We start from the raw sequence: 57,671 nt of genomic DNA on the forward strand, positions 1-57,671 counted from the left end.
CGATTTATATGACGGCGCCGGCGCCCAGAGATAAGCAAACATTATCCTGACAGAACGAAATTATCTTATCTGCCGGCCCTTCGCGCCCTCTACTGTAACGCCATGCGCGACATCCACCTCGCGTCCCTCCGCGACCGTTAACCAAAGGTAGTCACATGAATGCCCGACTTGGGATTTATCTAAAAATACTCTCCGCGCTGTGCGCGACGTTAATGCTGGCCTGCGTCAAAGGATTACAGGGGGCGATTCCCACCGGCGAAGTGATTTTCTTCCGCTCCTTTATCGCCATGTTCCCCCTGCTCATCTGGTTAAAAATTCAGGGCAACGTGCTGGCCAGTATTAAGACCAAAAATATTTTCGGCCACCTGATTCGCGGCTTTTCCGGTACCGGCGGGATGTACTTCAACTATCTGGCGCTGGTGTCGATCTCCCTCGCCGACGCCACCGCCCTGAGCTACGCCGCCCCGCTCTTCACCGTCATCATGGCGGCCTTGCTGCTGAAAGAGCGGGTGCGTTTTTCCCGCTGGCTGGGGGTGATTGTCGGTTTTTCCGGCATCCTGTTTATGCTCTCCGCCAGCTTAACCGCCCGCGGCTCTCTGTTCGCCGGCGGCCAGCTGCAGTCCGGGATGGCTCTCGGCGTCGCGTTCGCCCTGCTGGCCGCGCTCTGCACCGCCACCTCCAACATTCAGATCCGTTTTCTCAACGGCATTGAAAAACCCGGCGCCATCGTCTTTTACTTCTCGCTGATGACCACCCTGATTGGCCTGGCAACCAGCCTGTTCGGCTGGACGCGGCCAACGCCGGGCCAGCTTCTGTTGCTGGTGGGCTGCGGTTTCTTCGGCGGCATGGCGCAGATTCTGGTCACGCTAAGCCTGCGTTTTACCGACGCCTCGCTGCTGGCGCCGTTTGACTACACCACCCTGGTCTGGTCGATGGTGATTGGCTACCTGTTCTTAAACAGCCTGCCCGGTTCGTCAACGCTGATCGGCGCCGGGATCGTGGCGCTGGCGGGGATCTTCACCCTGTGGTGCGACCAGCGGCAGCGGCGGGCGCATATCGCGCGCGCCTCTTCCTGAGTTTGCTGATACCCATGGCCCCGCGCGGGCAGCGCAGGGCTTGTCCGCTCTCCGCGCCTCAGGAGTACAGCCCGCGGTCTTGACTCGCCAGCAGAATCCGTTCGCAGGCCAGGGCCCAGGCGGCGGTACGCAGGGGAATAGCCAGGGCCTGCGCTTTCAGCCAGACGCTTTCGATGGCGTGGCGCATAATGGTATCCAGCCGCGCATCGATCTCCTCTTCGCTCCAGAAGAAGCTGGAGAAATCCTGCACCCATTCGAAATAGCTGACCGTCACCCCGCCGGCGTTGGCAATCACGTCGGGAACCAGCACGATCCCCCGCTCAGCCAGCACATCGTCGGCCTCCGGCAGCGTCGGGCCGTTGGCCCCCTCCAGAATGAGGCGACAGCGCAGACCGGCGGCGCGCTCCGCGCTAATCTGCCCCTCCAGCGCTGCCGGAATCAGTATCTCGTAGCCGAGACTCCAGAAAGCCTCGTCCGCCACGCTATCGGCGCCCGGGAAACCGGCTATTGTGCCGTGAGCCTGCTGCCACGCCTGCAGCGCCGGAATATCGAGGCCGTCGTGCTGATACAGCGTCGCGCGATGATCCTGTACGGCCACCACCCGCGCGCCGGCGGCATGAAACAGCCCGGCGCTGACGCTCCCCACGTTGCCAAACCCCTGCACGGCGACCCGGCTTTGCGCCACGCACAGCCCCAGCTTTTCCGCGATGTGGCAGCCGGTGATAAACACGCCGCGCCCGGTGGCCTGCACCCGCCCCAGCGAGCCGCCGAGGTGGACCGGTTTCCCCGTCACCACGCCGGTCGCGGCGATTCCGGCATGACGCGACCAGGTATCCATCATCCAGGCCATGACCTGGGCGTTGGTGCCGACGTCCGGCGCCGGAATATCCTGCCGGGGACCGATCACCCGGCTGATTTCACAAGTGTAGCGGCGGGTCAACCGCTCCAGCTCTCTGTCGGATAGCGCCGTCGGGTCGACGCGTACGCCGCCTTTCGCCCCGCCGAACGGCAGATTGAGCGCCGCGCATTTCACGGTCATCCACGCCGCCAGCGCCATCACCTCCTGCAGACTGACGTCGGGGTGATAGCGCACGCCTCCCTTGCCGGGTCCGCGGGAGAGATTATGCTGAACGCGATAGCCTTCAAAATGGCGAATCGTCCCGTCGTCCATTTCCAGCGGAACATCGACAATCAGCGCCCGTTCCGGGTGACGCAGGGTATCGGCCCAGCGATTAAGATCGCCGGGCAGCGGCAGGACGCGTTCCACCTGGGCGAGATAGATAGCCCAGGCGCAATGGCTCTCACCCGTCACATAAGAGAGTGCAGACACAACTTACCTCCGGTTTTCCAGTAGTGATATTGATAGCGATAAATGAAGAAAGCCGCCCGGAGGCGGCTTTGCGGCGAAGTTCAGCGACTGAGCTCCAGTTTCTTTTCCAGATAATGGATGTTGCTGCCGCCGGCGCGAAAATGGTCATCAGCCATGATCCGCCGCTGCAGCTCAACGTTGGTTTTGATGCCGTCGATCGCCAGCTCGTTCAGGGCATGTTCCATCCGCGCAATGGCCTCATTCCGGCTATCGCCGATGACGATCAGTTTGCCAATCATCGAGTCGTAGTACGGCGGGACGCAGTAGCCCGCGTAGATATGCGATTCCCAGCGTACGCCAAAGCCACCAGGCGCATGAAAACGGGTAATTTTTCCGGGGCTGGGCATGAAGGTGCGTGGGTCTTCGGCATTAATCCGGCATTCAATCGCGTGACCGCGTATGCGCACCTGCTGCTGGCTGATAGAGAGCGGCAGTCCGGCGGCAATCCTCAACTGCTCTTTAATCAGGTCAACGCCGGTGATCATTTCCGTCACCGGATGCTCCACCTGAATGCGGGTATTCATTTCGATAAAGTAAAACTGGCCCTGCTCATAGAGAAATTCGAAGGTACCGGCGCCGCGATAGCCGATGTCCAGACAGGCTTTGGCGCAGCGCTCGCCGATAGCCTGGCGGATCTCGGCGGTGATCCCCGGCGCCGGAGCCTCCTCCACCACCTTCTGGTGGCGCCGCTGCATTGAACAATCGCGTTCGGCAAGATAAATCGCCTGCCCTTGCCCATCGGCCAGCACCTGGATTTCAATATGGCGCGGATTCTCCAGATACTTCTCCATGTAGACCATATCGTTGTTGAACGCCGCTTTCGCTTCGGCGCGCGTCATATCGATGGCCTGCGCCAGCTCTTTCTCCTGCCGGACGACCCGCATCCCGCGCCCGCCGCCGCCGCCGCCGCCGGAGGCCTTGACGATGATCGGGTAACCGATCCCGGCCGCCAGCCGGCGATTCTTCTCCCGGTCATCGTCCAGCGGGCCGTCCGATCCCGGCACGCACGGCACCCCGGCTTGCTTCATCGCCTGAATGGCCGAGACCTTGTCCCCCATCAGACGAATGGTGTCCGCTTTCGGGCCGATAAACACGAACCCTGAGCGCTCCACCTGTTCGGCAAAGTCGGCATTTTCCGCCAGAAAACCGTAACCTGGATGGATGGCCGCCGCGCCCGTCACTTCAGCGGCCGAAATCACCGCCGGAATATTGAGATAGCTTTTGGCGGACGGCGGCGGGCCAATGCAGACGCTTTCATCGGCCAGCAGCACATGTTTTAACTCACGGTCGGCGGTAGAGTGAACCGCCACCGAGCGAATGTTAAGCTCCCGGCAGGCGCGCAGAATACGCAGCGCGATTTCGCCGCGATTGGCAATCACAATTTTGTCCAGCATGGCGTCCCCCTATTCAATCACCATCAGCGGCTGGTCGAACTCAACCGGCTGACCATCGGTGGCCAGAATCGCTTTGACGATCCCGCTGTTATCCGCCGCGATCTGATTCATCATCTTCATCGCTTCAACGATACACAGAGTATCGCCGGCGTTGACCTGCTGACCGACAACCACAAATGGCGGCGCACCGGGCCCCGGTGAGAGATAAAAGGTTCCCACCATCGGGGACAGCGTGACGTGTTCCGGCGCTGGGCCCGGCGCGATAACCGGCGCCTGCACAGCCGGAATCGGCATGGCCGGCTGCGGTTGAACGACGGCCGCAGGTTCGGCGGATGGCCCGACCATAGTCGGGCTGGTGATGACGCGGCTGATGCGCACGGAGCTGGCGCCTTCGGCAATTTCCAGTTCGCCAATGCCGGAGGCTTCGACTAAGGCGATCAATTTTTCAATGCTGGCAATATCCATAAGTAACGGGTTCCGCAGAAATTGGAAGTGATATACCCGATCGCGCAATCAGTGGTGGTGCAGTTATAGCAGAGCCAGCGGGCGGTATTTCATAGGAACTTCAGGTGGCGGGATAAGAAAATAGTAAGGTATCGAACAGACTACACGAAGCAAAGGCTACAGATTCGTCACCCGATTATGGCTGCCCGGAAAGCATGTTTAGTCAATAAGCGGATGTCGTCGAAGATGTGCTGAAATAGCGATGAAGGGGTCATATTGCCTGACAGGCATCACTTAAAACACGACATGTTTCCCAGGCCAGAAGAGCCGGAGTCATACCTGGAAAAGCCCGGTATGCTTTTCTACTGTCAACAAAGCAGCCGCTCCTGCCATCGGCAGGGAAATCTCCCGTTGGTACAAACTACCTTCGGCGGCGCGGCTGAAATAGCGCTCCGCCGCCCGCTCCCCGACAACGCGCCAGAATGGATGCCTCGCGGAGTCAGCCGTGTATGTCGCACCTCTTTTCGCTGCGCTCACCGGCCGCAGCGAGATGCAGTAAAGCGCTCTGGAAAGAGGCATTAAACATCGGTCCGTGCGTGAGCCCAGGATAATGCCAGTAGGTCGCGGCCAGCCCGTTAGCGCTCAGGGCGGATACCGTCTTGCGCAACCTGCTCAGCACCTCGGTCGCGGCGGCGGCGGCGCTTCTTCCCGACGGATCGTCGCCCTCCATCAGATAGAGCTGCTTGTGACAGCCCCCCTGTTGATTAAGCGATGCCATTCTTTCCAGCAGGACGAAATTGTCTCTACCCAGCGAAGGGCTGGCCGCGTAATAAAAGTGGAAAAAAGAGGAGGTTAACCAGCTGTCCAGCACAAACAGCCCGCCGAAGGAGTGTCCCCAGATGCCCCGTTTATCGGGGTCGATGTTAATGTTTTTTTCGACCGTTGGCGCGATGCGCCCTTCCAGCAGCTGGCGGAACGTCGCGCTGCCGCCCCCCTCGCGCGCATAATGTCCGACGGCAACGGCCCCGCGCTGCTGCTGCGCCACGGGCGTATAGTCGTAGGCTCTGGCGTGGGTGTCGAAGGGCAGCGGCGTCTGGTAGCCAATCGCCACGATCACCGGCGGCGTTTTTTGGGTCAGTTGTTTCAGTAGATCTTCCGACAAACGGTCCATCAGCGCATTACCATCCAGCATATACAGCACCGGATAGCCCGATGGCGGCGGCGATCTGTCCGGTACGCCGGTCCAGACCCGGTAGTGTCTTTTGCCATCCGCAGAGTCAAACTGATGCACGCTGAAGTGATAAACCGCAGATCCGCGATCGGCAATATTCGGCCCCAGCGGCTTCATATCCGGTTTCGCCGCGCTTTTTCCGGCGTACAGCAGCGCCATACAGGAGAGCATGCAAAACGCCGTGATGCGCTGAACTCTGTTTCGGGACGGATGATCCTTCCCCTGTTGATACTCTCTCTTCACCTGTTTTTCCCGTATCACTCTGGCGGATAAGCCTTATTCACATAGCGCCATGATGATAATGGTTAGCAATATCATTTTCAATTAGACAAAAAATGACGGCACAGGCGCGCGTGGCACTCGACACGACGTATTGTATCGCCGGTCTTTTTTATTCATTATGCGGCCCATTATCTCCCCCGCCTTTGAGCGTCGGGAGCGGCAACAGAGAGAAACATCGATGATCGATGAAAGTCGTAAAATTCAGTCCGTAGAACGGGCGATGAATCTCCTTGAGATCATCGCTGAGCTGGGTGGCGATGCCCGATTAGTCGATCTGGCCCGCCGGTCGGAACTGCATAAAAGCACGATATACGGGTTGCTGAACACTTTAGCAGCAATGGGGTATATCACCCGTAACGGCACCCGCTACTCGCTGGGTCTACGCTTAAGAACCATTGCTCAGACGCTGATTGATGCCGATCAGGATGTGAAATCCTTTTTCGCCCCCTTGCTACAATACGCGGCGGAGATCAGCGGCGAGGAGTGTTATCTGGCGGTGCCGTGCGGAACGCGCGAATACCTCTACCTGGACGCCATCGATGCTAACGGCCCTCTACCGGTATTCAGCGCGCGTGGTCGCAGAGAAGGCATGACCACCTCAGCCATCGGCAAGGTGCTCCTCGCGGATAAAGCGGAAATTATTCGCAGCCTGCGCCGGGCGGGCGTGTTGTCCGCAGAGCTGGAAAAGGAGCTGCAGGCGATTATCCGTCAGGGCTATGCCGTTGATCTCGAAGAAGCCGAATGCGGATTGCACTGCCTGGCGCTACCGCTACGTCAACACGGGAAAATTGTCGCCGCGCTGGGTATTTCCGGCCCCTCTCAGCGCCTGAGCACAGAGCGAATCAGCCATCTCGTCACACAATTGATGCGGTGGAAAGTTTGACATTATCAAACAATAAGCGGATATCTCCCGCTCCTGTTTCTTCACCCCGGTAGTTCTGGAATCATCAAAACACCTGTTAAAACGAGGAGTTTTGAAAATGAAATTAGAGCAACTTTCCCGGGATGTTATTTTACGCGCCTCAACCCTGGCCCGTGAGCGAGGTTTTTCGGTTTCAATTTGCGTCGTCGACGATTCAGGCCTGCTGCGTCAGTTCCTGCGTATGGACGGGGCGGTTGCCGGAACCATTGACGTGTCGATCAAGAAAGCGCGAACCGCCGCCTTGTTCGGCGTCGACAGCATTGACCTTGGCGAACACGCCCAGCCCGGCGGGGCCATCTACAGTCTGGAACACACCAACGGCGGATTAATCAGCTTTGGCGGCGGTGTGGTATTACATGATACGAATGGCGACATCCTGGGCGCCGTCGGTGTCGCTGGCGCCACGGTTGAACAGGATCAGTCTATCGCCCAGGCCGCTGCAGGTGAACGATGAGTCAGAAAACGCCAATACATCCGGGGATTTGGGCCCTGGCGGTGACCTCTTTTGCCATTGGCGTAGCGGAGTTCATTGTTGTCGGGGTTCTTCCGGCCATCGCGCGAGATCTTCACGTCTCTTTGGCCGCGGCGGGTAAACTGGTCGGACTCTATGCGCTCGCGCTGGCGATTGGCACGCCGCTGGCGGTGCTGGGTCTGGCGCGGTTAGCGCGTAAAACGGTGCTGTTGAGCCTGATAACGCTGTTCCTGGCCGGTAATATCCTCTCCTCGCTGGCGGACAGCTACCCGCTGCTGCTGGCAGGCCGGGCCATCACTGCGGTGGCGCACGGCAGTTTCTTTGCCATCGGCGCGACCGTGGCCAGCCGCCTCGCGCCACCGGGGCAAGGCGGACGCGCGATTGCCCTGATGTTTTCCGGCCTGACGTTAGCCATGGTGATCGGCGTGCCGCTAGGCAGCCTGATCGGTAACAGCGTCGGGTGGCGGCTGCCGTTTTACGCTGTCGCCGGGCTGGCCGTGATGGCGTGGGTCGCCACGGCAATCTGGGTACCCCGGCTGGCCGTGCCTGAGGCGGGTAAAACCGTCACGCAACTCGCGGCGTTACTGCGGCCGGAAACTCTGGCCATGATGGCGATAACCATCACCGGCTTTGGCGCCAGCTTTGCCGCGTTCACGTTTATTACGCCGATCCTGACCGACATCAGCGGCTTTTCATCGCAAACCGCGAGTTTACTGCTGATTATTTTTGGCATCGCCACGCTCATCGGGAATCAACTCGGCGGCAAATTGACGGTGACCCAGGGCTGGACACCCGCATTACGCCGGATGCTATTGCTGCTGGCAGTCACCCTCATGTTACTGGCCGTGGCGTTACCCTGGCGCCTGCCGATGATGGTCCTGTTATTCCTGTGGGGAGTGCTGGCGTTCGGAATGTCGCCGGCTTTTCAGGCCGGCATGCTGAGCACCGCTGAACGCTGGACGCCAAAAGCCGTCGATTTTGCTTCGGCCTTAAATATTGCGGCGTTTAATTTGGGGATAACCCTCGGTGAAACGCTGGGCAGCGCTATCGTGGCGAAGGGGCTGATGGCGATGACGCCCTTAGCCGGAGTACTCCTGGCGACGATAGCTCAGCTTCCGCTGTACTGGTTAAGTACCCGATTGACCCGGGATGTGCGCCGCGCCCATCAGGCGTAGGCCGCTGCTTTTTCCGCGTTCCCCTGCTGCCGGTAACGGCGTGACTGGTGGTTAATGAAATGTGATCCACGATCAAAAGTAACTAACAAGTTGGTTACTTTTGAATATCAGTGAACTATGGTACTGCGAACTCGTTACTCAGATAACAGGCGTATATCATGGCAAGAACAATCACGTTAAAACACTATCTCAGCTACGGCTCAGGGGATTTTTTTGGTATGGGAACGACGGCACTCACCGGTGCCTGGCTGCTGTTCTTTTATACCAACTTCTGTCACCTGAGCGCGGTTGAAGCCGCATCCATTTTCGCCATTGCGCGCGTCTTCGATGCCATCGCCAGTCCATTAATGGGCTATATTACCGACAACTTCGGCCACACTTTTCTGGGGAAAAAGTTTGGTCGCCGCAAATTCTTTATTTTGTCAGGTATCCCCGCCGTCTTTTCCTACTGTTTTATCTGGGTCAGCGATATGGGTTACCTCTATTACCTGTTGACCTATCTTGTCTTCGAACTGGTCTACAGCATGGTTCTGGTGCCGTATGAAACCCTGGTTCCGGAAATGACCGATGACTTCAAAAAGAAGACCCGCTTCTCAGGGGCGAGAATCTCTTTTGCCCAGCTGTCGTACATCATCACGGCCTACCTGCCGGCCCTGTTTTTTAGCTGGTATGGAAAAGATAACCCCCACGCCTTCTTTTATGCCGGACTGGTGATTGCCATCCTCTGCGCCATCGCCCTGACCCTGGTGTATTGCAATACGTGGGAACGAGAGCGCAGCGTTGACCAGCAGGCACCGCCTGCCGCGTCCGGATCTTTACTCAGGCGTTTTTTCAGCGATGCGCTCTCCACCCTGAAAGTTAAGGCCTTCCGCACCCATCTTGGGATGTACCTCGGCGGGTTTATCGCCCAGGACGTATTTAATGCCGTTTTCACCTACTACGTCATATATGTCCTGTTCCAGACCGCCACCGTCTCCTCCGAATTACTCGGCATCATGTCCATCATGCAGCTGGTCGCCGTGCTCTGCATGATCCCACTGTGTATTCACTGGGGGCCAGCCCCGGCCTATCGTCTGGCGGTGGTCTTTTTTGCGCTTGCCTGCCTGACCTACGGTTTTTTATGGCTCGGGGATTTTACCCATCTTGCCGTATTGATGCTGGTCTCGGCGGTGGCGGGCTTCGGTCGCGGCGGCATTAACTATATCCCGTGGAATACCTACACCTATATGGCCGACGTCGACGAGGCGATCACCGGTCTGCGGCGCGAAGGTATTTTCGCCGGCGTCATGACCATGACGCGTAAGGCATCGCAGGCAATAGCGGTGATGCTCGTCGGCGTTCTGCTGCAGCTGGCGCATTTTAATCCCGGGCAGCCGCAGCAGCCGGAGTCGGTGCATTACGTTATCCTGGCCGTACTCAGTCTCGGCACCACGCTGCTACTGATTGCCGGTTACCTGGCGTCACGTCGCTTTACGCTGAATATCAAAACGCATGCGGTACTGCGCGAGGAGTGCGACAGAATGCGCCTCGCCGGCGGGCCATTCGCCCCCGCAAACCCGCAAAACCAGCGTATTCTCGAGGAGATTACCGGTCTGCGTTATCAGGAACTGTGGGGGAATAACTCGATTTCACGTCTTAGCCGCCGGCCGGACGCTGACACGGTCACATGGTCCAAATAAACAATAACGGGGAAGGCGCTACTCGCCTTCCCCGTCAGATAGCGCGTTGTAACCCGGCTTACAAGGTTACAACGCGATAATTGGCACTTTTTAATTCGGCTATCTGCTGCATGTGGATATGGGAGAGGGTGAAATCGAGGATCGCGAAGTTCTCAGCAATTCTCTGCGGATCGGAGGACATGGTATTTGACTGCACGCCCGACTGTAAAATCCAGCGCAAAATAATTTGCGCCGGCGTACGGGCATAATATTCCGCCAGACGGTGAATAAGCCCGTATTTAAGCACTTCCCCCCGGGCTATTGAACAGTATGAGGAGAGCGGGATTTGCGTAGCGACCGCGGCCAGCAATAAGTCGCTTTGATCCAGCAGCGGATGGAACTCCACCTGATTGACAACCAGCGGCGTGGCAATAACTTCACGTGCCCTGACCATCTGCTGGGGAGAGAAATTACTTAAGCCGATACATTGCGTCAGCCCCTGCCGCTGCGCCTGTTCCAGCAAACGCAGCGTGGCGCTGAAGTCCTGCTTTGGCGGACTATGCAGCAACAACACATCCACCTGTTCAACATTCAATGCCGCCAGGCTTTGCGCCACCGAAGCCATAAACCGGTCGGCGGGGTAATTCGCCGGCAGCACTTTGGTGGTAATACAAAGTTCGCTGCGAGCGACGGGATGATGACGCAGGACTTGCCCAATCTCCCGTTCATTTTCGTACATCTGCGCGGTATCAATCGCCCGATAGCCCACGTTCAGCGCCTGTTCGAGGGCCGTCATTAATCTCTCTGCGCGCAGTTTATAGGTGCCAAAACCGCGGATAAATTCAGGCCGATAAAGAATATTCATGTTTTTTCCCTCAACGGAGGACGCAGGTGACAACCCGATTGGCTCGCCGCCAGATGCCATAGCGAGGCAATATTGAACGCCGTCGACTCCAGCAGAGCAGCGGCTTCGCGCAGCGCGCGCTCGTAGGAGATAATGCCGGGAACCAGCGAAAACGCCGAATTGAGTCCGATCGCGTACAGCGCTTCATAACCACTGCCGAGCGACCCGGCCAGCGCAATACTTGGGCAACCGTGGGCATGCGCACGGCCGATCACCCCGGCAGGTCCCTTACCGCTGCTGGTCTGGGCGTCAAGCCGCCCTTCGCCGGTAATCACCAGATCGGCCTCGCGCACCTGCTCATCAAAATTCAGCGTGTTAAGCACAAGATCGATGCCGCTGGACATTTCAGCACCCAGTATCCCCTGCAGCGTGGCGCCCATGCCGCCGGCCGCACCGCCGCCCTTGAGGCTGGCGATATCCGTTCCGGAGCGGGCGCTGAGAACGCGGGCGACCCGGGCGAGGTTGTTTTCAATCCTCAGCGCCGTGTGCGCGGTCACCCCTTTTTGCGGACCAAAAACCGCAGTAGCGCCCTGCTCGCCGAGCAGCGTATTGTTCACATCGCAGGCCAGCTGAAGCGTTACCCCGGCTAATCGCGGATCGAGACCGGCGCACTCAATCTCAGTCAGTTCATCGAGTCCCGCAGCGCCCCACGAGACTTCGTCTCCGCTGGCGGTGGTACAGCGACAGCCCAGCGCCTGCAGCATGCCAATCCCGCCCTCATTGGTGGCGCTGCCCCCCAGACCAATAATAATTTTGTCGACGCCTCGGTCCAACGCCGCCTTAATGAGCTCTCCGACCCCATAGCTGGTCGCGATTAGCGGGTCCCGGTCTTGCGGCGCCACCCACTGCAAACCGCAGGCGGCGGCCACTTCAATGACCGCCGTTTTCCCATCCCCCAGCAGGCCAAAAAAACCGTTCACCGGCCTCCCCATCGGCCCGGTGACCGGTACGAAAATCAGCTGTCCGGCGGTGGCATTAATCAGCGCGTCAACCGTGCCTTCGCCGCCATCGGCGATCGGCAGTTTTACATATTGCGCATCAGGCAGCGCTCTGCGCAGACCCCGTTCGATAGCATCCGCCACCGCGCTGGCGGAGAGGCTCTCCTTGAAGGAGTCCGGGGCAATAATTATTTTCATCGCATTTACCTGCTTAAATCAGAAACGGGGAACCAGCATGCCGCCATCGGCGCTAATCACCTGACCGGTTAAATAGGGCATTCCCCCGCTGGCGAGGGTGGTCACGATGGTGCCTATCTGCGCGGGAGTCCCCAGCTCCGGCAACAGGGTTAAGCCTTCATCGACGCGCTGTTGATACATGGCCAGCGAAGGCTGGGTCATTTCGGTGACAATCAGCCCCGGCTGGATATCAAAAACCTGCACTCCGGCCTGCGCGAGACGCGCGGCAAACAATTTCGCCACCATCGCAGCCCCGGCTTTCGACACGCAATACTCTCCACGATTGATAGAGGCCGCGGAGGCGTTCGAAGAAGAGACCACGATCAGGCTGTAGTGCAGTTCTGGCAAGCAGGTGCGGGCGAGCAGGCGTCTGGCAAATGCCTGACAGAGGAAGAACGTAGCGCGGGCGTTAATCGCCTGGCAGCGATCGTAGCTTTCCGGCGTCACGTCGAGGAGATCGCCGCGGCTGGTCACCGAGACACCGGCGTTATTCACGAACGTCGTCAACGGCCCGAGCGCATTTTCCGCCCGCGCCAGCATCCTGTCGTGCAGGCTGATATCCGCCACATCCCCGGGGATCGCGACCGCTTTCACCCCCCACCCTTCTAGTCGCGCGACCGATGCCTGTAGCGTGGCGGAATCCTGATAATCATTCAGCGCAATATCAAAACCGGCCTGCGCCAGCTTCGCAGCAATCTCAAAACCAATGCCGCGAGCCCCGCCGGTGATAAACGCAACCTGTCGTGTTTTAACCGTCATTTTTTCGTCCCATTGTTGGTTGAGCATACGCCGAAATCATAGCGACGCCTCTCGCCACTTGTAAATAAATAGTTACTTACAAATATCAAATATGCGATCCAGGTAGACACCGGAGTTGAGGGGCTGATCGCCAACAAAATCTTTGTGACTGATCTCCCAAACGCAAGCAAAACACCGCCCGCAGAGACAGAGCAACAAAATCAATATAAATCATATAGATAATATTCATTCTCTGGCAAAAGACCGGCTCACGGGCACTGACGCATTTGCCAATAACGCATTCATAAATAATCATTAAAAACAAATAATTAGATAATTTCCTGCCAGATAAAAACGCCAGGCAAACGACCTACCTTCCCCTTCATTGCCAATTACTTTCGTGGATGATACATCCTCAACTTGTAAGTAATTAGTTATTTACATGTTACGTGTTTTATCACCAGAAACGATTCTCCATGTGAACCGAAAAGACAGGAAATATCGCTATGTCATTTATTAAAAAATTCGTTGAAAAAAGCGTGATTAGCCGACGTGAATTCCTGCTGAAAAGCGCCCTTGGCATCGGCGGCATGGCTGCGCTCCCGCTTATCAGCCCACTCTCGAAAGCCATGGCTGCCGAAGGGGGGAATTTCACTCTGGCCTGGGGCTACCGCGATCCTGATAACTCCTACTGGAACGCGATAGCCGCCGGCGGGCAATCTTATGCGAAGAGTCAAAACTCGCCGATGGTGAGTCTGATTAACGGCGGCAATAACGAGAAGGTACTCTCTGATATCAAAGCCCTGCTCTCGAAAACCGAAGGGAAACTGGCGATCGGCTGCGATCCGAACGATGCCCCTAACGCCCGGGCGGTGGTGACCGCCTGTCAGCAACGCGGGGCGTTTATTACCACCATCTGGAACAAAACCGAGGATCTGCATCCGTGGGATTTTGGCGACAACTACGTCGCCCATATCAGCTGGTCTGATTTCGAACCGGCGCAACAGTGCGCGCAGCTGCTGTTTGACGCGATGGGCAAAAAAGGCGGGATTGTCGGGCTGGGCGGCATCGCCTCTAACGTCCCGGCGATTGAACGCAAAGCGGGGTTGATGCACAAGCTGAAGGAGAATCCGGATATCAAACTGCTGGACTGGCAAGATGCGGACTGGAGTACTTCAAAAGCCAACGACATGATGTCGACGATGCTCACCCGCTTCGGGGATGATATCAAAGGCATTTTCTCTTCCAACGACAGCATGACTCTCGGCATTATTGAGGCGCTGCGCGCTGAAGGCCTCGCAGGGCAGATTCCGATCGTCTCCTACGACGGTACCCCGGATGCCGTTAAGCTGTGCATCAGCGGTGAAATACTCTGCACCGTCAGCACTGACCCCTACTGGGCTGGCGGCATCGCGCTATCCCTGGCGCACCATGCGGCTATCGGCAGCTTCAAACCTTCCGCCGAACCGCATGAGCATCGCGAATTTTATGGCCCGACGATCATGATAACCAAAGACGATGCGCAGAAGTGGTATCAGGAAAATATCGTCAATACGCCGGTAGTCGACTGGAACAATTTCTGGCAGGCGTCGAAAGGCCCCATTCAGTATCGCAAATTATAGTATCCCCCCTTCAGCGGATATTTATTCTCAATGAAGACGTTATACATTCAATGAGTGAAGGTCGAACATGTCATCACATTCCAGCTATAAAGAGTTTTTGCGCAAATGGGCGCCGCTGATGGTGCTGCTGCTCCTGTGCACCATCATCAGCGTGATTTATCCCGGCTTTTTATCGGTGCGTAATTTCTCGCGTTTACTGACCGCCAGCGCCGCGCCGTTAATGATCGCCATTGGCGTGACGTTTATCATCATTATGGGTTCGATCGACCTGTCAATTGAAGGCATTATGGCTTTCTGCGGCTCGATGCTGGCCATTATTATGGTGAAACTGGGCGGCTTTAGCGAACTCGGTTATTTAGCCATCCCCGCAGCGATTCTTATTTCGGCCGCCTGCGGGCTCATTAATGGTCTGATTCACGTCAAGCTTAAAATCCCCTCATTTCTGGTCAGTCTGGGGATTTGTTTCAGCTTAATTGGCGTCACCATGGTGATTACCGGCGGCGAACGTATCCCCCTGCCCGACCGGACATTCCGGCTCCTGCTGACCGAGCGCATTTTTGATTTCCCGCTGATGGTCTATCTCGCCGGGGCGGCCCTGCTGTTTGCCTGGTTTATTCAACGCTATACCGCGCTGGGACGTAATTTTTATGCGGTCGGCGGCGGCGAGCATCTGGCCTACGCTTCCGGTCTGTCGGTACAGCGTATTCGCGTGCTCGGTTTTGCGCTGGCCGGGGTCTTTTACGGACTGGGCGCCGTCTTTGCGGTAGCCCGCCTGGGGTCGGTCGCCAGCAACCTGGGGGACGGTTATACCTTTATCGCCATCACCTCCGTGGTCGTCGGCGGTACCTCCTTAATGGGCGGCAACGGCGGCGTATGGCAAAGCCTGATCGGCGTGCTGATTATCAACGTGATTAATAATGGCATGGTGCTGGTCGGTTTCCCGACCTATATCCAACAGGGCGTTTTAGGTGCGTTAGTTATTCTCTCGGTGGCCTTAGTCACTAATCGTAAACGTCTGCAAATAGTGAAGTGACGATTATGCTTGAATTTAAAAATGTTGGTAAATCGTTTCCGGGCGTTCTGGCTTTGCAAAATATCAATCTGCAAATTAATCCCGGAGAAATTGTTGGCTTAGTCGGTGAAAACGGTGCCGGAAAATCAACGCTGATGAAAATTATATACGGCGCCTATCAGCACGATAAAGGCGAAGTGCTGATTAATGGTCAGCCGGTGGTATTTCGCTCGCCGCGTGATGCCATGATGCAAGGCATCGGGATGGTGTTTCAGGAGCAGTCATTAATTTCCAATCTGAGCGTAATGGAGAATATTTTCCTCGGCTTTGAACAGCCGTTTAAAAAACTTGGAGTGATTAACTGGAAAAAGATGGCGGCGGCAGCCAGAAAACAGCTGGCGAAAGTCAAACTGGATATCGACCCGAAAACAATCACCTCCGAGCTGTCGTTTACCCAACGTCAGCTGGTGGAGCTGGCGAAGGTTTTAACTCTCGAGGAGAGAAGCAGCGGCCATTTAATTATCCTGCTCGATGAGCCGACCTCGGTGTTACCTGCCCAGGAGATCGAGCTGCTGTTTGCGCTGGTCAGAGAGCTGAAAAGCCGGGCCTCTTTCATTTTTGTTTCGCATCGTCTTGATGAGGTGATGACCCTTTCCGACCGCATCTACGTGATGAAGGACGGGCAGGTCATGGATATGCTCACCCGCGACCGGTTTGATGTGGTGAATATTCAGCGTCAGATGGTCGGTCGGGATATCGATGAACGCTATTACCGCGAGCATCGCAAACACGGCATCCATAAAGCGACCACCCTGGTCGAGTTAAAAAATATCTCATTGCCGGGCCATTATCAGAATGTCTCGCTGTCGCTGCACGCTGGCGAAGTGCTGGCGCTGGTTGGCACCGAAGGGGCGGGGACCGAAGAGATCATCCGGACCATCTTCGGTTTGCTGCAGCCCGAGCAGGGAGAAGTGATTCTCAACGGTAGACCGGTCCGCAAATTCAGCCCCACGCACAGCATCGCTGAAGGGGTAGGATATATCCCGCGCGAGCGCAAAATCGAGGGCATCGTCGAAGGGATGTCGGTGGTGGAAAACATCACTCTCGCTAACCTGCAGGACTATTCCCGCGCCGGACTGCTGCAGGTGCATCACGAGCGCCAGCTGGCCAATGAGTGGGTTAAAAAGCTGTCGATAAAAACCGCCAGCATTGATACACAGTGCGGCAAGCTCTCCGGCGGCAATCAGCAAAAGGTGGTGCTGTCTAAATGGCGAACCGCCGAGGCGAAAATCATCCTCCTCGACCACCCTACCCGCGGCCTCGATATCGGCGCCAAAGAGGATGTCTACGACCTCGTGCGCGACTTCACCGATGAACTATGCGGCGTGATTTTGATCGCCGATTCTCTGGAGGAGGCCATCGGTCTCGCCCATACCATCGCTATTTTTAAGGACGGCCAGCTGAGATATCAGTTTACCGGCTGCGAAGAGAAGCGTCCGGAGCAATATGAATTATTGCAGCACTTCGTCTAGGTTATTAAGGCAAATCTCCATGAAAATCACCCGTTCTGATTTATTAGCAGTGCCGACAAAAAATAACACCGGTAGCCCGACCCGGCCGCCATTAACCGGGCGTGAAAAAATTACGCGTTATTTACCCATTCTGACTCTGGTGGTATTAGTCGCCCTGGTCAGCCTCTATAACCCGGATTTTCTTAAACCCGACAATATATTCCAGCTGCTGCAGGATGCGTCGACGCTGTTTATTATGGCGATTGGCATGACCTTTGTGATTTATATCGGCGGCATAGATTTATCCGCCCAGTCGATTGCCAGTATGTCGACGGTGGTGCTGGTCATTCTGTTGTCGCAAATTGGCGCGCTGGCGATTCCGCTCACCCTGCTCGTCGGCGCGCTGTACGGCGCGATCTCCGGCTGGGTGCATACCCGCTTCAAAATATCGTCATTCATTACCACGCTCGCCGTCGGGGGCATTGCCTATGCCACCGGGCAGGTGATATCCGGACAACGCGCGTTCTATATCCCGGGCGATATTCGCAGCCAGACGGTTGGCTGGATGACCAGCACCGTCTTTACGCTGCCGATGGAAATCATTATCGCGGCGGTACTGCTGCTGCTGGCCCTGCTGATGGAAAGACGCACCGCGCTGGGACGCCACATGAAGGCGATTGGTGCCGGTGAATCCGCAGCGCTCGCCAGCGGCGTGAAGGTCATCAAGGTGAAGATTATCACCTTCGCCATTGCCGGGGCGTTCTCCGCCGCCGCCGGGGTGCTGCTGGCAACCCGTCTTTCCGGCGCATCGCCGACCATGGCCGACCAGTTCCTGCTACCGGCCATCGTTGCGGTGCTGCTGGGCGGCACCCCGCTGACCGGGGGCGTGGGCGGCGTATTGAGCACGCTTATCGGCACCCTCATCGTGGCCGTTATTCGTACCAGTATGACTTACCTGAACGTCGAAGCGCAGGCGCAGCAGATCTTCTTCGGCGTGCTGATGATTGTGGCGATCGCGATGACCATCGATCGCGCCAAAATTTCCACCGTTAAATAACCGGAGCGGGCTATGATCCCCAAATTAATGAAGGCCGCGGTGCTGACGGCGCCCAAAACGTTCGAAATTCGCCAGGTTCCGGTCCCCGCCTACGGCGACGACGAGGTACTGATTCGCGTCACCCGCTGTTCAATCTGCGGAACCGATATCCATATCTATAATGGCCATTACTCCCAGGATAAGCTGCCGTTAATTCCCGGCCACGAGTTCAGCGGAGAAATTGTTGCCGTTGGTCGCCAGGTCTCGACGCTGACGCCGGGCCAGCGGGTAGTCGCCGACATCAATATCGGCTGCGGCCACTGCTATTATTGTCGGCGGAACGAACTGCTGAACTGCCCGGAGATCCGCCAGCTCGGCATTCACACCCACGGCGCGTTTGCGCAGTACGTGGCGATTCCGGCCCGCCTGGTGATTCCGCTCGGCGATGAGATTGCGGATAGCGTTGCCTGTCTGACCGAACCGTTCTCCTGCGTGGTGCGCGCCAGTAAAAAAATAGGCCTTAGCGTGGCAGAGTCGGTGGTGGTGATTGGCGCGGGCCCGGTGGGCAATATGCATATTCAGATGGCGCGTTTGCTGGGCGCCGCGCCGATTATTGCCGTAGAGCTGAATCCGCAGCGGGCCGAACTCGCCAGACAGTGCGGAGCGGACAGCGTCATCACCGACCCCGAAGTCGCGCTGGAGCAGATCAAGGCGCTCACGGAGGGACGTGGCGCCGACGTGGTGATCGAAAGCGTCGGTCATCCGGAATTGTATAAACAGGCCCTGACGTTTATGCGCCCCGGTGGACGGCTGCTGGCCTTCGGTTTAACCGATGCGCAAACCGAGATAGCCATTAAACCGCTGGAGATCATTTTAAAAGAACAGAGGATTCAGGGCAGCGTGGCCGGAATGGGAGAAGATATGCACCAGGCGCTGCATCTGCTGAGCCATCAACGTTTTATTACCGCCCCTTTCCGCGAATCCGTCCACCCGCTGGAGGATATTCAGCAGGTTTTCTCCACCCTGCTCGCTCATCCGCAGCACCTGAAAATCCAGCTGCATATTGCCCACGAGTAAGATTTTCGCCACGCGGATAAGACGGCAGAATAAAAAAAGGTGCTCCTGAGGAGCACCTTTTTACCTTCCCGCATCGCTCAGATGAGGCGATCGGCCGGCGTTGGCGCCGCTTCATCCAGCAGCCCCTGTTGTTGCAGCGTACGCCAGAAATCATCCGGGATCGGCGCGGCAATCCACTCCAGGCAGTTTTCCAGCTGCGCTACCGTGCGGGTGCCAGGAATAATCGTCGGCACCGCCGGGTGAGCCAGAACAAACTGTAGCGCGGCCGCTGGCAGACTGACGTGATAATCGCGGCAGACGTTTTCAATTTTGCTGACCTTTTGCAAAATCGCCTGGCTGGCCGGGCCATAGTTATATTTCGCGTTCTCAACCGCCCCGGTCGCCAGTATCCCGCTGTTGAATCCCCCGCCGATCACCACCGCCGCATTGCGCTCTTCGCACAGCGGCAGAAACGCTTGTAATGCCTCCTGTTCCAGCAACGTATAGCGCCCGGCCAGCAGGAAACAGTCAAAGTCGGCTTCCTGCAGCGCCGCATGGCACACCTGCCATTCATTGACGCCCATCCCTACCGCTTTAATCACGCCTTCATCGCGCAGCTGCGCCAGCGCGCGCCATGCGCCGTCCATCGCCTGGCGAAAGTAGTGCGGCTGCTGATCCCCGTGGGTATAAAAATCGCAGTCGTGAATAAACGCGATATCGATATGCTCCAGCGCCATGCGCTGCAGACTGTCCTCGATGGATCGCATAGTTGCCGAATAGGAGTAATCAAAGACCGCCTCAAACGGCAGCGGATTGACCCACACCCCGGAATCAATTTCACTGCGTTTTTTCGGCTTCAGCAGACGACCGACCTTAGTGGACAACACATACTCATCGCGGGGATACCAGCGCAAACCGTGGCCAACCCTCGCTTCGCTCAGACCATGGCCATAGAGCGGCGCGGTATCAAAATAACGCAGACCGTTGTCCCACGCCTGGCGAATCATGTTCTCCGATTCTTGTTCACTGATGGGGCGGAAAATATTGCCGATTGGCGCGGCGCCGTAACCCATTGCCGTGACCTGAATAGCGGTACGGCCAAACGCATTTTTCTGTGATGGATCCATGTCTGTGCTCCTGCAGGCTGATGGTTTAATTAACTAACAAGATAGTTATATCAAAACGAATGTTGTGAAAATGTTACCTGGATAACAAAGCGGCATTAATGACGTTGATCCGGCTTTTACTTTCTGCAATTGTAACTAACTAGTTAGTTTATTTTGTACTGAGTTCAACGAGGATAACGAGCATGCATGGCAAACTAAAAAGCGTCGAAGAAGCTGTTGCTTTGATCAAAGACAACTCCACCGTTGCCTTCACCGGCTCCGGCGGCGGCCTGCTGGAGTCTGACTACGTCATGGCGGCCATCGCGACGCGCTACCGCGAAACCGGACACCCGCGCAATCTCACCCTGATTCATGCTTTAGGGATCGGAAACGGCAAAGGATCCGGACTTGGCCGCCTCGCTATACCGGGGCTGGTGAAACGGATCATCGGCGGCCACTGGTCATGGTCTTCCGAGCTACAAAAAATGGCCCGCGACAATCAGATAGAAGCCTACTGTTTACCCACCGGCATCATCATGACGCTGTATCGCGAAAGCGGCGCCGGGCGCCCGGGGGTCATTTCCAGCGTCGGGCTAGGCACTTTTGTCGACCCGTTGATAAGCGGTGGCAAATGCAATGACATCACCTGCGAGGATATCGTTTCGCGTATTGAACTCGACGGTAAAACCTGGCTGCATTACAAACCGTTTAAAGTCGATGTTGCGGTGATTCACGGATCGCAGGCGGACGTCGTGGCGAATATCTCCACCAGCGAAGAGCCTGCGGACCTGGATACTTATGCCGTCGCCTTAGCGGCACACAACAACGGCGGGATGGTTATCGCCCAGGTGAAATCCACCGCGGATGAACACTTTGTCCCGGCCCGTAAGGTCACCGTTCCCGGTGTGATGATCGACCATATCGTTAAGTGCCCGACGCAGTGGCAGAGCTATCTTGCCGAATACGATCCGGCCATCTCCGGACAGGTCGCCCCGCCGGATGAACACCCGCTCGACGCGCCAGCAGAGGGCATTCGCCGCCTGATCTCGGGCCTGGCGGTACGGGAGCTGAAACCGAATATGCGGGTCAATTATGGATTCGGCATCCCCGGTGGGATCTCCGCCATGGCCGACAAATCGCTGGTCGACTCCTGCTGGCAAATGGTGGAACAAGGCATTCACAACGGCCAGCTTCTCGACGGCGCGCTGTTCGGCGCGGCTAAATATCCGCAGGCCATTGTCAGTTCGCTCGATCAGTTCGACCTGTTTAGCGGCGGCGGGCTGGATATCACCTTCCTCGGCATGGGCGAGATGGATGCTGAAGGTAACGTCAACGTTTCGCAACTCGGCGACACTATCGTTGGACCGGGCGGCTTTATTGATATTACCTGCGGCGCCAAAAAGGTCGTTTTCTGCGGCACCTTCGAAGCAAAAGGCCTACAGGTGTGCCAGCAGGGCGAGCGTTTACAGATTGAGTCTCATGGGCAAATTCCCAAGCTGGTGCAAAAGGTTCGCCATATCACTTTCAGCGGGCCGGAAGCCATAAAACGCGGGCAGGAAGTGCTGTACGTCACGGAGCGCGCCATTTTCAGGCTAACGGAAGAAGGGGTGGAACTGGCGGCGATTGTCAGCGGGGTTAACCTCGAGCAGGATATTTTGCAGCGTATGCAATTCTGCCCGAAAGTCGATCGCCCCGCGCTGGTTTCTCTCTGAATACATCACGCAATGCGGATATCAGGGCTGCAGTATCCGCATTATCGTTTCGACGTTAAAATCAAGGCGCTGCTGAAGGGAATCAGCATCCATGAAATTGCGATCGAACAGAATGGCGCCGGTATATTTATTATTGAAGTAATAATAGTTGACCGCCGCAATGGTGATCACCAGCTGTTCCGCATCCACGCCCGCCCGGAAAACGCCCTGCTCCACACCGCGCTGCAGAATGCCTTCCATCAGGGTGACCATCGATTTCTGCGCCGACTTGATCGCCACCGATTTTTTCAGATGTACGGCGCGATGCAGGTTTTCGCTGTTCACCAGAGTCAGAAACTCCGGGTTTTTCAGGTAGTAGTTCCAGGTAAACCTGACCAGCGCTTCAACCGCTTCTTTCGGTTCCAGACTTTCGAGATTTAATTTTTTTTCCGCGGCACGAATATCAAGGTAGGAATCTTCGACAACTTTCTGGAAAAGCTGCTCTTTGCTACCAAAATAGTGATAAATCATACGCTTATTTGATTTTGCCTTTTCAGCGACAACGTCAATGCGTGCGCCGCCGAGTCCCTTTTGCGCGAACTCGCGTTTCGCGGCTTTCAGGATCCGATTTTGTGTCGCAACAGGGTCACGGACCTGTACTGTTTTTTCCGTAGCTGATTTAGTCATTACATCGTTTTGGTTGCGGATCTGGCTGATGATTAACCCTTACTCATTGGCGGAAATCAAGAAAAATTTTTCGCTAATCTCCTTTCTGCTAGCCGCTTAACAATTTCATTACAAGGGCTGGCGTTTCCTTATTCAATCCAAAAACAGCATGCTAATATATGTAACCATATAGTTATATATAAACAACATTATACTTATAAAACATAAAGTTAAAATCAAACACAACCAACCCATCTTGTCGGCATCTAAAAATGCATCGGACAGGATGACAACGATCACTCGCTGGCTCTTACCGACCGGTAAGGAAGGCTATGAACGATGGGAAGAGGACGATGAGTAATACATTTCACCCTGTAGACGTTAACCACCCTTTGCTGCCTGAAAAAGCGCGTGAATTTCAGATGTTCATCAATGGCAAATGGACCACGGGCCACAGCAGCGAAAGTTTTGTCCGTAAAAGCCCGGCCCACGATATTGTCGTTAGCACCTATCCCGCGGGGACCGTTGAAGACGTTGATGAGGCGGTAAAGGCAGCCAGAGACGCCTTTGATTGCGGAAAATGGTCGCGCATTAGCGGCGCGGCGCGTGCGGCGGTATTGCTGAAAACCGCCCAGCTCATTCGCGAGAACCTGGCGGAACTGGCGCTGCTGGAAACGCTGGAAACCGGTAAGCCTGTCGCCCAGTCGCGCGGCGAGATCCAGGGCGCGGCCGATATCTGGGAATATGCCGCCGGCCTGGCGCGCAGCGTCAATGGCGACAGCTTTAATAATCTCGGCGACAACATGCTGGGCCTGGTGACGCGCGAACCCATCGGCGTCGTCGGCGTCATCACGCCGTGGAACTTCCCTTTCTTTATTGGCGCAGAACGCTACCCCTATATTCTGGCCGCCGGCTGTACGCTGGTGGCGAAAGCCGCCGAGATCACATCCGGTACGACTCTGCTGCTGGCCGGCATTCTTAAAGAGGCCGGGCTGCCCGACGGCGTCTTTAACGTGGTCACCGGCAGCGGTTCGGTCGTCGGCCAACGGATCACCGAACATGTTGATATCGATATGGTCTCTTTCACCGGATCCACCGCCGTCGGTCAGATGGCGCTGCACGCGTCGGCAAAAAATATCAAACGCCTTGGTCTGGAGCTGGGTGGTAAGAATCCGCAGGTGGTTTTTGCCGATGCCGATATTGACGCCGCGTTGGACGGTACGCTGTTTGGCTTCCTGTTCAATACCGGGCAGTGCTGCGTCAGCGGCAGTCGTTTACTGGTTGAACGTTCTATCCATAAGGATTTCTGCCAGAAGCTGGTTGAACGCGCGCAGAAAGTACGCAGCGGCGATCCGCTGAATGAAAACACCCAGATTGGCGCGATTATTACTGAGAAGCACTACCAGACCGTGCTCGGCTATATCGAACAGGGAAAAAATGAGGGTGCCACCCTGCTCACCGGCGGCAACGCGGTTGCCGCCGGGAATGGGCTGTTTATCGAACCCACCATTTTCGATGATGTGACCCCGGAAATGACCATTTTCCGCGAAGAGATCTTCGGCCCGGTGCTCTGCGTCACCCCGTTCGACAGCTATGAAGAGGCGATCGGCATTGCCAATGACACCTGCTACGGGCTGGCGGCCAGCATCTGGACGTCGAATCTGGATAAAGCGGTCCAGGGCTTCCGCGATCTGAAAGCGGGCAGACTGTGGGTGAATACCACTATCGCCGGCGGCCCTGAGCTCCCTTCCGGCGGCTTTAAACAGTCCGGTATCGGGCGCGAAAGCGGCAGCTATGGTCTGGATGAATATACCGAGATTAAATCCGTACATATCCAGTTGGGCAAGCGCGCTAAATGGCTCGCTGAGTGATGTTGGGGCGAGGATCAGACATGTACGACTACATTATTATTGGCGGCGGTTCGGCGGGCAGCGTCCTTGCGTCGCGCTTAAGCGAAAACGCCGACTGCAAAGTGCTGCTGGTTGAGGCCGGCCCGAAGGACAGTAACCCCTATATCCATTTACCGGTTGGCTTTAGCAAACTCACCGCCGGGCCGCTGACCTGGGGTTATAAAACGGTACCACAGCCCCAGCTCGGCAATCGTGAGCTGCTGTTTGCCCAGGGGCGAGTGCTGGGAGGCGGGAGTTCTATCAACGCCGAAGTGTTCACCCGCGGCACGCCGGCGGACTATGACCGCTGGGCGGCGGAAAAGGGCTGCGACGGTTGGTCATTTGCCGATATTCAGCGCTATTTTATTAAATCCGAAGATAACGACACCTTTTCCGACGCCTGGCACGGCGTCGGCGGCCCGCTCGGGGTCTCCAGTCCAATCGGCGCCAATCTGATGAGCAAAACCTTCAGTAAAGCCTGCCAGCAGGCGGGACTGCCCTATAATCCCGACTTCAACGGCGCGACCCAGGCCGGCTGCGGTCTGTATCAGACCACCACGCGCAACGCCCGTCGCTGTTCTGCGGCGGTGGGCTATCTGAAAGACGCGCGCCAGCGGAGCAATCTCACGATTAAGACCGGCTGCCATATTTCCCGGCTGCTTATCGATAACCAGCGCGCCGTCGGCGTAGAGATCTATCAGGATGGCAAACCGCAACGACTACATGCCAGCCGTGAAGTCATCGTCAGCGCCGGAGCCATTGGTTCTCCGAAACTGCTGCAGCTTTCGGGCATTGGCGCCGCCGATGAGCTGAGTAAAAAAGACATTCCGGTGGTCGCCGATCTCCCGGGCGTCGGGGAAAACCTGCAGGACCATCTGGGTATCGACCTGATCTTTGAGCTCGGCAACGCGCTGAGCTATGACAAGTACAAGAAGACGCACTGGATGCTGTGGGCCGGGCTGGAGTATCTGCTGTTCCGCAAAGGGCCGGTGTGTTCAAACATCGTCGAAGGCGGCGCGTTCTGGTATGCCGATAAACAGTCCGTCAATCCCGATACGCAAATTCACTTCCTGGCGGGCGCCGGGGTGGAAGCCGGTATCGAACCGGTGCCTTCCGGCTCCGGCGTGACGATTAACAGCTACTTCCTGCGTCCGCGCAGCCGCGGTCGGGTAACATTACGCTCGGCAAACGCCAGCGAGGCTCCGCTTATTGACCCGAACTATCTCAGCGATCCTTACGATCTAAAAATGAGTGTCGAAGGCTGCAAGCTGATGCGCGATATCATGCAACAAAGCGCCTTCTCGCCCTATATTCGCCGCGAACATATGCCGGGACAGGAGGCGCAAAGCGATAAAGATCTGGAAAACTACATCCGCCAGTTTGCGCGCACCTGCTATCACCCGGTGGGCACCTGCAAAATGGGCGTCGACGAGATGTCGGTGGTCGATACCCAATTGCGCGTTCGCGGTATTGAAGGGCTGCGCGTGGTGGACTCGTCGGTGATGCCCGATCTGGTCAGCTCCAACACCAATGCCCCCACCATTATGATCGCCGAGAAAGCCAGCGATCTGATTATCGCGTCGCACTGATCACAAATTGTCGCCCATGTTCGTTTTCATGGGCAAAAACCGGTTGAATAAATAACTAAATAGTTATTTACTTAAAGCCAGAAAGACATGTCAACATCCCGAGAGGTAACGATGAAAGTTCTCGTCCCCGTAAAACGCGTTGTCGATCATAACGTTAAGATCCGCGTACGAAACGATGGCAGCCAGGTTGATCTGACCAACGCCAAAATGGCGCTCAACCCGTTCTGTGAAATTGCGGTTGAAGAAGCCATTCGCCTGAAAGAGCTCGGCATCGCCAGCGAGATTGTGGTGGTCACCATCGGTGAAGAAGTGGCCCAGGAGCAGCTGCGCAGCGCGCTGGCGATGGGAGCCGACCGCGGATTGCTCATCGCGACCCCTTCGTCCCTCGAACCGCTCAACCTGGCAAAGCTGCTGGCGAAAGTGGTCGAACGGGAGCAGCCGTCGTTAATCCTGATGGGGAAACAGTCCATCGATGGCGACAATAACCAGACCGGACAAATGCTAGCCGCGCTGTGCGGTTATCCGCAGGGAACGTTTGCCGCCGAGCTGCGTATTGAGCATGGTCAGGCGATGGTCACCCGTGAAATTGACGGCGGCCTGCAGACCGTGTCGCTGACGCTGCCGGCGGTGGTCACCACCGACCTGCGCCTTAACCAGCCGCGCTATACCTCCCTGCCCAACATGATGAAAGCCAAAAAGAAACCGCTCAGCATCCTGCCGGTGGAGGAATTTGGTCTTGAGCTACGCCCGCACACGACCTTGTTAAAAGTCGAAACTCCGCCAGTGCGCGAAGCCGGCGTGCGTGTCGGGAGTGTGGATGAACTGTTGAACAAGCTGAAAAACGAAGCGAAGGTGATTTGATATGGCTACTTTACTCCTTGTCGAACATGACAATAACCAGCTCAACGCGGTAACCAGAAACGCGGTCAGCGCCGCCCGGGAGCTGGGTGGCGAGGTGACCCTGCTGGTGGCGGGCGAAAACTGCCGCCCGGTGGCGGAACAGGCGGCGCGCATTGCCGGGGTGGCGAAAGTGCTGCTCGCCGACGATAGCGCCTTTAAACATCAGCTGGCCGAAAACGTCGCCGCACTGATGCTCTCGCTCCGCGGGGATTACAGCCATCTGCTCGCCGTCGCCAGCGCAAACGGGAAAAACATCCTGCCGCGCGTGGCGGCCCTCGCCGACGTCGCACAAATCTCCGACGTGATTGCGGTGGTCGGCCCCAGGGTCTTCAAACGTCCCATTTATGCGGGCAGCGCAATCGCCACCGTCGAAAGTCTCGACCCGCAGGTGGTCATGACCCTGCGCGCCTCCAGCTTCCCGGCAGCGCAAGAAAGCGAATCCGCCGCGCCGATTGAGCCGGTAGCCGGCGTCGATCGCCAGCCGCTATCCCGCTTTATTCACGAAGAGCTGGCGCAATCCGATCGTCCGCAGCTTGCTACCGCCCGCGTGGTGGTTTCCGGCGGCCGTGCGCTGGGCAGCCGCGAAAACTTTGCCCTGATCGAACAGCTTGCCGACAAACTGCACGGCGCCGTCGGCGCATCGCGCGCGGCGGTCGATGCCGGCATGGTCGCCAACGATCTGCAGGTTGGACAGACCGGTAAAATTGTCGCGCCGGATCTGTATATCGCGGTGGGGATTTCCGGCGCAATTCAGCACCTGGCCGGGATGAGCAATGCCAAAGTCATCGTGGCGATCAACAGTGACGAAGAAGCGCCAATTTTCAAAATCGCCGACTACAGCCTGGTGGGCGATCTGTTTGAGATAGTACCGCAGCTGGTGGCGAAACTGTGATGAGCAAGGGGCAGGCAACTGAAGATGGAGGTTATGGTGGAACGTGAAACGATGGAATTTGACGTCCTCATTGTCGGTGGAGGGCCCGCCGGGCTATCGGCAGCCTGCCGGTTGATGCAAATGGCGCAGCAGGAGCAACGTCAGCTGAGCGTTTGCGTGATTGAAAAAGGGGCTGAAGTTGGCGCGCATATTCTTTCCGGAGCCCTGTTCGAACCCCGGGCGCTCAATGAACTCTTTCCCGACTGGCAGTCGCTCGGCGCGCCGCTGAACACCCCCGTGACGCAAGATGAACTCTTGCTGCTGCGCGATGGCGAAAAAGCGTGGAAGATCCCGGCGGCTTTAATCCCTGCCCCAATGCATAACGCGGGCAATTACGTCATTAGCCTGGGGGATTTTTGCCGCTGGCTGGCCCGCCAGGCAGAAGCAATGGGGGTAGATATCTTCCCCGGTTTTGCCGCCGCCAGCATCCTGTATGACGATGCTGGCGCCGTCGCCGGTATCACCACCGGCGATATGGGGCTCAATGCCCAGGGAGAAGAAAAACCCGGTTTTACCCCAGGTATGAACCTGCTGGCGAAATATACGCTGTTCGCCGAGGGCTGCCGCGGTCATCTGGGCAAACAGCTGATCGCGAATTATCAACTTGATGCCGGCCGGGATCCGCAGCACTACGCGCTGGGTATTAAAGAGCTGTGGGAGATCGCGCCGGAAAAAAGTCGTCCCGGGGAGGTCATCCACGCTTCCGGCTGGCCGCTTAGCGAAGGTGCGTCGGGGGGGAGTTTTCTGTACCACACCGGGAATAACCAGGTGGTCGTCGGGTTGATTGTCGATCTCAACTACCGTAACCCTTATTTAAGCCCGTTCGATGAGTTTCAGCGCATGAAACACCACCCGGCATTCCGTGCAACCTTAAGCGGCGGAAAACGTCTCTCCTACGGCGCGCGCGCCATCACCAAAGGGGGCATCAACGCGCTGCCCAAAATGCATTTCCCCGGCGGGCTGCTGATTGGCTGCGATGCGGGAACGCTCAATTTCGCTAAAATTAAGGGCAGCCACACGGCGATGAAAAGCGGGATGCTGGCCGCCGAATCGGTCTATCGGGCGCTGAGACAACCCCCCGATGACAAACGGGACCTTGCGGATTTTGCGCAGGCGTTTCATGAATCATGGCTCGGGGAAGAGCTACGCCAGTCACGTAACTTTGGCCCGCTGCTGCACCGCTTTGGTACGCTGGCAGGCGGGGCGCTTAACTATATCGATCAGAACTGGTTTAAAGGCAAGCTACCGTTCACGCTGCATGACCGCAAAGCGGATCACTTACAGCTGCAGACAGCGGAACAAAGCGCCGTCATTCACTATCCCAAACCGGATAACCAGCTGAGCTTTGATAAGCCCTCCTCCGTCTATCTGGCGAACACGGCGCACGATGAAGATCAGCCCTGCCATCTCAAGTTAAAAGACCCCGAGCTGTCGGTACGAGAAACGCTGCCGCGTTTTGCTGAACCGGCGCAGCGTTATTGCCCGGCGGGCGTTTATGAAATCATCACCCTTGCCGGAAAGCCAAAATTACAGATTAATGCGCAAAACTGCGTGCACTGTAAAACCTGCGACATCAAAGATCCTCTGCAGAATATCGTCTGGACGGTGCCCGAAGGGGGCTGCGGCCCCAACTACCCGAATATGTGATCTGTTTTCCGCCCCGGCAGCGCCGGGGTTTTCTGTGCCTGCGTTCTGCCCCCTTCCCACCATATGCCGGCTACCGGCAAAAAAAAGCACCCCGTCTGGGGTGCCTGTTCTGTCGGGCAATAGGGATTACGCCAGTAAATTGCGGCCGATAATCATGCGCTGAATCTGGTTAGTCCCTTCATAGATTTGAGTTATCTTGGCATCGCGGTACAGGCGTTCCACCTCCACGCCGCGAATATAGCCGCCGCCGCCAAAAATTTGCACCGCATTGCCGCTGTGCTGCACCGCGACATCGCCGGCAAAGCATTTCGCCATCGAGCAGGCAATCGAAGTATCTGGCGCATCGGTGTCAATTTTATAGGCCGCGCTATGCACCAGCAGGCGAGCAGCCTCGGTGTCTTTGGCGATATCCGCCAGCATAAACTGTACGCCCTGGAAATCAGCAATCGGTTTGCCGAACTGTTCGCGCTGTTTCGCATACGCGATCGCCGCTTCCAGCCCGGCGCGGGCAATGCCGACCGCCAGCGCGCCGATGCCCACCCGACCTTTATTCAGCACGCTCATCATAATGTGGAAGCCGCGGTTTTCCGGCCCCAGCAGCGCCTGTGCCGGCAGCCTGACCTGGTTGAAATGCAGTTCGCCCACCTGTGATGAGCGCTGACCCATTTTATGCTCTTTCGGGCCACGGGAGACACCGTCGCGGGAGCAATCGACAATAAAGATGCTCATGCCGCGGTGACCGGCATCTTTATCCGTGCGCGCCAGCACAAAGGCCACATCGGCCACCGGCGCATTATGGATCCACAGCTTACTTCCGTTCAGCACCCAGCCATCCGCAGTACGGGTCGCGGTGGTTTTAATCCCTGAAACATCGGAACCGGCCCCGGCTTCGGTGATGCAGTAGGCCCCTTTCAGCGATGCATTCAGCAGGCCCGGCAGCCACTGGGCGCGTTGCGCATCATCACCGTATTTTGACAACAGCGTTCCCAGCAACTCGACCAGGCCGCACTGATCGGCAATCGAGGCGTAACCGCGCGACAGTTCTTCCATCACCACGGCATAGGCAACCGCATCCAGTCCGACGCCGCCGTACTCTTCCGGAACGGTGATACCGAACAGCCCCAGTTCCCCCATTTGTTGGTAGATCTCCGCGGCAAAACGTTCTTCTCTGTCCAGCTCTTCCGCCTGAGGCCGAATGACCTCGTCGGCAAACTTACGGGTCATCTCGCGGATCTGTTGATGGGTTTCAGTCAAATACATGGTCATCCTCCTGCCAGCTATTAGTCATGCCGTCTGTTTTCCACGACACACGAACACATTAATTAAATAACCAGATAGTTACTACAATGGATGAATATAGTTGTCAATCCTGTTAAATAATTGTTGTTAACTGGGCGACAAATATTGCAATGACAGGCAGCGGTCAGCTCACCATTGGCTGCCCGGCTTATCACTTTAGCCGTGAGTATCTTGACTTTTCTGTGGGCAAAAAGTACACCTATAAGTAACTAAACAGATACTTAACTAAGGAGTCAGTATGCTTAACATTCACCTGCCTACCCTACAAGGGACTATCACCGATTATCAGCTGGTGACCACAGAAGAACGCCCGACGGTTATCACCCCCGCGTTTAACCGTATCGCCTATGCCGCCGCCCACGTGGTGATCGACCCGCAGCATCAAGGGGCGGACTGGCTGAACAATCCGCGCATAGACTGGGATTCGACGCTGGCCTATCGCCACCATCTCTGGCGCCTGGGGTTTAATATTGCCGAAGCAATGGACACCGCGCAGCGCGGGATGGGAGTAAGCTGGGAGATCGCCAAAGAGCTGATTATCCGCTCGCTGCAAGAGGCGCAAACCGTACCCGGTGCCGACCTTGCCGCCGGCGTGGGAACCGATCAGCTGGAGGCGGCCCACGCCACCACGCTGGAACAGGTTATCGCGGCCTATGAAGAGCAGATGGAACTGGTCGAAAAACATAACGGCAAAATCATTTTGATGGCCAGCCGGGCCTTAGCCAAAGTGGCCAAAACGCCGCAGGATTATCTTGCCGTCTATAACCGTCTGCTGGAACAGAGCAAGGATAAAATTATTCTCCACTGGCTGGGAGAGATGTTTGACCCGGCGCTAACCGGCTACTGGGGATCGACGGATTTTGCCGCCGCCGCGGATACCGTGCTTGAGATCATCGCCAACAACGTCGATAAAGTGGAAGGGATTAAGATTTCGCTGCTGAGTAAAGAAAAAGAGGTCGCCTTCCGTAAGCGTCTGCCTTCGCAGGTGAAAATGTACACCGGCGACGATTTCAACTATCCCGAACTGATTGCCGGAGAGGATGGCTATTACTCGCATGCGCTGTTAGGTATTTTCGACGCTATCGCCCCGGTTGCCGCCGCGGCGCTCAACGAACTGGCGCAGGGCAATAGCGGGGAATACTATCGTCTGATGAACCCCACTGTCGCCCTGTCGCGGGAAATCTTTAAAGCGCCGACGCAGTATTACAAAGCGGGCATTGTATTTCTGGCGTGGCTCAACGGCCACCAGAGCCATTTCTCGATGGCCGGCGGGATGCAGGCGGCACGCGAGATTAGCCACTATGCCGAGATTTTCCGCCTGGCGGACCAGGCCGGTCTGTTACAAAACCCGCAGTTGGCTACCCGGCGAATGAAAAATCTGCTGACGGTTTATGGCCTCTGAGGATTATAAGACGAGGCGTTGATTTCCCAGAGTAACCGCTCTGGGAACCCCCTCCCCTAGCCAAATTCGCGGTGGCGTTGCTTGCAGATGGCCAGCACCTCATCCGGATCCCGCTGCCACCAGTTGTTACTGGAGAAGATCTCCACTTCGTGCAGACCGGTGTAGCCCAGCGCCTCAATCGCCTGGCGATGGCTACGGATGTCGATAACTCCGTCCCCCATCATGCCGCGATCCAGCAGCATATCCGTAGTGGGCACTAACCAGTCGCAAATATGAAAAGCCAACAGCCGCTCGACGCCGGCCCGTTCAATCTGCTGCTGAAACTGCGGATCCCACCAGGTGTGATAGAGATCCACGGCGATACCCAGCCCCTCGTCGCCCAATTCGTCGCAAAGATCGTTGGCCTGGGCCAGAGTATTTACGCAGGCGCGCTCGGCGGCGTACATTGGATGCAGGGGCTCGATCGCCAGCGGCATGCCGAGCGGGCGCGCATAGTCCAGCAGCTCGCTCAGGCCATCGCGCACCTGCTGCCTGGCGGCGAGTAAATCTTTCGATCCCGCAGGCAGCCCTCCGACCACCAGCACCAGGCAGGGTGCGCCAAGCTCCAGCGCTTCGTCCACCGCCCGTCGGTTATCCAGCGCTTTTTCCCTGCGTTCCTCCGGGGTGCTACCGGGAAACATCCCGCCGCGGCAATAGCCGCTCAGCAGCAGGTCATGATGGCGGATAAGACGCGCAGACTCTTTTAGCCCCAGCGCCTGCACCTGATCGCGCCATGGCGCAATGCCACGGATCTCATGCCGGGCGCACCCTTCAATGATCTGATCAAGTTTCCATTTCTGCCGCACCGTGGCGGTATTGAGGGATAGTTTACGGCTGTCGGGTTGACTCATCTGTGTGACCTCAGTGTTTTATGCCTGAAAAACGTTAAACCAGATAAATTGAGCATCAAATTTCTCAACAAAGCATTATATAAATTAATATGTTGGGTAAATAAGACGGCAATCACATAACCAACTAGTTAGTTATATAAACAAACAGAGACGCGCATAAAAACGAGGGAACAGCAGGAGACGGGACCGTACCGGGAACATAAGCTTGTCGTACGAAAATCTATCCGAAGGAGCGTCAGATACGGCTTTTCAGATGACAGAGGTAAGCGCGGAAATGACAAGATCACCCGCTAAGATGGCTGGCCGGTGAAGAAAGCAGACACCCAGGGTGTCTGCCCGATGTTTCGCGTGTAAACTACCAGCCGCAGACGTTGGTCTCTTCATCCGATTCATAACCGCGCACGATATTAATCAGATCTTTGACGGCATCGGCAGCCACGCCCGGCGCCTGCAGCTCATTCAGGGAGGCAAACTCTTTATCCACCGATACGCCATTATTATTATTGGTCACCGACAGCGTGAACCCCTTTCCCTGCGTATTGTCAGAGGACAGCGGGGCAACAAGTTCTGCCAGCGCCTGCTCAGCCATGGCGGGAATATATAGCGCCATCGGCTTCAAATAGACTTTCTCTTGCCTGTCATTATTGTTGCCGTTAGCAACAGCCAGGGAATAACCTCTATTTTCGTTGTTCATAGGTGCAGCCTTATCCCTCTATCAGAATTTGAGGATCGACATAAAAATCCACATTGAAGACGGTGTCTTCAGTCAATGCTTCAATTCGGTGCCATTTCTCCGGCGGAAATACGCCAAACTGTCCGGCTTCAATCGTCAGCGTTGCCACCGGCTGCGGGCTGGTCTCATCGGCATAGCCGTAATAGCGGATAGCCCCCTGCATCACAGCCAGACGGGGATAGACCCCCTGCCGCGTTCCGGCATCAAGATGCCGCTGCCAGATAGAGGCGGGCGCCGTCTCTTTCGTCCACAGGGGCGTGGTTCGCGTATGAACATAATGGGTGGGAATAATAATTCGCTGCATGATTCGGCCTCGCTTTCCGCACCCTTGCGTGCGGTGGGAACGGTGAAATATGTTGCATATGATATACCCCTTTTAATCACTGAGGGTATTATTTTTAAAGATGATAAGTTTCTACCCCTGTTAATACTCAATAAGGGTTAGTTTTTTGAAATATAAGAATGGACGGACCTGTGAATCAGATCCGCGATAAGACAGGAGAGGCGATAATTTATTTTGCCGGTGTGTTCAGAGGGCCAGGTTTACCAATTAGATAACCCTGAACCAGATCGCAACCTAATTGTTGCAGCGAATGGAGTTGTTCTTCTGTTTCGACGCCTTCGGCGACAATACGCATATGTAAACTTTTCCCCATGCTGATGATCAGACGCACAATATCGAGATCGTCTTTTTGCAGAGGAATATTAATCACAAACGAGCGATCGATTTTTATCTTATCGAACGGGAAATAGCTCAGCCGCGACAATGACGAGTAGCCGGTACCAAAATCATCAATCGAAATCTGAATCCCGAGCTCACGCAGTTGGCTGAGGATCTCTAAGGAGCGGGTGTTTTCATTGAACACATCCGACTCGGTAATTTCCAGATCCAGACGATGCGGGTCGAGGCCGGTTTTTTTCAATACGCTGACAATCACATCGGTCAACGAACTGTTAATCAACTGAATAGGCGACACGTTTACCGAGACCTTAAGCGGCGATGACCAGCGCGCCGCCTCTTCGCAGGCGGTGCTGAGCACCCACTCGCCGAGGGCGTTTATCATGCCCGTTTTCTCGGCAATCGGAATGAAGGTGCTCGGCGGAACCACGCCGCGCACCGGATGGAACCAGCGCACCAGCGCTTCATAACCGTAAATTTCGCCGCTGACCGTGTCGGCTATCGGTTGGTAATAAACCCGGAATTCACCATTACCGAGCGCCTGCAGCAGGTCATCCTCAAACGATTTATTCTCCTGCAGACGTTGCAGCATGCCGGCACGGAAGACCTTGACGGTACCTGCGCCCTCTTTTTTCGCCTCATACAGCGCCAGATCGGCGCATTTATATAAATAATCGGTGCGCGTTTCGCGATCGGAAAGCACGATGCCGATGCAGGCATCAATGTTGATCATCGAGTCATAGATTTGATAGGGCTGGATGATTTTTTCCCGGATCACCATCGCCCGTTCCAGCGCCATCTCTTCGCTCAGGTCACAGGAGATCAGGGCGAATTCATCGCCTCCCAGACGATAGAGCGTTTCCGCGGTTTTACGGAAAAACGACAGGCGGCTGGCCAGTTCCTGCAGCAGTTTATCGCCGGAATCGTGGCCCAGCGTATCGTTTACATCTTTAAAATTATCGAGGTCGAAAAGCATCACCACGGCACAGCCATCGTAAGGCCTGACCTGATTGACAATTTCCTGCAGCTTTTGCCAGAAGGAGAGCCGGTTAGGCATCCCGGTCAGCGAGTCATGGTAGGCATCGTACTGCAGACGGCGGTTTTGCACCTGCAGTTTCTCTTTTGACAGCTGCAGATCGTCGGCCAGCAGCTTCATTCGCACGTGGGCGCGCCGCAGATTGTTATTCTGTCGCAGCATCAACAGCCCCAACGTGATACAGGTCGTAATCAACAGGATGGAGATAATTGAATAGATGTAATACAGATTCTGAATTTTATCGTGCGTATGATTAACAACGTCAATCCCCTGCACCAGCGAGGTGGAGGCAAGCGAGGTCATCGGGCCGTCAATCTCTCTCATCTTGCCTAACACCGCCTTAATCTGAGCAGGTGTCATTTTATCCAGCCCGCTATCGAGCTGCTGCAAAATAGCGATCAAACTATCGACGGTGGCCTGGCGCCCGGCATCTTTATGAATAAAATTCTTCAGTTCGCCCTGCTGCAACAGCTCTATCTGGCTCAACATAATATCGAGACGCAGACGTACCTGATCGCGGTCCGCGCTCTCCACGCCGAGTGCGAATGCGCCTAAACTCGACTCCAGCCGCATATACTCGGAAACTATCTGGGCGACTGACCAGGAGTCCGTATAGCGGGTTAATTTCTGTAACTCACTTTGCCGCTCATGCACCAGATACGTAATGTATCCGGTGATGATGAACAGCGACAAAATAATCCCGGTAAGTATTCGATTCAAGATCAAACCCTTACTCAATGATAATTTTTGAGACTTGCCACGCCGAACGGGAATAATAAACCTGGTTTTGCAGTTCAGGGCTGCTATCGTACGGATAAACAATAAATAAAGGGCCTTTATCGCGGATGTGCATATATTCGCCATTTAATTTTAGCGCGAGGATAACAGGGAACTGGCGAAAATCATCGAGCGGGACCATCGTCGTATAGTCGTTTAAGGCAATGACCTTGGCCGTCTTGCCCCTGGCACCGACTAAATCCATGAGTTTGCTAAGGGAAACGCCCTCAAAACGCACTTTTCCTGAGTACCAGGGCGTGGTGGTGACAATCGTCTCCATCCCCAGTTTTTCTAATGCTGCCAGGTCAAAAACCGCGGTATCGCCTGCATTTGTATTTCCAATCAAGCCGGAAATGGTTAAAACGGGCTTCCCCGTAGGGGCAGGCAGTTTTTCTGCAAAAGCATTAGGCAAAACCATAACACAAAATAAAACTGCGAAAAGTAGACGCATTTAGCTCACCATTCCGGAATTGGAGATAAGTTAATTGTAAACCATTAAGGTCAATTCTTAAAAGACGTCAGCAGCGGGTTGTGAGGTTCTCGATTAAAAATATTTTCTCTTTCCAGAACACTCTGAACCTTTGTTTACACCTGACGATAAAAAGCACATTTTTTGCCATTAAGGCAGCACTTTCGGTAAAAATCTTTTCTCTCATCCTGGAGCGCGGTAGTCTTTGTACCGACGCCGCTAAGACTGCGTCTCATTCCAATAATGATAAACACGGCAACAGACAGGACAGGTATGGACTCAACGCTTATTTCCTCCCGCCCCGGCAAGGAGACATGTTCACTCAATCGCGCCAGAAGAGCGGCCTGGGGCAGCTTTGCCGGCGCCGTGGTTGACTGGTACGATTTTTTACTCTACGGCATCACCGCCGCGCTGGTGTTTAACCGCGAATTTTTCCCGCAGATTAGCCCGGCAATGGGCACGCTGGCCGCCTTTGCCACTTTCGGCGTCGGCTTTCTGTTTCGTCCCCTCGGCGGCATTATCTTCGGTCATTTCGGCGATCGCCTTGGCCGCAAACGGATGCTGATGATGACCGTCTGGATGATGGGAATTGCGACCGCCTGCATTGGTCTGCTCCCTTCCTTCAACCAAATCGGCTGGTGGGCCCCCGTGCTGCTCGTCACCCTACGCGCTATTCAGGGCTTCGCCGTCGGCGGAGAATGGGGCGGTGCGGCGCTGCTGGCGGTAGAAAGTGCGCCCAAAAATAAAAAAGCCTTCTACAGCAGCGGGGTTCAGGTGGGCTACGGCGTTGGCCTGCTGCTTTCCACCGGCCTGGTCTCGCTGATCAGCGCGAACACCACCAACGAGCAGTTTCTCAGCTGGGGCTGGCGCCTGCCGTTCTTGTTCAGCGTGGTGCTGGTGTTAGTCGCGCTGTGGATCCGCAACGGCATGGCCGAATCTGCCGAGTTTGAACATCAGCAGCAGGAAGCGCAGCTAAAGACGGCCAAAAAGCGCCTGCCGGTCGTCGAGGCCCTGCTCCGTCACCCCGGCGCGTTTTTACTGATTATCGCCCTGCGTCTGTGCGAACTGCTGACCATGTATATTGTCACCGCCTTCGCCCTGAATTACTCAACGCAGAACCTCGGCCTGCCGCGTGAACTGTTCCTTAATATTGGTCTGCTGGTCGGCGGAATCAGCTGTCTGACAATCCCCTGCTTCGCCTGGCTTGCGGATCGCTTCGGCCGCCGGCGGATCTACATTACCGGTGCGCTCATCGGCACGTTCAGCGCGTTCCCGTTCTTTATGGCGCTGGAAAGCCAGTCGTACTTCTGGATCCTCTTTTTTGCCCTGATGCTGGCCAATATCGCCCATGATATGGTGGTTTGTGTTCAGCAACCGATGTTCACCGAGATGTTTGGCGCCAGCTATCGTTACAGCGGGGCCGGCGTCGGATATCAGGTCGCCAGCGTCATTGGCGGCGGCTTTACGCCATTTATTGCCGCGGCATTGGTCACCTTCTCCGGTGGCTCCTGGCACAGCGTGGCGATTTACCTGACCGGCGGCTGTCTGCTCTCTGCCCTCACCGCCATGTTGATGAAAAAGAACCCTCACCCCTGATTGCACGGTGCGCGGCGGGAAACCGCCGTGAACATGGAGACCTTATGACTCAGGACAACCGCCCGGCCTGCTGGCCCGCACAGTTTCATCCCCAACCGCTACCGCTGCTCTATTGCCCTGATCCGACGCTGGCTGAGCAGCCGCTGTTTGAGCAAGCTCGCCGCGGCGAAGCGGTGGCGCAACTCTGGCAGGCTCCACAAGGACTAGTGGTGCCTGGCAGCTATCGTCAATTCAGTGAACTCAGTGCCGTCAGCGAGCTTTTTTCCCGCCGCGGCTGGCCGGTGTGGCTTCGCCGCTCCGGCGGTGGCCTGGTCCCACAGGGCCCCGGGATTATCAATCTCAGCCTCGCCTGGCCGGTCACGCAACCGCTGGGCGAAGCGGCAGAACCTATCTATCTGCAGCTCTGCGGGCTACTTCAGCGCACGCTGGCGACGTTTGGCGTCGGGAGTCATTATCAGGCGGTGACGGGGTCATTTTGCGACGGCCGCTACAACCTGGCCTGCGGCGAGGGCGATCATGCCCGCAAAATTGTCGGTACTGCCCAGTACTGGCGACCGCTGGCCGAGGATCGAGGACATGTGGTCCTTGCTCATGCGGTGATTTTAGTGGATACCGATCTGATCGGCGCACATCAGGCCGCGAACGATTTTGAAGCCCGCCTCAACAGTGGCCGGGTCTATTGTGCTGATAAGACCGTGACGCTGGCGCAGCTGCTGCCCGGCGAAACAGACTTACTTCCCCGCTTTCACCAGGCGTTGACGGAACAGCTGGCGCTTTTCAGCTGAAGGTATGCTTCAAATAGTGGCTGAATGTCTCTACCGCACGTGACACGCGCGGTGCATAGGGCCGAATGACGTACAGCTGTGGCGCGAAAACCTCAACCGGCCGCCAGCCTGGAAGCAACTCCTGCACCAGCCCGCGGCCGATGGCCTCCCGGGCGCTGAAATCAGGCAGCAGCGCAATACCCAGCCCTGCCAGCACCGCATCACGCAGCGATTCGCTGTTGTTGGTGGCGAAGGGGCCATGAACCTTGACACTCACCCGTTCGGCCGGTTGCTCGCGGGACTCAAACGTCCACTGCGGGCTTTGCGCCCCGCGCGGATAGGTCAGACACTGATGATGGCGCAACATCTCCGGGGAGTCCGGACGACCAAAACGGCGGATATACCCTGCCGAGGCGACGATCAGCGTCGCTGTACTGCACAGCGGCCAGGCCACGTGGGTCTCCGGCAACGCTTCGCGGCGGCAGTGACGAATCGCCAGGTCAAATCCCTCGCTGGCCAGCGATACCAGCCGGTCGGTCACCTCCAGCTGCAGTTGAAGCTGCGGATGCTGGTGCAAAAATGGCGTAATCGCCGGTACCAGCTGTTGACGGGAAAAGGCGACCGGCGCCGTGACCCGTAGCGTTCCCCGCAGCGGCCCGCCTTCATCACAGGTACCGGCGAAAATATCGCGCAGCTGCCCGAAAGGTTCGTTCAGCTCCGCCACCAGCCGCAGGCCATCCTCGCTGAGCGTCACATTCCGCGTGGTGCGATGCACCAGCTTTTTGCCGGTGATCCGTTCCAGCTCGCTAATTTTCTGACTGATCGCCGACTTGCTGACCGCCAGTTTTTCCGCCGCGCGGGTATAGCTTTTTTGCTCTTCCAGCACCGTCAGCCAGTACAGATGGGTCCAGTAACTCTCCGGGCGAATCTCACTCATCTCGATTGTTCACCTGTATAAACAATGAATTCCACTATAGCGGTTTTTGCCCGGCAGAACATGGATTAGCATCGCGGAAGTCAGCTTATCCACCCCGGAAGTAAGGAGTACCTGCCATGCCGTTACTGATATTTGATGTGATTGAAGGTCGTAGCGAACGCGAACTTACCACTCTGCTGGATGCCGCACATCGCGCGGTTATTCATGCGTTTAAGGTGCCGGAGCGCGATCGCTACCAGATTGTTCACGAAAACAAAGCTCACCATATGGTGATTGAGGATACCGGACTGGGATTCACGCGCAGCAACAAGCTGCTGGTCGTGCGGGTGTACACCAGCCCGCGTAGCGAAGAACAAAAGCAGCTCTTCTACGCTACCCTGCTCGCTGAGCTGCAGGAACATTGCGGACTGAGCGCTGATGACCTGATGATTTCCGTGATCGGTAACCAGAAAGGCGACTGGAGTTTTGGCCGCGGCGTCGCCCAATATATGACCGGAGAGCTTTAACCTTCCCGGGCCCCGTGCCGTTATGCCTTCGGCGCGGCGGCCATCCGCATCCGTGCCTTTTGCTCGATATTTTCCAGCAGTTCCTGCACGTCATCTTCATCAATATCAAGGAACTGACCGTCGAGTAACGCGGCATGAATATCTTCACGAGTCACCGGTAGCCCCAGCGGCACCACTTTGGGCTTAACCTCTTCAGCCGCCAAAGAGTGGGGATAGCGGCGCCCGACCAGGTTGTTGAAGATGATTGCCAGTAGCGCCAGCATCGCTGAATTTAGCAGTACCGGCGTCAGCACGAAGTGGTATCCCGCGCTGTGAACCCCCGCTCCGCCGAGGATCGCCGTCAGCGCAACGGCGCCGCCGGGCGGATGCAGACAGCGCAGAAAATACATGGCGGCGATGGCCAGTCCGGCTGCCAGACCGCAGGCCAGGGCAAGCTGAGGCACCCACATCCCGACGGTAACACCGATCAACGCCGAAACCACGTTGCCCCCGACGATTGACCACGGCTGCGCCAACGGACTGCTTGGCACGCCGAACAGCAAGACCGCAGAGGCTCCCATCGGCGCAATAAACCACAGATTCATCTCACCCAGCAGCCAGTGACTGAACATGCTGGTGACGGCCAGCCCCGTACCGGCACCTATCGAACCGAGGAGGATATGTTTTCTGGCAACGGGCAGAGCATGCGGCTTTAATCGCCCAAGAAAAATGCGGACCCGCGAAAACAGTGCGGTCGGTAAAACGCTTAACATCGAACGGCTCACTCACGTCATATAAATTACTTATATTTTATTTTCATTTTTTAACCATATTTTAACAACCATATCTTTCGCAGGGCTACTTCCCCCCACTGAATTTAGCGATACGCCGCCGTTATGCGATCCCGGAACACTACGTTAGAATCATTTCCCCACCGGGATTTAACCCACTCTACGGATTGAAGGTCACAATACAGTGAATAATAAGACAAATTTAGTGAAAGACGTGGCATGGGCCAGCCAGAATATGCCGCGCACGCTGCGTCAGGTCGCCGCCCTTCCCGATCTGAGCCATGTCCGACTGGCCTGCTGCATGCATCTGGATATGAAAATGATCCCGCTGGTGCAGGGGATACTGGAGAAAGGGGCGCAAGTCTTTCTGACCACCTGTAACCCCACCACCGTTCAGGACGACGTTGTCGCCTGGCTGGTAGAGCGCGGCGCACAAGCCTGCGCCTGGCGCGACATGAGCGATGCCGACTGGCAGCACTCCTGGGAAAAAGCGATCGCCTGGGGCCCGACCCATCTGTGTGAAATGGGCGCCGATATCACCACCCTGCTGCACCAGCGCGGCGAATTTGGCAACATCGTCGCCGGTCTGGAAGCAACCGGCTCCGGCGTCAGCCGCCTGGGCGATATTCGTCCCGGCTACCCTATCTTTAACTGGGACGATCTCCCGGTTAAAGAGGGACTGCATAACCGCCATATGGTGGGTCTTACGGCCTGGCATACCTTCTTCCAGACGACTCATCTGACGCTGCATGAGAAGAAAGTGCTGGTTATTGGCTACGGTCTGGTGGGACAAGGCGTTGCCGCGGCAGCAAAAGCCTTTGGCGGACAGGTGATGGTGGCAGAGATCGATCCCGCCCGTCGCCTGCAGGCGGCCTATGATGGCTGGCATGTTGTTGATTTACAGGATGCCATCGCCTCGGCAGATGTGGTCGCCACGGCAACCGGTGCGAAGAAAGTGGTCAATAGCACGGCGCTGGATAACGCCAAAGATGGCGTATTTATTCTCAATGTCGGCCACGTTGCGGAAGAGATTGACTGCGGCTACCTGCGTCAGTTCAGCCACGATGAGGTGATGCCGTATATTAATGCGTACCGGATGGGCGATAAAACCGTCTACCTGATGGCCAACGGCTCAATGCTGAACCTGACCGCGGGATTTGGTGACAGCCTCAACGCCTTTGACGTGACTCTGGCCGTCATGGCCAGCGGGATTCATCACATCGTAACGGACGGCATGAACGCGGAAGCGAATGTCTATCTGCTGCCGCAAAGCGTATGGCAAAAAGCGCTGTAAATCCGCAAAGATTCAGGGCGACGGCCGTCGCCCTGAGACCGGCTTAGCGGCTTTCCGGCAGGACGATATTACTCTCCGCCAGCGTCCCCATTTCGTTAAATACCGTGCACGCCGCCTGCACAAGATGCATCGCCAGCGCGGCGCCGCTCCCCTCTCCCAGCCGCATATCCATATCCAGATAGGGCTTCAGCTGCAGATGTTCCAGCGCAATACGCGCCCCTTTTTCCGCCGACAGATGTGAAGGGATCAGATATGAATGCACGCCAGGAGCCAGACGACAGGCTGCCAGGGCGGAGGCATAGGAGAGGAAACCGTCCAGCACAACCGGCAGTCCGCAGGAGGCGGCGCCCAGCATCACGCCGGTCATCCCCACCAAATCAAATCCGCCGACTTTCGCCAGCACGTCCAGGCCATCGTCTGCCTGCGGCTGATTCACAGCAATTGCCCGGCGGACGACATCGGCTTTGTGTCCCAGCTGCGATACCGGCAGGTTAGCGCCGATGCCCACCACATCCTGCGCATCGTTACCGGTAAGCACGCTGACGACCGCCGCCGCAGGCGTGGTGTTCGCCATCCCCAGTTCACCAACGCCGAACACGCGTACGCCCTGCGCCGCCAGTTCTCGCGTATAGCGAATGCTGGCCAGCAGCAGCGCCGTCGCCTGTTCCCGGCTCATTGCCGCCGTCCGGGCAATATTGCCGCTGCCGCGCGCCACTTTCATATCCACCAGACCAGCGATCGGATCCGCGTCGATACCGGCATCGACCACATGCACCTGCGCGCCCGCCTGGGCCGCCAGTACGCAGACGCCGGTATTTTTGCGGGTCATGTTTATCGCCTGAATCGCCGTGACGGCCTGCGGCGAGATCGCCACCCCTTCGTGCCAGACGCCGTGATCGGCGCACATCACCACAATGGCTTTTTCCGCCAGCTGCAGCTGTCCCCGCAGCCCCGGCATTCCGGCCAGCTGGACTGCCAGCGCCTCCAGTCGCCCCAGGCTGCCCGGTGGTTTTAATAAACCATCCAGATGTTGTTGCGCCTGAGCCATCGCCGCGCGGTCCGGCAGCGGAATGTCGGCGATCAAGGCCGAAAGATTGTCCATCATGTTCCTCGTAGCACTTTCAGGTGATTTGCCATAGCCCGTTGTGAACGCGGTCGCGCATGAAAACTGGCGTGACGCCGCGGTTCGCCGCCGGGAGAAGGAGATAAATCAGAGAGGGGATAATTCCCGACGGCGAGAGCCGCCGCCGGGCAGGTACGATGCGATTACTCTTCGACCTTCGCTTCGCCCATGACTTTCAGCTTTTTGGAAATGTCACGACGTTCTTTCGACAGTTCGGCATTTTTGATGATGTAGTCATCAACACGATCTTCGTAATCGCTTTTCATGCTGGCGATGATGCCCTGAATAGCTTCAACGCTCATGCCCGGTTTGATGTAGTCACTGAGGTTGTCCAGCAGCAGTACGCGCTTCTGGTTATCACGGATCTTTTTCTCAACGTCCTGAATTTCACGCTGCAATTTGTTCTTACGACGATACAGACGAACAAACTCCAGTACGTCCTGGAAAGAAGGCTTAGTTGTTTCCATTTTTACACCCCTAATATTTGAGATTCGGATTCGCTAAAGCGACTGCTATATAGGGCTAACATAACTGTTAGCAGCCGCGGATGACAATGTTTTTTCCTTTACGTTTATCATAACCCTAAATGCTGCTGAATCGAAGCAACCTGTGGGCAAATTGCGCGCATCTGGTTTTTATTTACGCAAAGCCCGGCAGATTAAATTCGACAACAGTTCAAGCTGGCGCGCCAGTTCTATCGTCAGCCAGACGTAGCCGTGGATCGGGGTTTCCGCCAGGCTATCTCCCTGGTGCTCTTTCATGAGTTCGCGCAGTTCGGCGACGATATCATTGAGTTTTTCCGTGTTGGCGCGAATCGGCTGTGGATTACCTTCATACAGCGCATGCGCAATCGTCAGCAGCGTTTGCTGGGTCATCTGCTGGGTCTCACGCAGCGTGTGGGCGTTCAGCATCACAAAATGACCGGGACGCGAGCTCCAGTATGCATTGATCTGCAGTTCCAGCATGCAGACCAGGTTACGACTCACGGTTTGAATGGCTTCAAAAATGGCTTTCTGAATATGGGTTTCTTTACTCGCCGGGGTAATCAGCCCGCGCATCTTCACCACATCGTTAAGCACTTTTTGCAGATGTTTTTCCAGCCGCGGTCTTTCCACCAGATTAGGGGAGAACCCGGCCTGATAAAGCCGGTTGAAGGCGGTGACGTAATTTGCCATCTGGATTCGCCAGTGCAAGAACGCCCGCTGCGGCCAGATGCCGGTGAACAGCATGGCCAGCAGGGAACCAAAGATAACATCGCCGCTTCGCCATAGCGCGGTGTGCATATCGCCAGGCGGCGCGCCCACCACCACCGCCAGCGTAATGCCGATGAGCAGCGCCTGGTACGGTTTTTTCCCTAACGCCAGCCAGCCGCAGAGGAACATCGCCACCGCGCACCACAGCACCATGACGGGTAAGGAGATAAGCTCAAGCTTTAACGCCACCAGCCCGAGTGCCGAGCCGAGGATAGTGCCGCCGATACGCTCGAAGGCGCGCGGCACCACGTTGCCCCAGAACGAAATCGGCCCCATCACCACCACCAGGGTGATCAGAGGCCACGTCCCTTCCGGTACATTCAGCAAACGAACCAGTAAAAAAGTGAGGACAAAGGCCAAAGCAATTCGAATGCCATGCACCACGCGATAGTGGCGATACAGACGGATTTCGAAAGGCTTAAGTGATTTATCAGCGCGCACAGACCTCTCCAGCAAGCAAACGGCGGCAGGAAGCAAAGGCCAATTGTAACTGCTTTTTCAATGTAAGCAGTACGCTAATGTAAAAAACCTTGTCCACTGCGGGGGTAAACGCTTATTTCACCACCCGTTCGACCGCGACATACATTTCGATGTCCCAGTAACCGTCCTGATTGCCGTCGTTGAGATAGACCTCAAAACAGGGTTTTTCCGCCAGCTGATACTCTTTGCTCTGCATCAGGCTATTGAAGAACGCCAGCCACGGCGTCGAGAAGTCGTGATTCTCCACCCGTGCGCTGGCGACGGCATACTCTCCCCCGGCAATCTCAGTGAGAATGACCCCTTCGCTGTTGGGTGGAATGACGAAATCGTCTGCCACGGTGACCACCGTATCGCAGCGCAGCTTCTCCGCTGGAACCCGATCGGGATTGTCATAGTAAACGGCTACCCACTCCTGTGCCGGAATCTGACGGCCGCTGACCCATGCCATGAGCTGCTCAAACCCCTGTTTAACGGTCTGATCCCAGGGTCCCACCATATGAAAACCGGCAATGGTACGTTTGCCGACGGACTTCACGCTGTAGTTCATATTGCCTCCACCAGTGATAACAACTGTATAAATGTACATATACTGTAGCCAGGTGATGCACATCAGTATGTGCGCTGATTCACAGAGTGGCCAATGGAGGGGAGCGAAAAATGAGCCAAAAAAAACGCCCCGTGCGGGGCGTGGCGGTTAAAGCACGTGATGCAGATAATCGCTCATCCGCGAGAACACCCCGCCCTTGCCGACGCTTTCCAGCGTCACCAGCGGCCAGTGCGCGACCACTTTGTCGCCATCATAGAGTGAGATTTCCCCGACCCGTTGATTTGCGGCAATGGGCGCCTCGAGATCTTTTTTGTCCAGCACGTACCTGGCTTTAATACGCGGTACTTCCGACTTCGGCAGCGCCAGCCAGAAATCCTGATCGGTGCCCAGCTGGATTTGTTCTTTATCACCGTACCAGATACGTTCGCTGCCGACCTTTTTGCCCTTTTGCAGCACCTGAACGGTGTCGAAATTTTGCTGACCCCAGTGCAGTAGTTTTGCCGCCTGCTGTTCGCGCCCTTTCGGGCTATCGGCGCCCATCACTACGGCAATCAGGCGCCGCTGGCCGTCCACCGCGGAGGCAATCAGGTTAAAGCCAGCGCCGGAGGTATGCCCGGTCTTTAATCCATCAACATTCATGGTCTTATCCCACAGCAGCCCGTTGCGGTTTTGCTGGGTAATCCCGTTCCACGTCAGACTTTTTTGGCTGTACATGTGATAAACGTCAGGCTCGCCGTGAATGATAGCCCGCGACAGCACCGCCAGATCGTACGCCGAGCTGTGTTGGCCCGGCGCATCCAGGCCATGCACGGTTTCAAAGTGGGTATCCTGCAGATGCAGTTTTTTTACGTACTCGTTCATCATCGCCACGAACTGCGGCTGGCCGCCCGCGACATAATCAGCCAGCGCCACGCAGGCATCATTGCCGGAGTCGACGATGAGGCCGCGGCTTAAATCACGTACGCTGACCCGATCGCCGACCTTAAGGAACATCAGCGACGAGCCGTCGAAGACAGGGTTGCCTTTCGCCCAGGCGTCGCGGCCGACGGTCACCATATCGTCAAAGGAGATGCGATGGCTGTCGATGGCGCGATCGACGACGTATCCGGTCATGAGTTTGGTCAGGCTGGCAGGGTTGCGCTGCTGGTGTTCATTACCCGCAGTCAGGATCTGCCCGGTCGTGTAATCCATCAGTACCCAGGAGCCCGCCTGAATGGACGGTGGCGGCACGGTGACGGGGAAATCATTGGCAGCAAATGCGCAAGAAACGCTCGAAGCGAGCAAAGTTACAGCAATAAAAAAACGGCCTTTCAACGGCATATCCTCTAAATTGACAGATTCGCCGTCCTTTTTACGGAAGTTCTCCTTTCAAATCAGGGTTTAATTGCAAGAAAATATGACACGGCGGAAGCGCCGCGTAGCCAACGCCCTTCTGATGCCCAGGTAAATCGTTTACCATAACGAGTGCCAGCCACCATGGAAAATGAACAGATTATGCAAGATAGCGCCAACCAGCCCGGATTTTTATTCCACGATTACGAAACCTTCGGCACCCACCCTGCGCTCGATCGACCGGCCCAGTTCGCCGCCATTCGTACCGATGCCGAACTGAATATCATCGGTGAACCGGAGGTTTTCTACTGCAAACTGGCCGACGACTATCTGCCGCAGCCGCAGGCGGTGATGATAACCGGGATCACCCCGCAGGAAGCGAACGCCAAAGGCGACAATGAAGCCGCCTTTGCCCGCCGGATTCACGATCTGTTCACGGTGCCGAAAACCTGCATCGTCGGCTATAACAATGTGCGCTTCGATGATGAGGTCAGCCGTAATATTTTCTATCGTAACTTTTACGATCCCTACGCCTGGAGCTGGCAGCACGACAACTCGCGCTGGGATCTGCTGGATGTGATGCGCGCCTGCTATGCCCTGCGCCCGGAAGGGATCAACTGGCCGGAGAACGACGAGGGTCTGCCGAGTTTTCGCCTTGAGCATCTGACCGTCGCTAACGACATTGAACACAGCAACGCCCACGACGCGATGGCCGACGTTTATGCCACCATCGCCATGGCAAAACTGGTCAAAGCCCGGCAACCGCGTCTGTTTGACTATCTCTACAGTTATCGGAACAAGCGCAAGCTGGCGACGCTGATCGACGTTGCGCACATGAAGCCGCTGGTCCATGTCTCCGGCATGTTCGGCGCGGCGCGCGGCAACACCAGCCTGGTGGCACCGCTGGCCTGGCATCCGGATAACCGCAATGCGGTGATCATGGTCGATCTGGCCGGCGACATGACGCCGCTGCTGGAACTGGATGCCGATACCCTGCGCGAGCGGCTGTACACGCCAAAAGCCGATTTGGGCGAGCTGGCGGCGGTGCCGGTTAAGCTGGTTCATCTCAATAAATGCCCGGTACTGGCCCAGGATAATACGCTACGCCCGCAGGATGCCGAGCGTCTGGGGATTAACCGCCAGCGCTGTCTGGATAACCTGCAGCTGTTGCGCAGTCATCCGCAGGTGCGGGAAAACGTGGTGGCTATTTTCGCTGAAGCGGAGCCGTTTGTTCCCTCCGACAACGTCGATACTCAGCTTTATAACGGCTTTTTCAGCGATGCCGACCGCGCGGCGATGAAAATTGTGCTGGAAACCGAGCCGCGTAACCTGCCAGCGCTGGATATTACTTTTGCCGACCAACGGATAGAGCGTCTGCTGTTTAACTACCGCGCCCGTAACTTCCCCGGCAGCCTTGACGAGGCCGAGCAGCAGCGTTGGTTAGAGCATCGTCGCGAGGTGTTTACGCCGGCGTTTCTGCAGGCCTATGCCGATGAGCTGCAGATGCTGTATCAACAGCATCAACAGGACAGTGAAAAGCTCGGGCAGTTGAAGGCGCTGTGGCAGTACGCGCAGGAGATTGTCTAAGTTGCGGGAGAGCCCGGAGGCGGCGCTTGCTGCGCCTTGTCCGGGCGATAACCCCCCATGCCGCACGGTCCCGTCGCCCGGATCAGGCGACAGCCGCAACCCGGGAACGGTGATTTAGCCTTTGGCGCGGCTGGCGATAATCGTGTCTGCCACGTTGCGCGGGGCTTCCGCGTAGTGATGGAACTCCATACTGTAAGTCGCTCGTCCCTGCGACATCGAGCGCAGCGTAGTGGAATAGCCAAACATTTCCGCCAGCGGAACGTCCGCGCGGATAATCTGGCTGCCGAATCGCTCTTCCATCCCCTGCACCATGCCACGACGAGAAGAGAGATCGCCCATAATATTCCCGGCGTACTCTTCCGGCGTTTCCACCTCCACATGCATCACCGGTTCGAGAATCACCGGATCGGCTCTGCGCGCCCCCTCCTTGAAGCCGAAAATCGCCGCCATGCGGAAGGCCATTTCCGATGAGTCGACATCATGATACGAGCCAAATGTCAGGGTCGCTTTGACATCGACCACCGGATAACCCGCCAGCACGCCGGTGCCCATCGCTTCGCGCAAGCCTTTCTCCACCGAAGGAATGTACTCGCGCGGCACTACGCCGCCTTTCGTTGCGTCTTCAAACACAAAGCCGCTCCCCGGCGCCAGCGGTTCGAGGGTCAGTACAACATGACCATATTGCCCTTTCCCGCCGGACTGACGGACAAATTTCCCTTCCACCTCTTTCACCGTTTTACGCAGTGTCTCGCGGTAGGTCACCTGTGGACGGCCGATATTCGCCTCAACGCTGAACTCACGCTTCATCCGGTCGACGATAATTTCCAGATGCAGTTCGCCCATCCCGGAGATAATTGTCTGCCCGGACTCTTCATCAGTATGCAGGCGGAAAGAGGGATCCTCAGAGGCCAGGCGCTGGAGGGCAATCCCCATTTTTTCCTGATCCGCTTTGGTTTTCGGCTCAATCGCTAACGAAATCACCGGTTCCGGGAACTCCATCCGTTCCAGGGTAATGATCGCATTCGGATCGCACAGGGTGTCGCCGGTGGTGACATCTTTCAACCCGACGCAGGCGGCAATATCCCCGGCATGCAGCTCATCCACTTCGTGGCGATCGTTGGCATGCATCAGCACAATACGCCCGATGCGTTCTTTCTTACCTTTGACCGGGTTGTAAACCGCGTCGCCTTTTTTCAGGGTGCCGGAATAGACACGAATAAAGGTCAGCTGGCCGACGTACGGGTCAGTCATCAGTTTAAACGCCAGCGCCGAGAACGGTTCGTCGTCGCCAGGATGGCGTTCCGCCGGCTGCCCTTTCTCATCAACGCCGTCAATCGCCGGCACATCCTGCGGCGAAGGCATCAGTTCGATAACCGCATCCAGCATCCGCTGTACGCCTTTATTTTTAAAGGCGCTACCGCACAGCACCGGCTGAATTTCGCCGCCAACGGTACGTTTACGCAGCCCGGCCACAATATCGGCCTCGCTCAGTTCGCCGCTCTCGAGATATTTATCCATCAGCTCATCGTTAGCTTCCGCCGCTGCGGAGACCATTTTCTCTCGCCACTGTCGGGCGGTTGCCAGCAGCTCGTCCGGTACCGGCGCATAGCTGAAGGTCATCCCCTGGGTCGCGTCATCCCATAAAATGGCGCGCATTTTGATGAGGTCCACCACGCCGGTGAAATGCTCCTCGGCGCCTACAGGGATCACGATCGGCACAGGATTTGCCTTCAGGCGGTCAATCATCATCTGCACGACGCGGAAGAAATCAGCGCCCGGACGGTCCATTTTATTGACGAAGGCCAGCCGCGGAACGTGATATTTATTCGCCTGTCGCCACACGGTTTCCGACTGCGGCTGCACGCCGCCGACGGAGTCATAGACCATCACCGCACCGTCCAGCACGCGCATCGAGCGCTCCACTTCGATGGTGAAATCCACGTGGCCCGGGGTGTCGATAATATTGATGCGATGCGGCTCGAAGCTACGGTCCATGCCGGGCCAGAAACAGCTCACCGCGGCGGAGGTAATGGTAATTCCGCGCTCTTGCTCCTGCGCCATCCAGTCAGTGGTTGCCGCGCCATCGTGTACTTCACCCAGTTTGTGGCTCATTCCGGTGTAAAACAGAATGCGCTCGGTGGTGGTGGTTTTACCGGCATCGATATGCGCGGAGATACCGATGTTGCGATAACGTTCGAGAGGGATGGGTCGGGGCATGATGCGTCCTTAGTCATTTTGACTGTCAGTAAGCGGCCAAATTGTGCCGCAGAGTGGTTAACTGCCGCCATCATAGTACAATTGTACGAGTATATTCGAACTATTTTTACTATCACTGTCATTGGTGAAGCGGCGGCTTGCACGCGTGGCGTTAGACCCTCAGTTTGGATATATTACCTGCCAGCCGCCGATACGGGCTGCGACTCCCGGGAGCCGCGCAACCGCCGACACAGGAATATTATGATCGCCAATCACCCCGAACGTGAACACATTCGCCTGGAAAATGTTCTTTTTGCCCTTGGTAACCCGATGCGCCTGGAGATCGTTCGCATCCTGGCCGACGGCAGCGAGCAGAGTTGTAACGCATTGCGTCATGAAGACATCGCCAAGTCGACGATGACCCACCACTGGCGCGTCCTGCGCGATAGCGGGGTCATCTGGCAGCGCCCTCAGGGACGGGAGAATATGATTTCCTTGCGCCGGGAGGATCTCGACGCGCGCTTTCCCGGGCTGCTGGATGCGCTTTTGAAGGTGATGTAGCAGGTGAAGTCAACCCTTCGGGATATGTGCCCGCACTTCTACCGGCTGGCGGCTGACGCCTTTCCCGGCCTACTGGCTCTGTACTAGCGACCCGATCTGTCGCTTCTTTCCGGCTACCGGACAGCTCTTCCCTGTAACCCCGGTAAGGCGTCAGCCACCACGGGGAAATCCGCGAGCGACGGAAACAAAAAAGCCGGAGGTTTCCCTCCGGCTTTTTGAATCACTACGGGCGATGGTTACGCCACGTCTTCGTACTGCGGTACCGGGTTGCGGAAGCTTTTGGTCACGCAGGCCAGGTACACCAGACCAATACCGCCCCAGATCAGGCCCAGAATCATTGAGCTCTCTTCCAGGTTAATCCACAGCGCACCCACGGTCAGGGCGCCGCACACCGGCAGGAACAGGTAGTTAAAGTGGTCTTTCAGCGTCTTGTTACGCTTTTCACGGATCCAGAACTGGGAGATCACCGACAGGTTAACGAAGGTAAATGCCACCAGCGCCCCGAAGTTAATCAGCGCCGTCGCCGTCACCAGGTCGAATTTAATCGCCAGCAGAGCAATCGCGCCAACCAGCAGCACGTTCCACGCCGGAGTACGCCATTTCGGGTGGACGTAGCCGAAGAAACGGGTCGGGAACACGCCGTCGCGGCCCATGACGTACATCAGACGAGAAACGCCTGCATGCGCGGCCATACCGGAAGCCAGCACGGTCACGCTGGAGAAGATCAGCACGCCCCACTGGAAGGTTTTACCCGCGACGTACAGCATAATTTCAGGCTGTGATGCGTCCGGATCTTTAAAGCGCGAGATATCCGGGAAATAGAGCTGCAGGAAGTAAGAGGCGCCGATGAAAATCAGGCCGCCAATCAGCGCAGTCAGGAAGATAGCCTTCGGAATCACGCGCTCAGCGTCTTTGGTCTCTTCAGACAGCGAAGAGATGCCATCAAAGCCGAGGAACGAGAAGCACAGAATGGTCGCACCGGTAATCATCGGCACCACGTGCGCTCCTTCAGACCAGAACGGACGGGTGCTGGTCAGTGTGCCTGCGCCTTCGCCGTGCATCACGCCGTAGATAATCAGGCCAACAATCACCGCCACGATCCCCATCTGCAGGATAACGATCAGGGTGTTGAAGTTCGCTACGGTCTTGATGCTGCGCAGGTTAGAGATGGTCATAAAGGCCACCAGCGCGACAACGAAAATCCACGAAGGAATTGAAGGCACCAGCGCTTCAAAGTAAATTTTGGCCAGCAGAATATTGATCATCGGCATGAACAGATAGTCCAGCAGCGATGACCAGCCCACCATAAAGCCCACGGCCGGGCTGATGGATTTCTGAGCGTAGGTGTAAGCGGAACCCGCTGACGGGAAACGACGAACCAGTTTACCGTAGCTCAGTGCCGTAAAGAGAATGGCGATCAGTGCGAAGGCGTAAGCCGTCGCGACGTGACCGTCGGTCAAACCAGAGACGATACCAAACGTATCGAACAGCGTCATCGGCTGCATATAGGCCAGGCCCATCATTACAACCGGAATCAACGTAAGCGTTTTACGTAATTCCACGCGAGAGGTTTTTGGAGTAGCGTTATGCGACATGGTGGTTATCCCCTTTTACGGCGAAGGCCAGCGCGTAAGCAAAAAATTGCCCCATTTTAGTGTATTCCTCAGCGACAACGACTGTCGGTTTTTAGTAAATATCTATCCGGTACGAAGCCCGGCCTCTTGGTATTGAATGATGTGTCTTTAAAGCAAAAAAATAACCGACACTTTAAAAAAGCGTCGGCTAGTTTCTATTTTTTCAGGCCGCGTATTTTGCAACACTTACTGGCCAAATGACAAGATGTTGGAGCGCCAAATCGTCGCCACAATTACTTAACAGATTAATATTTATACAATTTTAATATCATAGATCGTATGGATAGCATTATTTGCTAAAATCTCGCTGCGCCACCATGCGCAAGAGAGTCCGGCGGCGTCTTCATTCCAGCCCAGCCATGCCCGATGCGCGGGTAAATGAGAGGCCACCTCTTTCTCTATCAGCTCACCGCTTTCCAGCTGAGCCTGCACCAGATACCTTGGCACATACCCCCATCCCAGCCCCGCGCTAATCAACATCAGCTGGCCGGCAAAATCGTACGTCACCAGGCTTTCCTGATCGTCAACCGACGGCCACTCCCCGCCGCTCACGATAGCCCGATAGTGTTTCATCGCCCGCCAGCTTAGCGGCGCATCCATTTTTGCCAGCGGATGCTGCGGCGCGATAACGAAGATGTGCGCCAGCTCACCTAGCTGGCTAAAGCCATAGCCAACCCGCGCCGGCGGATCGCTTAATACCCCAACGACAATATCTGCCCGCCCTTCCACCAGCGCATTCCAGCCACTGGCCGGCGTATCGCGGACAAAACGCAGTCGGGCAGCGGTATGCTGCTGATAGAACCGGCTGACCAGAGGCGCCAGTAAAAAGAAGGGGAAAGTGTTATCCACCGCCAGCACCAGCGCATTTTCCCAGCCCTGATGCAGTTTAATCGCCTGTTTTTCGAGCTCGCGGACGGTATGCAGAACTTCGCGCCCCTTTTCCAGCAGCATCTGTCCGGTGGGGGTAAAGCGCGCCCGATGGCCGCTGCGGTCAAGCAGCTGAATATTGAGATCGCTTTCCAGCTTATGAATGGTATAGCTCAGCGCAGAAGGCGTTTTGTACAGCTTTGCCGACGCAGCGGCAAAGCTCCCCTCTTTTTCCAGCGCATCCAGAATGACGAGCACATCCAGCAGTGGTTTCATCGCCGCCCCCTCAGGTTCGCGATTCCCCGCTGGCGGATTACTCCATCGGCATCACCAGCGGATCGGGGTACTGATAGTCAAACCCCAGTTCATAGCAGATACGGTTACCATCAATAATTTTTCCGGCGCCGCCGTTTGGGCTATCGGCAAACACCGGGGCCGGTAAGCCAAGTTCACGGGCCATTTGCGGATAGAACACGCCGCGCGCCGGATGTTTGGGCGCACATATATTATAGATGTGTCCGCCCTTCGGAGCCTGCAGCAGCAGCTCGATTGCTGAAATGACATCCTGCAGGTGTACCAGGTTCACGCCGTGCTGACCATCCGGCGCGGACTTCCCGGCAAAGAAACGCCCGGGATGACGAGAGGGCCCCACCAGTCCGGCCAGACGCAAAATATCCACCGAGGTACCCGGAAGGTTGTGCAGCCAGTCCTCCAGCTCCTTCAACACCCTGCCGCTGGCGGTTTGCGGATCGCGCGGCGAATTTTCTTTTAACGTCCCGCTGGCATTGCCGTATACGGAAGTGGAACTGGTGAAGACAATCCGCGGGATATGGTAGGCCAGCGCCGTATCGACGAGCTCCTGTACCGCCTGCAGATAAAAATCCTCCCCAGGCCCGCTGCGGCGTGCCGGCAGCGTAATCACCAGCGCATCCACGTTCATCAATGCATCCAGATCTTCGGCATCGCAGACCAGCTGCGGCTCCAGGCGTAACGGATAGCTGTCGATACCGCACATCCTCGCCGCCTCCACGCCGTCCTGGGTGGTTTTGCTGCCGGTAACCTGCCATCCCCGCGCGCTCAATGACAAAGCGAGCGGCATGCCCAGCCATCCTAAACCGACAATTGCGACCTTTTTCATACCTGGCTCCTGACTCTTTCGCTGTGCTGACTTAAGGCTACGCCAGCCAGCGGCAACTGACAATTTCTTCAGTAAAGATGAAATGAATTAATGATGGTAAAAAGCCCTTGCTTTCTGCGCTTGAAGTGGTTTAGGTTAAAAGGCATCAAATGCATAGTCATTCAAAGAGAATTTTATGAACAGCGTTCAATTTAAACACCATCATCATCACCATCATCCTGACTAGTCTTTCAGGCGATGTGTGCTGGAAGACGTTTAGATCTTCCAGAGGTGCATGAGCGCGAATAGAGCCCCCGGAAGATTTACTTCCGGGGGCTTTTTTTTGAACCAAATTCGGACAGATTCAGACAGGAATTAAGAGGAAATAAGAATGTTAGACAACAGCCGTTTACGCATAGCTATTCAAAAATCAGGCCGCCTGAGCGAAGATTCACGCGAATTACTGAGCCGTTGTGGCATTAAAGTGAATTTGCACACCCAGCGTCTGATTGCGCTGGCGGAAAATATGCCGATCGACATTCTGCGTGTCCGCGATGACGATATCCCGGGGCTGATTATGGACGGCGTGGTGGATCTCGGCATCATTGGCGAGAACGTGCTGGAAGAAGAGTTGCTGAGCCGTCGCGCTCAGGGTGAGGATCCGCGCTATTTCACTCTGCGTCGCCTTGATTTTGGCGGCTGCCGCCTGTCGCTGGCCACTCCGGCGGATGAACGCTGGGAAGGCCCGTCGTTGCTGGACGGCAAACGTATTGCCACCTCCTATCCGCACCTGCTCAAGCGCTACCTCGATCAGAAAGGCATCTCCTTTAAATCCTGTCTGCTGAACGGTTCCGTTGAAGTCGCCCCGCGCGCTGGCCTGGCCGACGCGATTTGCGACCTGGTCTCCACCGGCGCCACCCTGGAAGCCAACGGTCTGCGCGAAGTGGAAGTGATGTTCCGCTCTAAAGCCTGTCTGATCCAGCGCGATGGCGAAATGGCCGATGCTAAACAGCAGCTCATCGACCGTCTGCTGACCCGTATTCAGGGGGTGATTCAGGCGCGCGAATCCAAATACATCATGATGCACGCCCCGACCGAACGTCTGGAGGAAGTGGTGGCCCTGCTGCCAGGCGCTGAACGCCCGACTATTCTGCCGCTGGCAGGTGACAAACAGCGTGTTGCCATGCATATGGTCAGCAGCGAAACCCTGTTCTGGGAAACCATGGAAAAACTGAAAGCGCTGGGTGCCAGCTCCATTCTGGTACTGCCCATCGAGAAAATGATGGAGTAATCCACGGGGAACAGGCCCGACGGGCCTGTCTCAGAGATTAGACAGGGGAAACGACCATGAGCTTCAATACCATCATCGACTGGAACAGCTGCAGCGCAGAACAACAGCAACAACTCTTAATGCGCCCGGCGATTTCTGCCTCCGACAGCATCACCCGTACGGTGGCGGACATTCTTGATAACGTCAAAACCAATGGCGACGCGGCGCTGCGCGAATACAGCGCAAAGTTTGATAAAACCGATGTCAAAACGCTGCAAGTCAGCGAAGAAGAGATTGCCGCTGCCGGCGCTCGCCTCAGCGATGAGCTGAAACAAGCCATGGCGGTCGCAGTCAGCAATATCGAGACCTTCCACAACGCGCAAAAACTGCCGGGCGTGGACGTGGAGACGCTGCCGGGCGTACGTTGCCAGCAGGTGACCCGTCCTATCGCCTCCGTCGGCCTCTATATTCCCGGCGGTTCTGCGCCGCTGTTCTCGACGGTACTGATGCTGGCGACGCCGGCGCGCATCGCGGGATGCCAACAGGTCGTTCTGTGCTCCCCGCCGCCGATTGCCGATGAGATTCTTTACGCGGCCCAGCTTTGCGGCGTGCGCACCATCTTCAACGTCGGCGGCGCTCAGGCGATTGCCGCGCTGGCTTTCGGCACTGAGTCGGTGGCCAAAGTCGATAAAATTTTTGGCCCGGGCAACGCCTTCGTCACCGAAGCCAAGCGCCAGGTCAGCCAGCGTCTGGACGGCGCGGCGATCGATATGCCGGCAGGACCGTCAGAAGTGCTGGTGATTGCCGACAGCGGCGCGACGCCGGACTTTGTCGCCTCCGACCTGCTGTCGCAGGCGGAACACGGCCCGGATTCTCAGGTGATCCTGCTGACTCCGGATGCGGCGATGGGACAACAGGTCGCCCGCGCCGTTGAGCGCCAGCTGGCGGAGCTGCCGCGCGCTGAGACCGCCCGGGAAGCGCTCTCGGCCAGCCGTATTATCGTGGCCCGCGATCTCGCCCAGTGCGTAGAAATCTCCAACCAGTACGGTCCGGAAC

General features: G+C 56.5%; 53 protein-coding genes and 1 other annotated feature (1 of these 54 running past the window's edge). Of the genes, 26 read left to right on the top strand and 27 right to left on the bottom strand.

The annotated features are described in order from the left end of the window. Window positions 1–155 precede the first annotated feature (155 nt). A complete protein-coding gene (locus BV390_RS01615; RefSeq protein WP_032686841.1) occupies window positions 156–1,076 on the top strand; it encodes a DMT family transporter in 921 nt (306 codons plus the stop codon). A 58-nt stretch (window positions 1,077–1,134) separates the two neighbouring features. Here the strand turns inward: BV390_RS01615 and BV390_RS01620 are convergent, their stop codons facing one another. The 4 genes from BV390_RS01620 to BV390_RS01635 all read right to left on the bottom strand — a co-directional run bounded on the left by BV390_RS01620 (window position 1,135) and on the right by BV390_RS01635 (window position 5,685). Next, on the bottom strand, window positions 1,135–2,406 hold the full coding sequence (locus tag BV390_RS01620; protein WP_032686840.1) for a Glu/Leu/Phe/Val family dehydrogenase: 1,272 nt from the start codon (window positions 2,404–2,406) through the stop codon (window positions 1,135–1,137). Window positions 2,407–2,486: 80 nt separating this feature from the next. Continuing rightward, window positions 2,487–3,839 (bottom strand): acetyl-CoA carboxylase biotin carboxylase subunit, encoded by a 1,353-nt coding sequence (accC, locus tag BV390_RS01625; RefSeq protein WP_085396434.1) that lies wholly within the window; start codon window positions 3,837–3,839, stop codon window positions 2,487–2,489. 9 nt (window positions 3,840–3,848) lie between these two features. Beyond that, entirely contained in the window at window positions 3,849–4,304 is a 456-nt protein-coding gene (gene accB, locus BV390_RS01630) for an acetyl-CoA carboxylase biotin carboxyl carrier protein (RefSeq protein WP_085396436.1), read from the bottom strand. A 478-nt stretch (window positions 4,305–4,782) separates the two neighbouring features. Then, window positions 4,783–5,685 (bottom strand): alpha/beta hydrolase, encoded by a 903-nt coding sequence (locus BV390_RS01635; protein WP_085396437.1) that lies wholly within the window; start codon window positions 5,683–5,685, stop codon window positions 4,783–4,785. Window positions 5,686–5,974: 289 nt separating this feature from the next. On the opposite strand from BV390_RS01635, the gene BV390_RS01640 reads away from it, so the two are divergent. From BV390_RS01640 to BV390_RS01655, 4 genes are all read left to right on the top strand, one after another. Beyond that, window positions 5,975–6,679: an IclR family transcriptional regulator gene (locus BV390_RS01640; protein WP_032695349.1), complete on the top strand. Its 705-nt coding sequence runs from the start codon at window positions 5,975–5,977 to the stop codon at window positions 6,677–6,679. Between the two features lie 97 nt (window positions 6,680–6,776). Then, window positions 6,777–7,172 (top strand): GlcG/HbpS family heme-binding protein, encoded by a 396-nt coding sequence (locus tag BV390_RS01645; protein ID WP_032686835.1) that lies wholly within the window; start codon window positions 6,777–6,779, stop codon window positions 7,170–7,172. Beyond that, window positions 7,169–8,365, top strand: a complete 1,197-nt coding sequence (locus tag BV390_RS01650; protein ID WP_085396438.1) for an MFS transporter — start codon at window positions 7,169–7,171, stop codon at window positions 8,363–8,365. Before BV390_RS01645 ends, BV390_RS01650 begins: the two co-directional genes overlap by 4 nt. Before the next feature lie 158 nt (window positions 8,366–8,523). After that, complete coding sequence (locus BV390_RS01655) at window positions 8,524–10,044, top strand: MFS transporter (protein WP_085396439.1); 1,521 nt, start codon at window positions 8,524–8,526, stop codon at window positions 10,042–10,044. Between the two features lie 58 nt (window positions 10,045–10,102). Here the strand turns inward: BV390_RS01655 and BV390_RS01660 are convergent, their stop codons facing one another. From BV390_RS01660 to BV390_RS01670, 3 genes are read right to left on the bottom strand one after another with little or no spacing between them, the layout of a single operon-like run. Next, complete coding sequence (locus tag BV390_RS01660) at window positions 10,103–10,888, bottom strand: aldo/keto reductase (protein WP_032695352.1); 786 nt, start codon at window positions 10,886–10,888, stop codon at window positions 10,103–10,105. Continuing rightward, window positions 10,885–12,063: a glycerate kinase gene (locus tag BV390_RS01665; RefSeq protein ID WP_032686831.1), complete on the bottom strand. Its 1,179-nt coding sequence runs from the start codon at window positions 12,061–12,063 to the stop codon at window positions 10,885–10,887. The genes BV390_RS01660 and BV390_RS01665 overlap by 4 nt, the downstream gene beginning before the upstream one ends. A gap of 18 nt (window positions 12,064–12,081) precedes the next feature. Then, window positions 12,082–12,861: a 3-ketoacyl-ACP reductase gene (locus tag BV390_RS01670; protein WP_032687312.1), complete on the bottom strand. Its 780-nt coding sequence runs from the start codon at window positions 12,859–12,861 to the stop codon at window positions 12,082–12,084. Between the two features lie 485 nt (window positions 12,862–13,346). Here BV390_RS01670 and BV390_RS01675 point away from each other — a divergent pair, with 485 nt between their 5' ends. From BV390_RS01675 to BV390_RS01695, 5 genes are all read left to right on the top strand, one after another. Next, on the top strand, window positions 13,347–14,462 hold the full coding sequence (locus BV390_RS01675) for a sugar ABC transporter substrate-binding protein (RefSeq protein ID WP_032686830.1): 1,116 nt from the start codon (window positions 13,347–13,349) through the stop codon (window positions 14,460–14,462). A gap of 67 nt (window positions 14,463–14,529) precedes the next feature. After that, window positions 14,530–15,495, top strand: a complete 966-nt coding sequence (locus BV390_RS01680; protein WP_085396440.1) for an ABC transporter permease — start codon at window positions 14,530–14,532, stop codon at window positions 15,493–15,495. 5 nt (window positions 15,496–15,500) lie between these two features. After that, window positions 15,501–17,006: a sugar ABC transporter ATP-binding protein gene (locus tag BV390_RS01685; RefSeq protein ID WP_085396442.1), complete on the top strand. Its 1,506-nt coding sequence runs from the start codon at window positions 15,501–15,503 to the stop codon at window positions 17,004–17,006. A gap of 19 nt (window positions 17,007–17,025) precedes the next feature. Further along, a complete protein-coding gene (locus tag BV390_RS01690; RefSeq protein WP_085396443.1) occupies window positions 17,026–18,042 on the top strand; it encodes an ABC transporter permease in 1,017 nt (338 codons plus the stop codon). A gap of 12 nt (window positions 18,043–18,054) precedes the next feature. Beyond that, on the top strand, window positions 18,055–19,098 hold the full coding sequence (locus tag BV390_RS01695; RefSeq protein ID WP_032686827.1) for a zinc-dependent alcohol dehydrogenase: 1,044 nt from the start codon (window positions 18,055–18,057) through the stop codon (window positions 19,096–19,098). Between the two features lie 77 nt (window positions 19,099–19,175). On the opposite strand, the gene BV390_RS01700 is transcribed toward BV390_RS01695, so the two are convergent. Beyond that, a complete protein-coding gene (locus BV390_RS01700) occupies window positions 19,176–20,204 on the bottom strand; it encodes an aldo/keto reductase (RefSeq protein ID WP_032695355.1) in 1,029 nt (342 codons plus the stop codon). Window positions 20,205–20,386: 182 nt separating this feature from the next. Here BV390_RS01700 and BV390_RS01705 point away from each other — a divergent pair, with 182 nt between their 5' ends. Beyond that, window positions 20,387–21,895: an acyl CoA:acetate/3-ketoacid CoA transferase gene (locus BV390_RS01705; RefSeq protein ID WP_032695356.1), complete on the top strand. Its 1,509-nt coding sequence runs from the start codon at window positions 20,387–20,389 to the stop codon at window positions 21,893–21,895. Window positions 21,896–21,916: 21 nt separating this feature from the next. Here BV390_RS01705 and BV390_RS01710 read toward each other — a convergent pair whose 3' ends face one another. Beyond that, window positions 21,917–22,561, bottom strand: coding sequence for a TetR/AcrR family transcriptional regulator (locus BV390_RS01710; RefSeq protein WP_032686825.1), 645 nt, complete (start codon window positions 22,559–22,561; stop codon window positions 21,917–21,919). Between the two features lie 332 nt (window positions 22,562–22,893). Between BV390_RS01710 and BV390_RS01715 the strand changes: the two genes are divergently transcribed. The 5 genes from BV390_RS01715 to BV390_RS01735 all read left to right on the top strand — a co-directional run bounded on the left by BV390_RS01715 (window position 22,894) and on the right by BV390_RS01735 (window position 29,496). Next, on the top strand, window positions 22,894–24,411 hold the full coding sequence (locus tag BV390_RS01715; RefSeq protein ID WP_085396444.1) for an aldehyde dehydrogenase family protein: 1,518 nt from the start codon (window positions 22,894–22,896) through the stop codon (window positions 24,409–24,411). Between the two features lie 20 nt (window positions 24,412–24,431). Next, the gene (locus BV390_RS01720) at window positions 24,432–26,018 is read left to right on the top strand and encodes a GMC family oxidoreductase (RefSeq protein ID WP_085396446.1); all 1,587 of its coding nucleotides are present in this window, start codon (window positions 24,432–24,434) and stop codon (window positions 26,016–26,018) included. A gap of 111 nt (window positions 26,019–26,129) precedes the next feature. Continuing rightward, on the top strand, window positions 26,130–26,879 hold the full coding sequence (locus BV390_RS01725) for an electron transfer flavoprotein subunit beta/FixA family protein (protein ID WP_032695357.1): 750 nt from the start codon (window positions 26,130–26,132) through the stop codon (window positions 26,877–26,879). 1 nt (window position 26,880) lies between these two features. Continuing rightward, entirely contained in the window at window positions 26,881–27,810 is a 930-nt protein-coding gene (locus tag BV390_RS01730) for an electron transfer flavoprotein subunit alpha/FixB family protein (RefSeq protein ID WP_032695358.1), read from the top strand. Window positions 27,811–27,834: 24 nt separating this feature from the next. Further along, window positions 27,835–29,496 (top strand): electron transfer flavoprotein-ubiquinone oxidoreductase, encoded by a 1,662-nt coding sequence (locus tag BV390_RS01735; RefSeq protein ID WP_204312140.1) that lies wholly within the window; start codon window positions 27,835–27,837, stop codon window positions 29,494–29,496. Between the two features lie 126 nt (window positions 29,497–29,622). On the opposite strand, the gene BV390_RS01740 is transcribed toward BV390_RS01735, so the two are convergent. Beyond that, entirely contained in the window at window positions 29,623–30,756 is a 1,134-nt protein-coding gene (locus BV390_RS01740) for an acyl-CoA dehydrogenase family protein (protein ID WP_032686821.1), read from the bottom strand. Window positions 30,757–31,033: 277 nt separating this feature from the next. On the opposite strand from BV390_RS01740, the gene BV390_RS01745 reads away from it, so the two are divergent. Continuing rightward, window positions 31,034–32,197: a dihydrodipicolinate synthase family protein gene (locus BV390_RS01745; protein WP_049268082.1), complete on the top strand. Its 1,164-nt coding sequence runs from the start codon at window positions 31,034–31,036 to the stop codon at window positions 32,195–32,197. Between the two features lie 56 nt (window positions 32,198–32,253). Here BV390_RS01745 and BV390_RS01750 read toward each other — a convergent pair whose 3' ends face one another. The 5 genes from BV390_RS01750 to BV390_RS01770 all read right to left on the bottom strand — a co-directional run bounded on the left by BV390_RS01750 (window position 32,254) and on the right by BV390_RS01770 (window position 36,763). Beyond that, window positions 32,254–33,087, bottom strand: coding sequence for a sugar phosphate isomerase/epimerase family protein (locus tag BV390_RS01750; RefSeq protein ID WP_032695361.1), 834 nt, complete (start codon window positions 33,085–33,087; stop codon window positions 32,254–32,256). A gap of 355 nt (window positions 33,088–33,442) precedes the next feature. After that, window positions 33,443–33,781, bottom strand: coding sequence for a DUF1869 domain-containing protein (locus BV390_RS01755; protein WP_032686818.1), 339 nt, complete (start codon window positions 33,779–33,781; stop codon window positions 33,443–33,445). A 10-nt stretch (window positions 33,782–33,791) separates the two neighbouring features. Further along, entirely contained in the window at window positions 33,792–34,124 is a 333-nt protein-coding gene (locus BV390_RS01760) for a TehB family protein (RefSeq protein WP_032686817.1), read from the bottom strand. Between the two features lie 208 nt (window positions 34,125–34,332). Continuing rightward, complete coding sequence (locus BV390_RS01765; protein WP_032686816.1) at window positions 34,333–36,255, bottom strand: putative bifunctional diguanylate cyclase/phosphodiesterase; 1,923 nt, start codon at window positions 36,253–36,255, stop codon at window positions 34,333–34,335. Window positions 36,256–36,265: 10 nt separating this feature from the next. Beyond that, a complete protein-coding gene (locus BV390_RS01770; protein ID WP_004864483.1) occupies window positions 36,266–36,763 on the bottom strand; it encodes a putative pterin-binding protein in 498 nt (165 codons plus the stop codon). 291 nt (window positions 36,764–37,054) lie between these two features. Here BV390_RS01770 and shiA point away from each other — a divergent pair, with 291 nt between their 5' ends. Further along, window positions 37,055–38,377 (top strand): shikimate transporter, encoded by a 1,323-nt coding sequence (gene shiA, locus BV390_RS01775; RefSeq protein ID WP_046852096.1) that lies wholly within the window; start codon window positions 37,055–37,057, stop codon window positions 38,375–38,377. A 44-nt stretch (window positions 38,378–38,421) separates the two neighbouring features. Next, window positions 38,422–39,162, top strand: coding sequence for a lipoyl protein ligase domain-containing protein (locus BV390_RS01780; protein ID WP_085396447.1), 741 nt, complete (start codon window positions 38,422–38,424; stop codon window positions 39,160–39,162). Here the strand turns inward: BV390_RS01780 and BV390_RS01785 are convergent. Next, window positions 39,155–40,078 (bottom strand): LysR family transcriptional regulator, encoded by a 924-nt coding sequence (locus BV390_RS01785; protein ID WP_085396448.1) that lies wholly within the window; start codon window positions 40,076–40,078, stop codon window positions 39,155–39,157. The genes BV390_RS01780 and BV390_RS01785 overlap by 8 nt on opposite strands. 116 nt (window positions 40,079–40,194) lie before the next feature. On the opposite strand from BV390_RS01785, the gene BV390_RS01790 reads away from it, so the two are divergent. Continuing rightward, window positions 40,195–40,584 carry a tautomerase family protein gene (locus BV390_RS01790; protein ID WP_032686811.1) on the top strand — a complete coding sequence of 130 codons (390 nt, stop codon included), beginning with the start codon at window positions 40,195–40,197 and terminating at the stop codon, window positions 40,582–40,584. A 20-nt stretch (window positions 40,585–40,604) separates the two neighbouring features. On the opposite strand, the gene BV390_RS01795 is transcribed toward BV390_RS01790, so the two are convergent. Beyond that, window positions 40,605–41,336, bottom strand: a complete 732-nt coding sequence (locus BV390_RS01795) for an HPP family protein (protein WP_032686810.1) — start codon at window positions 41,334–41,336, stop codon at window positions 40,605–40,607. Window positions 41,337–41,538: 202 nt separating this feature from the next. Between BV390_RS01795 and BV390_RS01800 the strand changes: the two genes are divergently transcribed. Next, window positions 41,539–42,648 (top strand): adenosylhomocysteinase, encoded by a 1,110-nt coding sequence (locus BV390_RS01800; RefSeq protein ID WP_046852094.1) that lies wholly within the window; start codon window positions 41,539–41,541, stop codon window positions 42,646–42,648. A 43-nt stretch (window positions 42,649–42,691) separates the two neighbouring features. Here BV390_RS01800 and cobT read toward each other — a convergent pair whose 3' ends face one another. The 5 genes from cobT to dacD all read right to left on the bottom strand — a co-directional run bounded on the left by cobT (window position 42,692) and on the right by dacD (window position 47,365). Continuing rightward, window positions 42,692–43,750 carry a nicotinate-nucleotide--dimethylbenzimidazole phosphoribosyltransferase gene (cobT, locus tag BV390_RS01805; protein ID WP_032699203.1) on the bottom strand — a complete coding sequence of 353 codons (1,059 nt, stop codon included), beginning with the start codon at window positions 43,748–43,750 and terminating at the stop codon, window positions 42,692–42,694. Between the two features lie 164 nt (window positions 43,751–43,914). After that, window positions 43,915–44,238 carry a DUF496 family protein gene (locus BV390_RS01810; RefSeq protein WP_004864499.1) on the bottom strand — a complete coding sequence of 108 codons (324 nt, stop codon included), beginning with the start codon at window positions 44,236–44,238 and terminating at the stop codon, window positions 43,915–43,917. 168 nt (window positions 44,239–44,406) lie between these two features. Continuing rightward, entirely contained in the window at window positions 44,407–45,465 is a 1,059-nt protein-coding gene (locus BV390_RS01815; RefSeq protein ID WP_004864501.1) for an FUSC family protein, read from the bottom strand. Between the two features lie 112 nt (window positions 45,466–45,577). Beyond that, window positions 45,578–46,051: a DNA gyrase inhibitor SbmC gene (gene sbmC, locus BV390_RS01820; RefSeq protein WP_032686806.1), complete on the bottom strand. Its 474-nt coding sequence runs from the start codon at window positions 46,049–46,051 to the stop codon at window positions 45,578–45,580. Between the two features lie 147 nt (window positions 46,052–46,198). Next, window positions 46,199–47,365 (bottom strand): serine-type D-Ala-D-Ala carboxypeptidase DacD, encoded by a 1,167-nt coding sequence (gene dacD / locus BV390_RS01825; RefSeq protein WP_085396486.1) that lies wholly within the window; start codon window positions 47,363–47,365, stop codon window positions 46,199–46,201. A 180-nt stretch (window positions 47,366–47,545) separates the two neighbouring features. Here dacD and sbcB point away from each other — a divergent pair, with 180 nt between their 5' ends. Next, window positions 47,546–48,970: an exodeoxyribonuclease I gene (gene sbcB, locus BV390_RS01830; protein WP_085396487.1), complete on the top strand. Its 1,425-nt coding sequence runs from the start codon at window positions 47,546–47,548 to the stop codon at window positions 48,968–48,970. Between the two features lie 114 nt (window positions 48,971–49,084). Here the strand turns inward: sbcB and fusA are convergent, their stop codons facing one another. After that, on the bottom strand, window positions 49,085–51,187 hold the full coding sequence (gene fusA, locus BV390_RS01835) for an elongation factor G (protein ID WP_085396449.1): 2,103 nt from the start codon (window positions 51,185–51,187) through the stop codon (window positions 49,085–49,087). A 240-nt stretch (window positions 51,188–51,427) separates the two neighbouring features. On the opposite strand from fusA, the gene BV390_RS01840 reads away from it, so the two are divergent. After that, the gene (locus BV390_RS01840; protein WP_004864510.1) at window positions 51,428–51,727 is read left to right on the top strand and encodes an ArsR/SmtB family transcription factor; all 300 of its coding nucleotides are present in this window, start codon (window positions 51,428–51,430) and stop codon (window positions 51,725–51,727) included. Window positions 51,728–51,963: 236 nt separating this feature from the next. On the opposite strand, the gene BV390_RS01845 is transcribed toward BV390_RS01840, so the two are convergent. The 4 genes from BV390_RS01845 to BV390_RS01855 form a co-directional block, all read right to left on the bottom strand. Next, window positions 51,964–53,322 (bottom strand): APC family permease, encoded by a 1,359-nt coding sequence (locus BV390_RS01845; RefSeq protein ID WP_032686803.1) that lies wholly within the window; start codon window positions 53,320–53,322, stop codon window positions 51,964–51,966. Then, complete coding sequence (gene yoeI / locus BV390_RS31880) at window positions 53,312–53,377, bottom strand: membrane protein YoeI (RefSeq protein WP_099002043.1); 66 nt, start codon at window positions 53,375–53,377, stop codon at window positions 53,312–53,314. The genes BV390_RS01845 and yoeI overlap by 11 nt, the downstream gene beginning before the upstream one ends. Window positions 53,378–53,613: 236 nt before the next feature. Further along, window positions 53,614–54,504 (bottom strand): LysR substrate-binding domain-containing protein, encoded by an 891-nt coding sequence (locus BV390_RS01850; RefSeq protein WP_047665304.1) that lies wholly within the window; start codon window positions 54,502–54,504, stop codon window positions 53,614–53,616. 37 nt (window positions 54,505–54,541) lie between these two features. Continuing rightward, window positions 54,542–55,366: an SDR family oxidoreductase gene (locus BV390_RS01855; RefSeq protein WP_004864515.1), complete on the bottom strand. Its 825-nt coding sequence runs from the start codon at window positions 55,364–55,366 to the stop codon at window positions 54,542–54,544. A 175-nt stretch (window positions 55,367–55,541) separates the two neighbouring features. On the opposite strand from BV390_RS01855, the gene hisL reads away from it, so the two are divergent. From hisL to hisD, 3 genes are all read left to right on the top strand, one after another. Further along, a complete protein-coding gene (hisL, locus tag BV390_RS30505) occupies window positions 55,542–55,592 on the top strand; it encodes a his operon leader peptide (RefSeq protein WP_099130698.1) in 51 nt (16 codons plus the stop codon). Next, window positions 55,568–55,690, top strand: a sequence feature (His leader region). Its footprint overlaps the gene before it by 25 nt. A gap of 46 nt (window positions 55,691–55,736) precedes the next feature. Beyond that, the gene (gene hisG / locus BV390_RS01860; protein ID WP_085396451.1) at window positions 55,737–56,636 is read left to right on the top strand and encodes an ATP phosphoribosyltransferase; all 900 of its coding nucleotides are present in this window, start codon (window positions 55,737–55,739) and stop codon (window positions 56,634–56,636) included. Between the two features lie 56 nt (window positions 56,637–56,692). After that, window positions 56,693–57,671, top strand: the 5' portion of a protein-coding gene (gene hisD / locus BV390_RS01865) for a histidinol dehydrogenase (RefSeq protein ID WP_004864519.1). Its footprint extends 326 nt past the window's final position; 979 of the gene's 1,305 nt are visible here — the first part of the coding sequence; the start codon lies at window positions 56,693–56,695; its stop codon lies beyond the right edge, outside the window.

Origin of the sequence: Klebsiella sp. YJ (assembly GCF_002108615.1) — a bacterium.
In the GTDB taxonomy this organism is placed as follows: Bacteria; Pseudomonadota; Gammaproteobacteria; order Enterobacterales; family Enterobacteriaceae; genus Klebsiella; species Klebsiella planticola.

Coding starts and splice junctions, on each gene's coding strand:
- BV390_RS01615 (WP_032686841.1), top strand. CDS start 156: ATGAATGCCCGACTTGGGATTTATCTAAAAATACTCTCCGCGCTGTGC.
- accC (WP_085396434.1), bottom strand. CDS start 3,839: ATGCTGGACAAAATTGTGATTGCCAATCGCGGCGAAATCGCGCTGCGT.
- accB (WP_085396436.1), bottom strand. CDS start 4,304: ATGGATATTGCCAGCATTGAAAAATTGATCGCCTTAGTCGAAGCCTCC.
- BV390_RS01635 (WP_085396437.1), bottom strand. CDS start 5,685: ATGCTCTCCTGTATGGCGCTGCTGTACGCCGGAAAAAGCGCGGCGAAA.
- BV390_RS01640 (WP_032695349.1), top strand. CDS start 5,975: ATGATCGATGAAAGTCGTAAAATTCAGTCCGTAGAACGGGCGATGAAT.
- BV390_RS01645 (WP_032686835.1), top strand. CDS start 6,777: ATGAAATTAGAGCAACTTTCCCGGGATGTTATTTTACGCGCCTCAACC.
- BV390_RS01650 (WP_085396438.1), top strand. CDS start 7,169: ATGAGTCAGAAAACGCCAATACATCCGGGGATTTGGGCCCTGGCGGTG.
- BV390_RS01655 (WP_085396439.1), top strand. CDS start 8,524: ATGGCAAGAACAATCACGTTAAAACACTATCTCAGCTACGGCTCAGGG.
- BV390_RS01660 (WP_032695352.1), bottom strand. CDS start 10,888: ATGAATATTCTTTATCGGCCTGAATTTATCCGCGGTTTTGGCACCTAT.
- BV390_RS01665 (WP_032686831.1), bottom strand. CDS start 12,063: ATGAAAATAATTATTGCCCCGGACTCCTTCAAGGAGAGCCTCTCCGCC.
- BV390_RS01670 (WP_032687312.1), bottom strand. CDS start 12,861: ATGACGGTTAAAACACGACAGGTTGCGTTTATCACCGGCGGGGCTCGC.
- BV390_RS01675 (WP_032686830.1), top strand. CDS start 13,347: ATGTCATTTATTAAAAAATTCGTTGAAAAAAGCGTGATTAGCCGACGT.
- BV390_RS01680 (WP_085396440.1), top strand. CDS start 14,530: ATGTCATCACATTCCAGCTATAAAGAGTTTTTGCGCAAATGGGCGCCG.
- BV390_RS01685 (WP_085396442.1), top strand. CDS start 15,501: ATGCTTGAATTTAAAAATGTTGGTAAATCGTTTCCGGGCGTTCTGGCT.
- BV390_RS01690 (WP_085396443.1), top strand. CDS start 17,026: ATGAAAATCACCCGTTCTGATTTATTAGCAGTGCCGACAAAAAATAAC.
- BV390_RS01695 (WP_032686827.1), top strand. CDS start 18,055: ATGATCCCCAAATTAATGAAGGCCGCGGTGCTGACGGCGCCCAAAACG.
- BV390_RS01700 (WP_032695355.1), bottom strand. CDS start 20,204: ATGGATCCATCACAGAAAAATGCGTTTGGCCGTACCGCTATTCAGGTC.
- BV390_RS01705 (WP_032695356.1), top strand. CDS start 20,387: ATGCATGGCAAACTAAAAAGCGTCGAAGAAGCTGTTGCTTTGATCAAA.
- BV390_RS01710 (WP_032686825.1), bottom strand. CDS start 22,561: ATGACTAAATCAGCTACGGAAAAAACAGTACAGGTCCGTGACCCTGTT.
- BV390_RS01715 (WP_085396444.1), top strand. CDS start 22,894: ATGAGTAATACATTTCACCCTGTAGACGTTAACCACCCTTTGCTGCCT.
- BV390_RS01720 (WP_085396446.1), top strand. CDS start 24,432: ATGTACGACTACATTATTATTGGCGGCGGTTCGGCGGGCAGCGTCCTT.
- BV390_RS01725 (WP_032695357.1), top strand. CDS start 26,130: ATGAAAGTTCTCGTCCCCGTAAAACGCGTTGTCGATCATAACGTTAAG.
- BV390_RS01730 (WP_032695358.1), top strand. CDS start 26,881: ATGGCTACTTTACTCCTTGTCGAACATGACAATAACCAGCTCAACGCG.
- BV390_RS01735 (WP_204312140.1), top strand. CDS start 27,835: ATGGAGGTTATGGTGGAACGTGAAACGATGGAATTTGACGTCCTCATT.
- BV390_RS01740 (WP_032686821.1), bottom strand. CDS start 30,756: ATGTATTTGACTGAAACCCATCAACAGATCCGCGAGATGACCCGTAAG.
- BV390_RS01745 (WP_049268082.1), top strand. CDS start 31,034: ATGCTTAACATTCACCTGCCTACCCTACAAGGGACTATCACCGATTAT.
- BV390_RS01750 (WP_032695361.1), bottom strand. CDS start 33,087: ATGAGTCAACCCGACAGCCGTAAACTATCCCTCAATACCGCCACGGTG.
- BV390_RS01755 (WP_032686818.1), bottom strand. CDS start 33,781: ATGAACAACGAAAATAGAGGTTATTCCCTGGCTGTTGCTAACGGCAAC.
- BV390_RS01760 (WP_032686817.1), bottom strand. CDS start 34,124: ATGCAGCGAATTATTATTCCCACCCATTATGTTCATACGCGAACCACG.
- BV390_RS01770 (WP_004864483.1), bottom strand. CDS start 36,763: ATGCGTCTACTTTTCGCAGTTTTATTTTGTGTTATGGTTTTGCCTAAT.
- shiA (WP_046852096.1), top strand. CDS start 37,055: ATGGACTCAACGCTTATTTCCTCCCGCCCCGGCAAGGAGACATGTTCA.
- BV390_RS01780 (WP_085396447.1), top strand. CDS start 38,422: ATGACTCAGGACAACCGCCCGGCCTGCTGGCCCGCACAGTTTCATCCC.
- BV390_RS01785 (WP_085396448.1), bottom strand. CDS start 40,078: ATGAGTGAGATTCGCCCGGAGAGTTACTGGACCCATCTGTACTGGCTG.
- BV390_RS01790 (WP_032686811.1), top strand. CDS start 40,195: ATGCCGTTACTGATATTTGATGTGATTGAAGGTCGTAGCGAACGCGAA.
- BV390_RS01795 (WP_032686810.1), bottom strand. CDS start 41,336: ATGTTAAGCGTTTTACCGACCGCACTGTTTTCGCGGGTCCGCATTTTT.
- cobT (WP_032699203.1), bottom strand. CDS start 43,750: ATGGACAATCTTTCGGCCTTGATCGCCGACATTCCGCTGCCGGACCGC.
- BV390_RS01810 (WP_004864499.1), bottom strand. CDS start 44,238: ATGGAAACAACTAAGCCTTCTTTCCAGGACGTACTGGAGTTTGTTCGT.
- sbmC (WP_032686806.1), bottom strand. CDS start 46,051: ATGAACTACAGCGTGAAGTCCGTCGGCAAACGTACCATTGCCGGTTTT.
- sbcB (WP_085396487.1), top strand. CDS start 47,546: ATGCAAGATAGCGCCAACCAGCCCGGATTTTTATTCCACGATTACGAA.
- fusA (WP_085396449.1), bottom strand. CDS start 51,187: ATGCCCCGACCCATCCCTCTCGAACGTTATCGCAACATCGGTATCTCC.
- BV390_RS01840 (WP_004864510.1), top strand. CDS start 51,428: ATGATCGCCAATCACCCCGAACGTGAACACATTCGCCTGGAAAATGTT.
- BV390_RS01845 (WP_032686803.1), bottom strand. CDS start 53,322: ATGTCGCATAACGCTACTCCAAAAACCTCTCGCGTGGAATTACGTAAA.
- BV390_RS01850 (WP_047665304.1), bottom strand. CDS start 54,504: ATGAAACCACTGCTGGATGTGCTCGTCATTCTGGATGCGCTGGAAAAA.
- BV390_RS01855 (WP_004864515.1), bottom strand. CDS start 55,366: ATGAAAAAGGTCGCAATTGTCGGTTTAGGATGGCTGGGCATGCCGCTC.
- hisG (WP_085396451.1), top strand. CDS start 55,737: ATGTTAGACAACAGCCGTTTACGCATAGCTATTCAAAAATCAGGCCGC.